The sequence below is a fragment of the Mucilaginibacter sp. UR6-1 genome, from assembly GCF_020880975.1.
GTDB lineage: Bacteria > Bacteroidota > Bacteroidia > Sphingobacteriales > Sphingobacteriaceae > Mucilaginibacter.
The window spans coordinates 922,743-980,413 of sequence record NZ_JAJIWP010000001.1; the positions used below are offsets into that span (position 1 = coordinate 922,743).

The 57,671-nt window shown below is 42.4% G+C and carries 43 protein-coding genes (2 of these 43 cut by a window edge); 11 read left to right on the forward strand and 32 right to left on the reverse strand.

Going from position 1 to position 57,671, the window contains the following annotated elements:
- From LJ707_RS04050 to xerD, 10 genes are all read right to left on the reverse strand, one after another.
- On the reverse strand, positions 1 to 1,416 hold the 5' portion of the coding sequence (locus LJ707_RS04050; protein ID WP_228949500.1) for an alkaline phosphatase family protein. 297 nt of this gene lie to the left of the window's left edge; 1,416 of the gene's 1,713 nt are visible here — the first part of the coding sequence; its start codon is at positions 1,414 to 1,416; its stop codon lies beyond the left edge, outside the window.
- A 25-nt stretch (positions 1,417 to 1,441) separates the two neighbouring features.
- A complete protein-coding gene (locus LJ707_RS04055) occupies positions 1,442 to 3,061 on the reverse strand; it encodes a DUF5008 domain-containing protein (protein ID WP_228949502.1) in 1,620 nt (539 codons plus the stop codon).
- A gap of 17 nt (positions 3,062 to 3,078) precedes the next feature.
- On the reverse strand, positions 3,079 to 3,801 hold the full coding sequence (locus LJ707_RS04060; RefSeq protein ID WP_228949503.1) for a hypothetical protein: 723 nt from the start codon (positions 3,799 to 3,801) through the stop codon (positions 3,079 to 3,081).
- A gap of 26 nt (positions 3,802 to 3,827) precedes the next feature.
- Positions 3,828 to 5,348 (reverse strand): RagB/SusD family nutrient uptake outer membrane protein, encoded by a 1,521-nt coding sequence (locus LJ707_RS04065; RefSeq protein WP_228949505.1) that lies wholly within the window; start codon positions 5,346 to 5,348, stop codon positions 3,828 to 3,830.
- Positions 5,349 to 5,358: 10 nt separating this feature from the next.
- A complete protein-coding gene (locus tag LJ707_RS04070; protein WP_228949506.1) occupies positions 5,359 to 8,508 on the reverse strand; it encodes a SusC/RagA family TonB-linked outer membrane protein in 3,150 nt (1,049 codons plus the stop codon).
- A 20-nt stretch (positions 8,509 to 8,528) separates the two neighbouring features.
- Positions 8,529 to 9,650, reverse strand: a complete 1,122-nt coding sequence (locus LJ707_RS04075; protein WP_228949508.1) for a DUF5007 domain-containing protein — start codon at positions 9,648 to 9,650, stop codon at positions 8,529 to 8,531.
- A gap of 3 nt (positions 9,651 to 9,653) precedes the next feature.
- Positions 9,654 to 10,742 (reverse strand): discoidin domain-containing protein, encoded by a 1,089-nt coding sequence (locus LJ707_RS04080; protein ID WP_228949510.1) that lies wholly within the window; start codon positions 10,740 to 10,742, stop codon positions 9,654 to 9,656.
- Positions 10,743 to 10,774: 32 nt separating this feature from the next.
- Entirely contained in the window at positions 10,775 to 12,274 is a 1,500-nt protein-coding gene (locus LJ707_RS04085) for a RagB/SusD family nutrient uptake outer membrane protein (RefSeq protein ID WP_228949512.1), read from the reverse strand.
- A 34-nt stretch (positions 12,275 to 12,308) separates the two neighbouring features.
- Positions 12,309 to 15,293 (reverse strand): SusC/RagA family TonB-linked outer membrane protein, encoded by a 2,985-nt coding sequence (locus LJ707_RS04090; protein ID WP_228949513.1) that lies wholly within the window; start codon positions 15,291 to 15,293, stop codon positions 12,309 to 12,311.
- A gap of 550 nt (positions 15,294 to 15,843) precedes the next feature.
- A complete protein-coding gene (gene xerD / locus LJ707_RS04095) occupies positions 15,844 to 16,746 on the reverse strand; it encodes a site-specific tyrosine recombinase XerD (RefSeq protein ID WP_228949515.1) in 903 nt (300 codons plus the stop codon).
- 42 nt (positions 16,747 to 16,788) lie between these two features.
- On the opposite strand from xerD, the gene aroQ reads away from it, so the two are divergent.
- Complete coding sequence (gene aroQ, locus LJ707_RS04100; protein ID WP_228949516.1) at positions 16,789 to 17,202, forward strand: type II 3-dehydroquinate dehydratase; 414 nt, start codon at positions 16,789 to 16,791, stop codon at positions 17,200 to 17,202.
- A 78-nt stretch (positions 17,203 to 17,280) separates the two neighbouring features.
- Here aroQ and alaS read toward each other — a convergent pair whose 3' ends face one another.
- Positions 17,281 to 19,971, reverse strand: coding sequence for an alanine--tRNA ligase (gene alaS, locus LJ707_RS04105; protein ID WP_228949762.1), 2,691 nt, complete (start codon positions 19,969 to 19,971; stop codon positions 17,281 to 17,283).
- A 145-nt stretch (positions 19,972 to 20,116) separates the two neighbouring features.
- Here alaS and lysS point away from each other — a divergent pair, with 145 nt between their 5' ends.
- Together lysS and LJ707_RS04115 are read left to right on the forward strand one after the other, a co-directional pair.
- Positions 20,117 to 21,838 (forward strand): lysine--tRNA ligase, encoded by a 1,722-nt coding sequence (lysS, locus tag LJ707_RS04110; RefSeq protein ID WP_228949518.1) that lies wholly within the window; start codon positions 20,117 to 20,119, stop codon positions 21,836 to 21,838.
- 207 nt (positions 21,839 to 22,045) lie between these two features.
- Entirely contained in the window at positions 22,046 to 22,258 is a 213-nt protein-coding gene (locus LJ707_RS04115; RefSeq protein WP_228949520.1) for a hypothetical protein, read from the forward strand.
- Between the two features lie 54 nt (positions 22,259 to 22,312).
- On the opposite strand, the gene LJ707_RS04120 is transcribed toward LJ707_RS04115, so the two are convergent.
- A complete protein-coding gene (locus LJ707_RS04120) occupies positions 22,313 to 22,864 on the reverse strand; it encodes a DUF2892 domain-containing protein (protein ID WP_228949522.1) in 552 nt (183 codons plus the stop codon).
- A gap of 75 nt (positions 22,865 to 22,939) precedes the next feature.
- Between LJ707_RS04120 and ung the strand changes: the two genes are divergently transcribed.
- Positions 22,940 to 23,617, forward strand: coding sequence for a uracil-DNA glycosylase (gene ung / locus LJ707_RS04125; protein WP_228949523.1), 678 nt, complete (start codon positions 22,940 to 22,942; stop codon positions 23,615 to 23,617).
- A gap of 114 nt (positions 23,618 to 23,731) precedes the next feature.
- Here the strand turns inward: ung and LJ707_RS04130 are convergent, their stop codons facing one another.
- From LJ707_RS04130 to LJ707_RS04145, 4 genes are all read right to left on the reverse strand, one after another.
- Positions 23,732 to 27,163, reverse strand: coding sequence for an efflux RND transporter permease subunit (locus LJ707_RS04130; protein ID WP_228949524.1), 3,432 nt, complete (start codon positions 27,161 to 27,163; stop codon positions 23,732 to 23,734).
- 24 nt (positions 27,164 to 27,187) lie between these two features.
- The gene (locus LJ707_RS04135; RefSeq protein ID WP_228949526.1) at positions 27,188 to 28,294 is read right to left on the reverse strand and encodes an efflux RND transporter periplasmic adaptor subunit; all 1,107 of its coding nucleotides are present in this window, start codon (positions 28,292 to 28,294) and stop codon (positions 27,188 to 27,190) included.
- Positions 28,295 to 28,325: 31 nt separating this feature from the next.
- Entirely contained in the window at positions 28,326 to 29,696 is a 1,371-nt protein-coding gene (locus tag LJ707_RS04140) for a TolC family protein (protein WP_228949527.1), read from the reverse strand.
- Positions 29,697 to 29,776: 80 nt separating this feature from the next.
- A complete protein-coding gene (locus LJ707_RS04145) occupies positions 29,777 to 30,391 on the reverse strand; it encodes a TetR/AcrR family transcriptional regulator (RefSeq protein WP_255678734.1) in 615 nt (204 codons plus the stop codon).
- A gap of 152 nt (positions 30,392 to 30,543) precedes the next feature.
- On the opposite strand from LJ707_RS04145, the gene purB reads away from it, so the two are divergent.
- Positions 30,544 to 31,887, forward strand: a complete 1,344-nt coding sequence (gene purB / locus LJ707_RS04150; protein ID WP_228949529.1) for an adenylosuccinate lyase — start codon at positions 30,544 to 30,546, stop codon at positions 31,885 to 31,887.
- A gap of 519 nt (positions 31,888 to 32,406) precedes the next feature.
- Complete coding sequence (locus LJ707_RS04155) at positions 32,407 to 32,955, forward strand: NifU family protein (RefSeq protein WP_228949530.1); 549 nt, start codon at positions 32,407 to 32,409, stop codon at positions 32,953 to 32,955.
- Positions 32,956 to 33,151: 196 nt separating this feature from the next.
- Here LJ707_RS04155 and LJ707_RS04160 read toward each other — a convergent pair whose 3' ends face one another.
- The 3 genes from LJ707_RS04160 to mtaB are packed head-to-tail and all read right to left on the reverse strand — an operon-like array spanning position 33,152 to position 36,474.
- A complete protein-coding gene (locus tag LJ707_RS04160) occupies positions 33,152 to 33,940 on the reverse strand; it encodes an inositol monophosphatase family protein (RefSeq protein ID WP_228949531.1) in 789 nt (262 codons plus the stop codon).
- Positions 33,941 to 33,966: 26 nt separating this feature from the next.
- Positions 33,967 to 35,124 (reverse strand): prolipoprotein diacylglyceryl transferase, encoded by a 1,158-nt coding sequence (locus LJ707_RS04165; protein ID WP_228949532.1) that lies wholly within the window; start codon positions 35,122 to 35,124, stop codon positions 33,967 to 33,969.
- 30 nt (positions 35,125 to 35,154) lie between these two features.
- Positions 35,155 to 36,474, reverse strand: a complete 1,320-nt coding sequence (mtaB, locus tag LJ707_RS04170; protein WP_228949533.1) for a tRNA (N(6)-L-threonylcarbamoyladenosine(37)-C(2))-methylthiotransferase MtaB — start codon at positions 36,472 to 36,474, stop codon at positions 35,155 to 35,157.
- A 415-nt stretch (positions 36,475 to 36,889) separates the two neighbouring features.
- On the opposite strand from mtaB, the gene LJ707_RS04175 reads away from it, so the two are divergent.
- Both LJ707_RS04175 and LJ707_RS04180 read left to right on the forward strand, forming a co-directional pair.
- Positions 36,890 to 37,483 (forward strand): AhpC/TSA family protein, encoded by a 594-nt coding sequence (locus LJ707_RS04175; protein ID WP_228949534.1) that lies wholly within the window; start codon positions 36,890 to 36,892, stop codon positions 37,481 to 37,483.
- A 9-nt stretch (positions 37,484 to 37,492) separates the two neighbouring features.
- Entirely contained in the window at positions 37,493 to 39,757 is a 2,265-nt protein-coding gene (locus tag LJ707_RS04180) for a response regulator (protein ID WP_228949535.1), read from the forward strand.
- A gap of 148 nt (positions 39,758 to 39,905) precedes the next feature.
- On the opposite strand, the gene LJ707_RS04185 is transcribed toward LJ707_RS04180, so the two are convergent.
- The 5 genes from LJ707_RS04185 to LJ707_RS04205 form a co-directional block, all read right to left on the reverse strand.
- On the reverse strand, positions 39,906 to 42,305 hold the full coding sequence (locus tag LJ707_RS04185; protein WP_228949536.1) for an ABC transporter permease: 2,400 nt from the start codon (positions 42,303 to 42,305) through the stop codon (positions 39,906 to 39,908).
- Positions 42,306 to 42,490: 185 nt separating this feature from the next.
- Positions 42,491 to 43,258, reverse strand: a complete 768-nt coding sequence (locus LJ707_RS04190) for a LytTR family DNA-binding domain-containing protein (RefSeq protein ID WP_228949537.1) — start codon at positions 43,256 to 43,258, stop codon at positions 42,491 to 42,493.
- Complete coding sequence (locus LJ707_RS04195; RefSeq protein ID WP_228949538.1) at positions 43,236 to 44,276, reverse strand: sensor histidine kinase; 1,041 nt, start codon at positions 44,274 to 44,276, stop codon at positions 43,236 to 43,238. Before LJ707_RS04195 ends, LJ707_RS04190 begins: the two co-directional genes overlap by 23 nt.
- Positions 44,277 to 44,458: 182 nt before the next feature.
- Positions 44,459 to 45,136, reverse strand: a complete 678-nt coding sequence (locus LJ707_RS04200; protein WP_228949539.1) for a DUF4397 domain-containing protein — start codon at positions 45,134 to 45,136, stop codon at positions 44,459 to 44,461.
- Between the two features lie 39 nt (positions 45,137 to 45,175).
- Positions 45,176 to 45,619 (reverse strand): DUF2141 domain-containing protein, encoded by a 444-nt coding sequence (locus LJ707_RS04205; protein ID WP_228949540.1) that lies wholly within the window; start codon positions 45,617 to 45,619, stop codon positions 45,176 to 45,178.
- Between the two features lie 347 nt (positions 45,620 to 45,966).
- On the opposite strand from LJ707_RS04205, the gene LJ707_RS04210 reads away from it, so the two are divergent.
- Positions 45,967 to 46,551, forward strand: coding sequence for a porin family protein (locus LJ707_RS04210; protein ID WP_228949541.1), 585 nt, complete (start codon positions 45,967 to 45,969; stop codon positions 46,549 to 46,551).
- Between the two features lie 100 nt (positions 46,552 to 46,651).
- On the opposite strand, the gene LJ707_RS04215 is transcribed toward LJ707_RS04210, so the two are convergent.
- The 5 genes from LJ707_RS04215 to LJ707_RS04235 all read right to left on the reverse strand — a co-directional run bounded on the left by LJ707_RS04215 (position 46,652) and on the right by LJ707_RS04235 (position 53,991).
- A complete protein-coding gene (locus LJ707_RS04215; protein ID WP_228949542.1) occupies positions 46,652 to 47,809 on the reverse strand; it encodes a glycoside hydrolase family 76 protein in 1,158 nt (385 codons plus the stop codon).
- A 71-nt stretch (positions 47,810 to 47,880) separates the two neighbouring features.
- Positions 47,881 to 49,101, reverse strand: a complete 1,221-nt coding sequence (locus tag LJ707_RS04220) for an endo-beta-N-acetylglucosaminidase H (protein WP_228949543.1) — start codon at positions 49,099 to 49,101, stop codon at positions 47,881 to 47,883.
- Between the two features lie 333 nt (positions 49,102 to 49,434).
- Positions 49,435 to 50,199, reverse strand: coding sequence for a DUF1080 domain-containing protein (locus LJ707_RS04225; RefSeq protein ID WP_228949544.1), 765 nt, complete (start codon positions 50,197 to 50,199; stop codon positions 49,435 to 49,437).
- The gene (locus LJ707_RS04230; RefSeq protein ID WP_228949545.1) at positions 50,196 to 52,145 is read right to left on the reverse strand and encodes a c-type cytochrome; all 1,950 of its coding nucleotides are present in this window, start codon (positions 52,143 to 52,145) and stop codon (positions 50,196 to 50,198) included. Before LJ707_RS04230 ends, LJ707_RS04225 begins: the two co-directional genes overlap by 4 nt.
- Before the next feature lie 10 nt (positions 52,146 to 52,155).
- Complete coding sequence (locus tag LJ707_RS04235) at positions 52,156 to 53,991, reverse strand: DUF1080 domain-containing protein (RefSeq protein ID WP_228949546.1); 1,836 nt, start codon at positions 53,989 to 53,991, stop codon at positions 52,156 to 52,158.
- Between the two features lie 291 nt (positions 53,992 to 54,282).
- Between LJ707_RS04235 and LJ707_RS04240 the strand changes: the two genes are divergently transcribed.
- Positions 54,283 to 54,660, forward strand: coding sequence for an RNA-binding protein (locus LJ707_RS04240; RefSeq protein WP_228949547.1), 378 nt, complete (start codon positions 54,283 to 54,285; stop codon positions 54,658 to 54,660).
- Positions 54,661 to 54,716: 56 nt separating this feature from the next.
- On the opposite strand, the gene LJ707_RS04245 is transcribed toward LJ707_RS04240, so the two are convergent.
- Positions 54,717 to 55,529, reverse strand: a complete 813-nt coding sequence (locus LJ707_RS04245; RefSeq protein ID WP_228949548.1) for a carboxypeptidase-like regulatory domain-containing protein — start codon at positions 55,527 to 55,529, stop codon at positions 54,717 to 54,719.
- 8 nt (positions 55,530 to 55,537) lie between these two features.
- On the reverse strand, positions 55,538 to 56,416 hold the full coding sequence (locus tag LJ707_RS04250) for a YitT family protein (protein WP_228949549.1): 879 nt from the start codon (positions 56,414 to 56,416) through the stop codon (positions 55,538 to 55,540).
- Between the two features lie 79 nt (positions 56,417 to 56,495).
- Between LJ707_RS04250 and LJ707_RS04255 the strand changes: the two genes are divergently transcribed.
- Positions 56,496 to 56,969 carry a DUF4920 domain-containing protein gene (locus LJ707_RS04255; protein WP_228949550.1) on the forward strand — a complete coding sequence of 158 codons (474 nt, stop codon included), beginning with the start codon at positions 56,496 to 56,498 and terminating at the stop codon, positions 56,967 to 56,969.
- A gap of 622 nt (positions 56,970 to 57,591) precedes the next feature.
- Here LJ707_RS04255 and LJ707_RS04260 read toward each other — a convergent pair.
- Positions 57,592 to 57,671 carry the 3' portion of an aspartate kinase gene (locus LJ707_RS04260; RefSeq protein WP_228949551.1) on the reverse strand. Its footprint extends 1,177 nt past the window's final position, so 80 of the gene's 1,257 nt are visible here — the last part of the coding sequence; the start codon falls outside the window, past its right edge; its stop codon occupies positions 57,592 to 57,594.

Here is a 57,671-nt window from a genome sequence, read left to right on the forward strand (position 1 = left end):
GGCATACTCAGCAATAGCGGCATCCGGAAGTGTGGTTTTAAAGAAACGTATATCACTTAAATACACATCAGGCGAACCATGGCCAGTTCCATTCATGTAACCCAGCTTTAATTTGTCGTTATTATCCAAACTGCCTGCATCGGTAATATCTATTTCATTATCAAATTGGCCATTGGTGTAGGTACGTATGTAGCGCCTGCCGCCTCTTAGCTCGCACTTAACTGTTAAATTCTTCCACTGGCCAGGTTCCAGGTCTCGGCCGCGGCATTGCCTGTAATTGCCGTTTATGTCATTAACGCCACGTAATTCAAAATACCAGTATTTTTCTTCAAGGTAAATTACCCAGCCTACTGATGGGTGCCCGCTTGACCATTCGCGGCGTTTACCTAATATACTTGGCCAGTTAAACTTCTCTCCATTCTTTTTAACTTTCAGTTCGATAGTGAATTTAGAAGTGTCGCCCCCAAGGTTAAATACATCCGCGGTATCTATTTCGGCTCTTACAGCTTCGCCTTGCATGCGTACAGTACGGCCTAAATAACGGTTACCGGTAAAAGGCTTGGTTATGATACGTGTTTTATATTTCAGCGCGCTGTAAATAGTAAACGTATTGGCTGAGGTATTGCTAAATACAGTGTTATCGTTCTGGTTACTCGGTATGGCAAATTCACCACCACCGCTCGAAGCAATCACGATCATCCAATCTTCGTTAGTATAATTTTCACGGCCTTTTACGGCGTTAATAATTTCACCAACATAGCTGTCAAAAGTTTCGATAGCGGCTTTATATTGCGGAAACGAGTTATCATATCCATATTGAGCGCCGGCCTCATCAATATCATTAAAATGACCAATTATTAACGATGCGGTGTCTGTATCAATATTATTTACAAGCGCGGCCTTAACTTCGGCATCAGTGCTGTATGCTTCACTAACATCCGCACCCGTAGTTAAACTGGTTTTAAAAGTATTTGATGCTGAGAACGATGCAACTTTTATGGTTGGATCTACCTCTTTTATATTCTGAAAGATCAGTTTATAACGTTCAAGGTTGTTGCCTTCCAGATCATTGCTTACTACGCCGTGCTTGTTGCTTTTTACTCCTGTAAGCATATCAGCCCAATTACGCACATCTGATTTTGATTCAGGATCGTTCAAGCCAACCCAGCTATAAATTGATGTTGGCAAAAGTGCTTTTATGTTAGGCACATTGGCTGCGCTTATCGAGGCGCCGCGGGCACCATCAACTATCAGGTAAAGCACTTTACGTTTACCGTATAATACGTTCACCGAATCATTATACTCTTTATCTGGCAGCACCCGCGCAAAATCCTTATTACAGGATACTATGGCAGCGGTTAACAAGGCGCAGATGAACAGCAATGCTACTGCTTTTGTTGTTTTCAATTTCCTCATCTGTATGGTATTATAATTTGGTGTATTATTCAATTGTTACTCGTACTATGTTGTAGCGGTCTTCATTATCAAACTTGTAGAAGCCACCAATAAGTAATAAGGCCCTTTTGCCATCGGCTGATTGGGTTTCAACAACATCATTCAAATATCCTCTGAAAGGCCCTGTGGCATTGTACCCCCTGGCAAGTTCGCCGGTTGGTGTAAGCACAGCAAAACCGTTACGTGTTATATTATTGTATTTTTTGAAGCCACCCGAAATAACGATCAAACCATCATTAAGCTGCCTGCTAAAGCCAATATAATTATCGAATGGTTTAACGCTGAATGTTTCATCAAGGGTACCATTCTCATTCAGCAGCGCCATGCCAAGAGCAGGTTTTCCGTTATAGTTGCGAAATACACCGGTAATCAGGTACTTTTTGGTAATACTGTTATAGGTTAATGATGAGATAGTGTTATCAGCGCCTACGCCGGTCTGGAATGACTCATCAATGCTGCCATCAACATTTAAGCGCACAATGTTACCTGCTGTTTTGCCATCAAATGTGGTAAACCGACCAAATAATACCAGTTTTTCATTATTAGCACCCTCTGTATGCATGTACGATGCAACCGGGCCGTTAGCTGATACATTACCTTTATTGGTAGATGTATTAAAACGGAATGTTTTATCAAGCGAGCCGTCAAGGTTAAAACGCAGCACCTGGCGTATCTCGGTACTATCAAGTATAACGCTATCACGTGTAAAATCGTAATTGGGTTTACCATATGTGCGGCTTACATAATACCTGAAATTACCTACTGCCAAAATTTTGTTCTGATGCCTGTAAATCTTATCAATATAGTTGTTGGTACCGCCGTTAAACTTAGGGAACCACTTCAAGGTATCATTAGAAGAGCTTGTTGAGGTTGGCCTTTTATACACCTTTATACCAACTGAGTCGATAGCGCCGGTGTTGGTTAACGCCGTGATGTTGCTCACATTTTCGGTACGTTGGTTATAACCGCTAAAACCACCTGATATATAATATTTATTACTGATCTCGATAATGCTTGACAGCGAACCATTTGCAGCCTTGCCTGTACGGAAACTACGATCGTACTCGCCATCTCCTGATGTACGCGCTATGCGGTTTATAGGTATAATGATGCCCTTGTTATCGTAATTAGTGAATGAGCCTATTACAAGGTTACGTCCATCAGCCAGCGGAAACACCTGGCTTACAGAACCATTAGTACCGGCCGTTGTACGGAATGAGGGATCAATATTTACCAAACCGTTCACTTTAAATTCAGGCCCTATCACCAACTGGTCATCAATAACTATTGATGTGATACCGGTACTGCCCCATTCAGGCACCTTAACTTTAATTGCAGCATCAGTTATTGACACTATTTCAGCTTGTTCGCCATTAAACATAAAGCGGGCTTTATCTTTATATGGCATAAGGCCGGTTACCTTAAAAGTAACCTCAGTACCTGGGCTGCCGGCTGCCGGAACCGGGTCAGCGTCGCGGTTAAGGTTTATTCCTAAAGCGTCTTTACCGTCAGCATAAGGATCGGTAAGCTCAACTTTTTCCTTACGGCATCCCTGTGAGCCAATAATGGCTACTAAAAGTATGATCGTGTATATCGTTCTTTTCATATGTTACAATATTGCCGTTAGTTACCAGATGATGTTAAACCGGTGAAGTATACATCACTATAAAATTCGTTGTAATTAAATCCGAAATACGCACCTGAATAGGCCAATGTGTGCACAACACCATTTCTCGGTTTTATATCTGATGAAGATATGTATGTAGGATAAGATGTGGCGGTTGGATTCGCGACATCAGGCACAAACATGATGTGCAGCCTTCGCGGACCTATGTATCTCACACCATTTGCATCGCCATATATTACGCCAATGTTACATACCTCATTACCCGTACTATAATAAAGCTGGCCGGGGTACTGGCTTTGCAGGTTAAGATCTATCTGCGGGTAATCCTTTAAACGGTTTACGCCGGCAAACATATAGCGCGTTAAAAATTTGCGCCATACTACAGGGCTAATGTCTGAAAGTTGCTTCACTGTATCACGACCCTCTTCATAAAGATCCCTGTTAAGACCACCACGGGTAAATGAACCAATTGTGCGCTTAACAACATCATCATCAGGGGCAAAAAAAGTAAAGTCAGCATTACGAAAGGTATCTTCCATACCGGCAAGCTTTACTATCTGTGCAATGGTATCAAACGGCACGGGTTTTTGTTCCAGGTATTCCATCATGTTACCCGGAAAATCAGCCTGTGCCTTACCGCCATCTATATAATATTCGTCGCGTTTACACCCGGCAAGTACAATCAACAGGCCGACACAAACGATCAATATAGCTTTCATATTTTTTATCATTTTTCTGTTAATTATTAATTGCCTCCGTTTACCCAGTACGCGTTCAACGTCATGAAAGGATTGTTTGTTAATGCGTTATTGCTTATTGGCCAGGTCCAGGCGCCACGGTTAAATTTATCAAGCGTTAATACGTTGTATGACCATTGGCTGCTAAGGATACGGCGTGTGCGCACCAGATCAAAATAATGGTGCCCCTCGCCCATCAGCTCACGCGAGCGTTCAAGAAAAATAAAATCTTTCAGATCGTCACCTGATGTATACAATGGTGCCTCGGCCCTTTTTCGTACCATGTTGAGCATGGTTATAGCATCACCATTTTCACCCAATTCAGCCAGTGCCTCTGCACAAAGCAATATTTCACCTGCGTATCTGAATATCAGGAATGTATTGTCGGGATTGGCATCTTCCTCGCCATTTGCAAACGAGTTAGCTGCGAATTTCAACATCATAAACCTGCCGTTATCAGCATAAATATCCTCGTCAAACCAAATCTCCGCTCTTTTATCTGACGCGTTTGGATATAACTTTTGCATATACTCGCCTCTGAAATACGCGAAGCTTACGCGGTGCGTGTACTCCGGGCGTTTGTATGGATAATGCAAAAACATATCGCCAAAAGGAGCCACGGCTGAGTTTTGGTCGCCGTAGTTTATACTACGGTAAAATTCAAACAAACTCTCGTCAGAGCGGCCTTTTATTACTGTAGACCACTGCTCAATAGGCAGCAGTTTATAGGCATTACTTTTTACTAACTCACGCCCTAAATCAGCAGTTTCCTGGTAGTATTTTGTGGCGTTAGCGCGGTCAAAACCGGCGTTCCACATATTCATGTTCATTATCAGGGCAATAATGCTACCACGGCTTGCGCGTACACCTTTTAAAGCAGGGTCTGAATAAGTCCAGGGCAAAAAGTCTTTATACGTTTTAAGATCGGCTATACATTTGTTAAGTACCGAAACCATGTTTTCACGCCCTATCGGCTCTGAATGAAAAGCATCGGTGTAGTAAGCAACATCGCCGTATAACCTTACCATAAAAAAGTAGGATAATGAACGTATGAAAGCTGCCTCAGCCTTGAATTGATTGGCCTCAGTTGCATTTACCCCGGGTATACCCTCATTAAGTTTTTCAATAAGAATGTTAGCGCTTTGTATAACCTGGTAATAACCTGTCCAATCGGTTATTCGGCCAAAGTTATAAAAACCATCCCAGGGCTTTCCGCCGCTTAATAATCCAATCAGGTCATTACGGCCAAGCACTTCAACGTAGGCACGGGCCGGGCCGTTATCAGCCTGCGCTTCATGCAATACCTCGCCTGAGCGATATTCGCCTGTAGCACCTATAAAGTGAGTTTCGTTGATCTTGCCAAAAAACCTGCGAGACATATCGTAGATATTGGCTATCACGTCGTCTTTTGACTGGTAAAAGTTATTACCTGTCAGCTTATCAATTGGCTGAATGTTCAGGAATTTTTTACAAGAAGGCAAACAGAAGCTTCCTGTAACTATCAAAATAAATATGATGATCTTTTTCATGACTGCTGTTTTATTTACCTGTATTAAGTTCAAGGTTTAAACCAAGGTTATAGGTACGCGCAACCGGATAACCGTTTGATATATCACGACCTAATGTTGTTACGTTCTCGGGGTTAGGGCCTGAATAGCTTGAGAAAGTTACCAGGTTATTGGTTGAGAAATATACCCGCAGGTTATTAAACCCGTACCTTCTGATAGCGTTTTTGTTAAACATATACGATAAGGTTACATTGTTAAGCTTAAAGTATGTTCCTTCTTCAGCCCACAGTGTTTGATCCGGACGCAATGGCTGTATCTGGTCAAAGCGTGCAAAATCATAAGGATTTGGATATCGGGTAACATCACCCGGATTACGCCATATATTCAGGTTTGACAGTGGTACTACCGCCAGTAACGAGAACGGATCGCGCATTATCGCCATACGGTCAGACAAGGAGTTGTTCAATATCGTTCTGTTGGCTGTAAATGAACCATACACATTCAATCCCCAATTTTTGTAAGTTATATTGGTTGATATACCACCTGTTACCAAAGGCTGTGAGTTACCGGTAATTTCATAGTCACGGTCATCAAGAATATAGTCGCCGTTTACATCTTTAAATATCGGGTCGCCGCCTTCAAACGCAGTACCGTTGGTTTGGTAGCGTTTACCGGTAACCGGGTCAACCGGTACGTCGGTATCATAGCCATAAACACCCTGATTTATTCGTAAGTAGTTTGATAAAGTATTTTTACCTACACGGTAAACAAGGTGCTGGCGATAGGCGCTATTATCAAACCTAATGTATTGGCCATTGTACTCAACCGGTAATTTAAGTAGCATATCGCGGTTGATAGCACCGTTAACTGATACTGTCCAGCTAAAATCTTTTCTGGTAATAGGCCTGGCCGTTATCATTAACTCATAGCCGTAGTTAGCAATACCAACATCGTTACTGGCTAATAAATTAAACCCGGTAACATTTGATAGCCCCCTGTCAAATAAAAGGTTATCAACATGCTTGTAATAAGTATCAAATATTACAGTCAGTTTTTCCTGGAAGAAACCCAGGTCAAAACCAAAGTTGTATTGTGTAGTTGTTGTTGGCTTTAACGCAGGGTTTGGTATAAAACCGTAGTTTATGCCGATGGTTGGATTATTATTGAAGTTACCGTTAAGGTTATATACACCATAGATGCTTTGCAGCGTACCGCTTGGCACAATGTTTTGCCCCCATGTTAAACGTAAGCTACCAAAACTCAACCATGAAAGATCACTCAGGAAATTCTCTTTATTGAAGTTCCAGCGTAAACCAACGGCAGGGTTTTTTGAGTAAGGATTTTCCAAACCGTTTGATGAGGTACCATCCAGTCGATATGAAAATTCAGCTACATATTTTTTCTGGTAATCATAAGTGAATGAACCGGCAAATGATGCGATTGTAGCGTTACGATAGTTTGATAATACACCACCGCCACGTGAGTAATAAGCATCATAACCTATCGGGCCCTGCAACTGATCATTAGGTGTGCGTTCCTGGCGTATGATACCACTTTGCGCGCCTTGCTTATATATTTCATTAAAGGTATTTACGAATATAGTATGATCGGTACCAAAGGTTTTAGCGTAAGTAATACCATTACGATTATATAAAGTAAAGCTACGTCCTTCAAAATCATACACTTTTGCGTATTGTGAGTTAGCGGCAGCCGGTGTAAACGTAGCCTCGGCATCTGATGTATAATCATAGCTTATGCTTGATGACAAGGCCAGCCCGGGTATAAACTCATATCTGCCGTCAACATTGGTACGCAGGTTGCGCGAGCTGTTACTGTTGTTAGTTTGTAGCGCCGAGGTTACTGCGTTTGATGACAGGTAGAATGACGGAGGCGGCAGCAATGTTGAAGCCTGCCCGTTAGCGGCCACACCGGATTGCAACAGCCCCACACCATCGCCCTTGGCCTGGTTACCTACCGAACCAAACAGTGAACCGAAGAACCTAAACTTATCATTCGGTTTAAACTCCATGTTCATGTTCAGGTTATACCTGTCAAAACCGGTATTTTTAATTACACCTTTTTGCGAAAAATAGCCAACGTTGGCTTTATAGTTAAAGCGCTGGTCGCCGCCATCAAGCGCAAGGTTATGGCTTTGGTTATAAGTAGTTGCATAAAAAACTGATTGCCAATCGGTAGAGTTGTTCCAGTAAGCGTTCAAGCTGTCGGCCAAAAAGTCTGTTAAACCTAATCGTTGCAATTGCTCCACGGTACGTGCGTTTGAGAGGATCTGCTGGATCTTTGACTGACGCTCGGCATTACCACCCAATGTTTCACGCAGTTTTGGCGGCGCCTCAACAAAGAAGTTTGATGTAAAACGTACCCTTGGAACCTTTGAGTTACCTCTTTTTGTAGTAATGATAATTACACCATAAGCACCGCGTGAGCCATACATTGAAGTAGCTTGCGCATCTTTCATGATCTGTATGTTCTCGATGTCTTCAACCGGTATCAATGATAACGGGCTTACACCCGGGCCCTGGGTTTGAAAACCGAACTCCGAAGCTTTGTCAGCATCAAGCGGCACACCATCAATAATATAGAGTGGTGATGTAGGCTGTAAGAACGACTCGTTACCGCTACCCTGCACGCTTAGCGTTGACAGACCACGAACCTGTACCGAACCACGGAAACCGGGCGCACCAGTGTTGTTCTGCACGTTTAAGCCCGCAACCTTACCTTGCAGCAACTGCTCAAAGTTGGCAACCGGTACGTCCTGAATATCCTTGCCACCTATATTTACTGCCGAACCGGTGGTGGTTTCTTTTGAACGCTTTTGATAAGCAACGATAATTACCTCGTTAAGGGCTTTTTTATCTTCGCTCATGTTTATCACCACGTTTTTCATTGCGGCGGTGGCTTTAATTGTTTGGGTGGCATAACCCATAAATGAAAATGACAGGGTTGCATTTTCGGCAACGTTTACGGTAAAGCGGCCTTTACCATCTGTTTGTATCAAGCCTTTACCGTCTGCGGCAACTGTTACGCCGGGCAGCTCAATATTGGCAACCTTGTCCAATACGGTACCGCTAACAGTTACAACCTTTTTTTGCTGCGAATAAACTTTTGTGCCGCATATTACGCAAACTATAAGCACTGTATAAAATAGTCTAAGTATTCTCATTGTGATGGCTTTATAGATTTTTATTCGTCTTCAAACTTTGGATTCTCTTTGGTAAAGTGGAATACAACCTCCCAGTCGCCTTTTTTATAAATGGCGAAGTCAATACCAAACTTTGCGATCGCGCGGCCGCCACCAAAACCTATTCTTGAATAACTAAATTCGGCATGATCGCGGCTGCCACCCGGCGCATAATTGGTAGGTACTTCAACCAATGGTATAGGGTATGCTACGGTATATTGTACATACTCGTTGGTTTTCTCCATGTTAAAGCCATGTACTATTCTATCCCATTTAGTTTCATTAAACTTTGTCGGGTTTATAGCTACCGAATCTTTATCCAAAAATTTGAACCTGATGGAGTTGCCGTTGCCGCCGGTAAAAGGGCGTATATAAACCACTACATCTTTGTAATCATCATTACTTCTAAGCGGCTCTTCTGTTTGAGCGCCTATTACGCCATCCAAAAACGGACGGATGTAATTACGGCTGTTAGGGTTGTAAGGAGATTTTGGATGTGGCGCCGGCCCTCCTGAATAAATGTTAAAATCATCTGATGGCTCATACGGGCGCTCACGGAAAGGACGAACCTGCAAATCGCGTATGGTTGTGGTGCCACCTGTGTTGGTGATCTTCACGTCAAAATAGCGGGTATCCTGCGGAAAGTTTGTACTATCGGCCGAGCGTGGAGTTATCAGATCGTTGTTAGTTGAAGCCCACATAATAAACTCGCCCGACTGGCGTACCTCAAAAAGCGGATGATCTTCAAGCTTGCGTTTAGCTTCTATTTCCTCAATACTTTTTTCAAGACCGGTATAGGCTTTGGTCCATACATAAGTTGGTTTAACCTGAAAAAGATCGGTTACCGGGCGGCCATCGCCATAACGGGGGTTAATGATCTCGAATTTTATTGGTTGTGTTGAATTATCACCGTTAAAACCACCCATAACAGTATTTCGCCCCAGTATAGGATCGAAAATTTTGTTATTATAGTTAACATTTGAGCTTAAATAGTCCTTTTCATCGGGCAGGTCAAATATCTTTTTGCAACTGCTCATTGTTATCAGCGTAAGCAGTAACAAAGCAAACTGTTGTTTAATGTTTATGTGCATGTTAGGGATCATGTTAAATTTTTTAAAACTCATCTCTTAATTCGCACGGTTTATTGTCCACTCGGCTAACTGGAATGCACCGCTACCATTGATCTCTGAGATATCTATACGATAGTATTTATAGGCAACCGTATTGTCACATCTAAATACTTTGGTTTGATACCTTTCTTCAAAAAAGAAGTTGCTGCGTCTATCCAGCTCAACCCAGGTTTTACCGTCCATTGAACCTTCGTAGGTCCAGGCCCTTGGGTCACGGTCAGGTGCATCATTGGCCGAGATAAGCGTGTATACACCTGATACAGCCGGTTCTTTAAGTTCATATTGCATCCATATACGTCCCTGAAACTCAGCCAGGAATTTTGTATGATCGTCGCCGTCAATAACTTTTTTAGAACCCTCACCGTTATCAGGCCCGCCGGCATTATCACGCAGTACAGTAAGCTTACCACCTATTTCAAGCATCAGGTTTGGTGGCGGCGGTACAAAGGTTAACCGGGTAACAAATTCATCAAACCCGAAAATATGATCAGGACTAACCACGTGAACTACACCATTTTTGGTCAGGATGTTATTTGAGCCTGTTGTGGTTGTTGACCAGTTGCGTACAAATTTGCTGCGTTTGGTGTTGCTGAACTCAACCGCTACAGGGCCTGCACCAACATTACCGGATGCTGAGTTACGGATGAGTTTACCATGCATAGGGTAAGCAAAACGTACGCTTGGTAAATCAAGCCCATCCTGCAGGGTTAATGAGTCTGAAGTGATCTTTCCGCGTACGATATAGTATGATGCCATGGTATCCAGGTGCACACCATCAATATTTGACAGGTAAAGCGGATCCTTGTCAGTTTGCCTGCGCAGGGTGTTTAAGTTGTTAATAGCTAATTGAAAACTTGGGTTAGTTACCGCGAACAGCGTTACATTACTATCAGTAAGCGTTTGTTTTAGGCCCATGCGGTCAACAACGGCTATCAGCGAATCGTAAACTCCGGGTTTGCTTTTTAGATACTCATAGGTATTGCCGGCAAATTGCGGATCGTTATTTGCAGCATCATAGTATCCACCATCTTTGCTACAGGCAAAAAGGGTTGCCGCCACACAAAACAGCAGTGCCGGAGCTTTCATATATCTTTTTAGATTGTTCATATATGTCTGTTTTATTTCCAGTAAGGATTTTGTGTTAATTGATTGTTTTGTGAAATGAGCTTACGCGATACAGGCCAGTATATGCCCTGTGAGTTGATAAGCTGCATGAAAGCCGCATTATTTTGCTTGATTTTGTTATAGCGAACCAGGTCATACCAGCGATGACCTTCGCCCATTAACTCGCGGCGGCGCTCTTCAAAAACCAGGTCAATAACATCACTATTTATAAAGATGTTATTGATACCACGGCGGCTCATGATATTAACTACTTCATTGATAGCGCCATTTTGATCACCTAAAACCGCCAAAGCTTCAGCGCGCAGCAATACAATATCCTCAAGGCGGGTAAATATCAGCGCACTGGTAAAGTACCTGAAGTTCGGGTCGGTAGTACCACCCTGAATAACTTTGATCTTGCTAAAGATGGGGTATTTGCCATTAAAGTTGGTAAAGTACCTTTCGCTGCGTGGCTGGCCAAGCGTATCCAGGCTAAAGCGGTCATCATTTAATTGGTCAAACACCTTGATGATGGTATCCTTCGGCATGTAAATATCCGGTATGCTCTTAGTGATAACCGGCTGGGCCAGTGTCAGCTCTTCGATGTGGCCGGTTACTGATCCATCAATATGTCCCCAATCCGAGTTAAAACCAAACATCTGGCTGGTATTTTTATTATAGAAGTAACCATTTGAATTGGTAAGGTCATTGGTTGACTGATAGCCTATACGGCTTTTACCATAATTATCCTCAACAAATTTCGCGTAAGTGGCCACATCATCATAGTTACCCTGCCATGCCGCCACATGGGCTAATATGGCATAAGCTGAGTTTTTTGTAGCTAACGCTCCACCCCACCTGCCATCAGTTTCGCCGTAGTATGATCCCGGTTGCTGTTCATCGCCGGCGCTGTATATAAAAGGCAGATCAGCGGCAGCGGCAAGTAATTCCTGCTCAACCCAAACCAATATTTTAGCTTGCGACTCGCGTGGTTTATTTTCAAACTTACCATCGTGCGAGCTAACGATAAAAGGCACATCACCCCATATACGCACCATGTAAAAATAGGCGAAGGCCCTGAGCAGGCGTGCTTGCGCCATATCAACTATCATGTTGTTTTCGGTATATCGCCTGTCAACCGCTTGTATCTCGCCTATGCGTTCCAAAAATATATTGGCTGAATTGATGACCGCGTAAAAGCGTGTCCAGTCTGACAGGGCATCAATTGTAGGGTACGAAGCATTTAACTGATTGGTTGTTACCGCTTTCAGATCCTGACGGTTAGGGCTCATGAATTCGCCTGTACGTACATCTCCATATATCCAGTGGCCATTATTGTCAGACAGGGCGGCTCTTGTAAGCGCATATACACCCATAATGCCGGCACGTGCGTCCTCAAGCTTGTTCCACATGTTTTTTTCACCAACCACGCGTACCGAATCCTTATCAAGAATTTTGTTACAACCGGTAAGAGCAACTAAAAACAGCAGGGTTATATATAATATCTTTTTCATTTTTTGTGCTTCAGATTTTCTTTAACATCCTGTTTTATAGATCCATTTTAACACCAAGGGTATACGTACGCGGTATTGGCTGGCCGTAACCGGTATCAAAACCATCATAACTAACCAACTCCGGATCCTGCCCTGTGTAAGGCGTTATGGTAAACACATTGTGTACAGAGCCATACACGTATATACGGGTTACCTTTATGCTTTTTTTGCTGAGCAGTTTGGTAAGGTCATATCCAAGTGCTATGGTGCGTAGTTTCAGGAAAGATGCATTCTCCAGGAAAAGGTCCTGATCGGTACGGTAAGGTATAACTGTGCTCCATGGGTTATACAGCGGATATTTTGAATAATCGCCACGTTTTTCCCAAAAAGTGATCTCTTTAACCGAGTTGATATTACTGTTACCCTCGTGGTTTACAAAATCAAACCTGTTAGCCATTTCCTGGTTTATCAGCTTACGACCCAGATTGAAGTAAAAATTAAGATTAAGGTTCCAGCTACCGTAACGCAGGTTATTATCAAAACCCCCCGAAATGGTTGGCAATGAATGGCCCGCCAACACCTTGTCATTATTATCAATAGCGTTATCGCCATTAATATCTCTCCAGCGTGGGTCGCCGGGTTGTAAGGCTATACCATTGTATTTAAGCGGCTGGCCGTCAACAACAGGTATTTCACTGCTATTGGTATAAATACCATCGTTAATTAATACCCAGTACTGATCAAATGGCTGACCAACTTTTAACAAACGGTTACCAATAATCAGCTCATCAAGCCCGCGAGGCAGAGCCTTCAACTTGTTACTGTTGTGGTTAAGGTTAAGTGATGATGTCCAACCGAAAGCGCTTTGCCTAACAATGTCTGCTTTAATGGTAAGGTCAATACCACGGTTATTTACTGACATGCCGCTCTCCAGCGATTGTTTGTAGCCATACTCGGCAAAATCAGGAACGCCAATAATAAGGTTCTTCTCTGTTTTTGAGTATACATCAACTGAAAGGCGCAAACGTTCAGCAAAGAAACCCGCGTCAATACCTACGTTGATCTGGTTTGAGTATGACCATGGTATACCATAGCCTATCCATCCGGCAGAGTAAGGCCTTGTTAATACAGCAATGGCGTTATAACCCGGTACCGTAATGTTACCGGTATAACCTGTTGTTGCGGTATACTGTGGCCCCTGGGCATAATTATCGTACGCGTTAAGGCGGCCCATGCGCCCTACGCTTGCACGTAGTATCAGATCGCTGAAGGTGTTATTATCCTCCAAGAATTCCTTCTTCATGCTCCACGCGGCCGACACCACCGGCGAAAAGAACCAGCGGTTTGTTGGCTGCGCGTTTGATGAACCATCAGTACGCATGGTTGCCGAAATCATGTACTTATCACTTATGGTATAATCGGCTTTGCCATAAAATGAGATCAGGTTATCACCTGTTTTGTCAAGAAAACGATAAGTAAGCTCTTTAGGAAAAGCTAAGGGGTTAAGATAGTTTGAGTTACCCGGGTCTGATTCGAGCAGGTTGATCTTGATATAATCATTGGCTCCCTTGTAAGCATAGGCATTGCTGTACTTATAAGTATCCCATTGTATTGACTGGCCGACCTCGATATGCAGATCGTGATTTTTGGCGGGCTTAAAATCATAAGTGCCTTTGTTATCCAGCATCAGGCGTTGGTTAAAGCCAAAATAGTTTGATGCGTAACTGTTACCCTGCAATAGTGTACGGGCATAAAACACATCACGATAGCCTTCATTATAGTCAACTCCAAATGTTGTATTCCATTTAAATTTACCAAGCTCCACACCAATACGGGCATAACCCTGTACCAGGTTTGATTTATTATCATCAAAACCCTTATTGTACTGATTGATGTAATCAGCATAATATTGCTTGTTTGGCGGCAGCGGCGCGCTCAGGTCCGGAAAATAGTTAACCTGTGTAAAACGGTCGCGCAGGTAGCGGTTACGGTCGCGCTCCAAACGGTTGGCATTAACCATTGCCGAGAATACCAACCATGGCACAGGCTTCATGGTGATGTTGAACATGGCACTATACCTGTCCATACCGGTATCATCTGCCACACCCTGGCTTTTGGTATTACCCAAAGAAAAACGGAAGTTGGCACGGCTGGTACCACCCGAAATGCCAAAGTTTATACCATGTATAAGCGCATTGCGGTAGTAAAGATCGGTCCAGTCTGACCGGCCACTGTACACATTGTTCAGCGAATCGCTCAGGTAGATCGGGTAGTTCTCATCATCCGAGTAACGGCCATTAGTTGTATAAAGGTCGTAAAAGCGCTGCCTGAAAGCATTTTCATACTTACCGTTTATAGTAGTTACCGATGGGCGCTGTACCAAACCGATGTATGAATTAAAGCTGATGCTGCGGATGTTACCCGGCCTTTTTGATGACAGCACAATAGCGCCGTTAACAGCGCGCGGGCCATACACAGCCGATGCGGCAAGATCTGACAAAACCTCAACCGAGGCGATATTATTCATATCGATATTGGCAAAAATATTTGTTGCCGGCCCGGGGCGGTTAAAGTCATACTGCTGCAAATCGTAAGCAAATGGATGCTCCGCAATTAGCGGTATACCATCAAGCACAATAAGTGGTTGGGTTTGATACAGCTCCTTGCGTGACAGTAACGGCATTGCCGCGCCACGAATGAACATGTTTTGAACTGAACCCGGTTCGCCGGATGGTTCCTGAACATACAAACCGGCGTATTGGCCTTTTAAATATTGTTGCAGGGAAATTGCCGGAAATAGGGTGAGCTGATCGGGTTTAACAGTTACACTATCCGTGCGCCGGTTATACAACGAACGTTGCATACCTACTAAACTGTCTTTTAATAAGGTGTCTTTTGCTGAGGTATCTTTACGTACAGTGTCCTGTAGTAAAAACATTTCAAATTTACTTATCCCTTCACTTTTACCCTTAGCCAAGCCTGTTGATGCTTTGATTGTGGTTCCGAAAAAAACCGCAAAGCACAGCCATAAGTATCGCATATTAATGGATATTTTAGATTGTTGAAATAAAAGAAATGATTATCCGCGAAGCGGTATGTTGCTGATTAACAATATGTTAAATCACAACTCAAGCCATAAAAGGGATGTGCAAAGTAAAAATTTTTCGCATAGATTACTGGTTTAGAAGTTTAATTAATGGTTGTTTATAAGAGCGTTTATTTTGTCAATTACAAGCATGAACGTTTACTTGTGATTGTGACGTTTATTTAATCGGTACAACAAATTAAACCAACAAAAACGGTTTATCAAAATATTATTTTCAAAAAAACTATCTTTTAAAAATATAATATCAAACCATTACATGTATTGCAATTGTTACAAATTACAAGCTTAAATTTTTAACATTATTAAAAATATTACATACTTAATGGTTTTAGCATTATGATTTTTTATGCTAATAAGTAATGATAAGCGGTTAATATGTGCTCAATAATTCAGACAATTATCATTTTATCAGCAATCACAAAACATTTCGATTTTTTTGGCGTTAACGCTGTCTTGTTAATTTTTCAAATCAGCCCGAAATATTTTATCGTCTGGGATGATATTGGTTGATTGTTGATCGCAGAAAATCCCTGTCGAGGTGAGTGTAAATTTCGGTAGTGGTAATACTTTCATGACCAAGCATTTCCTGCACGGCACGCAGGTCAGCACCGCCCTCAACCAAATGGGTGGCAAATGAATGCCTGAACGTATGCGGACTAATATTTTTATGTATGCCTGCAACAGTGGCCAACTCCTTTAAGATCATAAATATATAAACACGGCTTAGCCTGCTGCCCCGGCGATTAAGAAAAACCATGTCCTCCTCCCCTTTTTTGATCGGGATATGCACGCGCAATTCATTAAGCCATATTTTAAGCGCTTTTGTGGCTGCACCACCTATAGGTACCAAACGCTCCTTATCGCCCTTGCCGGTAACTTTGATGAATTCAATATCGAGGTAAAGGTTTGATATTTTAAGTTCCGTTAATTCAGATACACGCAGGCCGCAACTATACAATACTTCAAGTATGGCTTTATTGCGCCCGCCTTCAGGCTTTGAAAGATCAATAGCTGTAATGATGCGGTTAATCTCGTCATAGCTCAGCGTATCGGGTAGTTTACGCTGCATCTTGGGTGCTTCAAGCAGTTCAGACGGGTCAGCAACCATAAGGTCTTCCATCAGCATATATTTATAGAATGCTTTAACACCCGACAGGATACGCGCCTGGGACGAGGGCAGCATACCCAACTCATTTACCCATACCAGGAAACGGCGCAAATCAGCCAGGGTTATCTTATCAGGCGCGATGGTATTACCAGTATCAACAGATGCAAACTGCGCCAGCTTATCAATATCGCGGGTATAAGCCTCAACTGAGTTAGCCGACAATGACCGCTCGAGCTTTAAATACGCCTGAAAACTTTTTATTGACTGCTGCCAGTTCACCGTAATTTTACTTTTATTAATTTATACCTAAGTTTGAGCACCATGAATATACAGATAATTAACGGCCCCAATTTAAACCTGCTTGGCGTGCGCGAAAAATCAATTTACGGCGATGCCAGTTTTGAGAGTTACCTTGAACAACTGGTAGCCCGCTATCCTGATGTTACCATAAGCTATTACCAAAGCAACGTAGAGGGCGAAATTATAAATAAACTGCATGAAGTTGGCTTTAGCTTTGATGGCATTGTTATAAACGCCGGGGCATATACCCATACCTCTGTAGCCATAGGTGATGCTATTGCCGGTATTAATACACCGGTGGTTGAGGTACACATTAGTAATGTATATAAGCGTGAGGAGTTCAGGCATTCATCTATGCTGGCTAAAAACTGCAAGGGCGTTATTGCCGGTTTCGGTATGGATTCGTACCGTTTGGCTATTGAAAGTTTGCTGTAAATTATTATTTAGATAGATATAAAAAATGGTCGGCTACTTTAGGGTAACCGACCATTTTTATATGCTGATATTTTTTTATTACGCTACAAAGCTTTTTGCCTTTTCGAGCGCCCTGTCAATGCCGGTAACATCTTTACCACCGGCAGTAGCGTAAAATGGCTGTCCGCCGCCACCGCCTTGTATCTCTTTGGCAAGCTCACGAACAATAGTACCCGCGTTCAAACCTTTATCTTTCACCAGGTTTTCGGCTATCATAACAGTAAGGCTTGGTTTGCCGTCAATATCGGCAGCCAACACCAGAAACATGTCGCTTACCATATCCTTCAGGTTATAAGCCAGGTTCTTGATAGCATCAGCATTAGGCAGCGCCACTTTTTGGGCGATGAAATTGATGCCATTAATATTTTCGGCCGTTTTAGCCAGATCATCTTTTAAACCGGCAGCTTTTTCAAGTACGCTTTTTTCAAGTTCTTTTTTTAGTCCGGCATTTTCGCTGATCAGGCTTTCAATACTTTTGGTAATATCCTTCGGATTTTTAAGCAGCTCCTTTAGCTGACTAATCAACAAACTTTGCGCATTGATGTAGTTCTCGGCAGCAATACCGGTGATGGCCTCTATACGGCGCACACCGGCAGCCACAGCGCTTTCGCTGGTAATTTTAAAGAAACCTATTTGACCGGTAGCTTTTACGTGTGTGCCACCGCAAAGCTCCTTGCTAAAGTCATCATCAAAAGTGATTACGCGTACATAATCGCCATACTTTTCGCCAAAAAGTGCAGTTACGCCGCTATTCAATGCTTGCTGATAAGGCACGTTGCGTTCTTCTTTCAGGGCGATATTCTCGCGAATTTTGGCGTTTACTATTGCTTCAATTTGGGCAATTTCTTCGTCGGTTACCTTTGCAAAATGCGAAAAGTCAAAACGTAAATAATCAGCATTAACCAGCGAGCCTTTTTGATTTACGTGCGTGCCTAAAACCTGCTTAAGCGCGGCGTGCAGTAAGTGCGTGGCCGAGTGGTTACTCTCGCTGCTATGGCGTAAAGCAGGTTCAACAATGGCGGTTAACGCATCGCTGATGCCCTCGGGCAGGGTATCGGTAAAATGCACGGTAAGGCCGTTCTCTTTCTTGGTATCGGTAACGTAAACTATCTCCCCATCCGGAAAAACAAGTTCGCCCTTATCACCTACCTGGCCCCCGCTTTCGGCATAGAAAGGTGTTTTATCCAAAACAATCTGATACTGCTCCTTACCCTTAGCTGTAACCTTACGGTATTTTACCACATGGGCAACGGCCTCGGTTTCGTCATATCCTACAAATTCAACGGAGTCATCTTGCTTTAATACTATCCAGTCACCGGTATCAATAGCAGTGGCAGCGCGGGAACGATTTTTTTGTTCTTGGAGAGCGGCTTCAAAACCTGCGATGTCCACACTCCAGCCTTTTTCGCGAGCCATTAGCTCTGTTAAATCTATTGGGAAGCCATAAGTATCAGATAATTCAAAAGCTGCTTGCCCTGAAATTATCTTATTTATTGCATCTCGTGTTTCAATATTGGCATCTGAAAGTATTGTCTGACCAATAATTTGTACAGAAGTTATTTCATCAAATCGTCTTATTCCATTTTGCAATGTCCTCAAAAATGCAACCTCTTCTTCCAAAATCACCTTCTGCACAAAATCCCTCTGCTCCCACAATTCATCAAACACACCTTTAAATTGCTCAGCCAAAACCGTCACCAATTGATTGATGAATGGATCTTTAAAGCCTAAGTATTGGTATGAGTAACGTACTGCTCTACGTAATATCCTGCGGATTACATAACCGGCTTTATTGTTTGATGGCAGTTGCCCATCGGCGATAGCAAAGCTGATGGCACGTATATGATCAGCTAATACACGCATGGCAACGGCTTCATTCCAGCCATCTTCGCCCGGTTTTGCGGCAGCGTTATATTGTTTACCGCTTTTATCAGCTATAAACTGTATCAGCGGTTGAAAAATATCAGTATCATAGTTTGATGTTTTGCCTTGCAGCACACGTACCAAACGTTCAAAACCCATACCAGTGTCTACATGCTTGGCGGGTAATTGTTGCAGCGAACCATCCTTCAGTCGGTTAAACTGCATAAATACGTTATTCCATATCTCAATCACCTGGTCGTGGTCAGCATTTACCAGGCTTTCACCTTTCACCTTTAACCTTTCAGCTTCATCACGACTGTCAAAGTGTATTTCAGAGCATGGGCCGCATGGGCCGGTTTCGCCCATTTCCCAAAAGTTATCCTTTTTATTGCCGGGCAGTATATGGCTATCATCAACGTATTGTTTCCAAAGTTCCAGCGTTTCAGTATCTGCTTCAAGGCCTTCTTTGGCATCGCCCTCAAAATAGGTTACATAAAGTCGATCCTTGGGTAATTTATATACCTCGGTCAGCAGCTCCCAGCTCCAGGCAACGGCATCCTTTTTAAAGTAGTCGCCAAAGCTCCAGTTACCCAGCATCTCAAACATGGTGTGGTGATAGGTATCAATACCCACCTCTTCCAGATCGTTATGCTTGCCTGACACACGAAGGCAGCGCTGCGTATCCGTAACGCGTGAACTTTTTGCCGGTGCTTCGCCTAAAAATATATCCTTAAACTGGTTCATACCCGCGTTGGTGAACATCAGTGTAGGGTCGTTTTTAACTACAATAGGTGCCGATGGCACGATGGTATGGCCTTTAGAAGCAAAAAAATCAAGAAAAGCTTTGCGTATCTCGTTAGCTGTCATGTACAGTATAATTTTGGAGTGCAAAAGTAATTATTAATCGGTTTATTGTCGCCGAATTTATTGTTTAATATAACCTGAAGGCTTTAATACGGCCTTAAGTAAAAAATACCTATTTTTGCAGCCTTAATAAAAACACCTTTTTACTATGAGCATTGCGCTATCCGAACAGGAAATTATACGTCGCGAATCGTTACAACAGCTACGCAATTTAGGTATTGACCCCTACCCGGCCGAAGAATATAAGGTTACCGCCTGGGCTAAGGACATTAACGAAAATTTTAGCAGTAACCCCGATGCTTATAAACAGGTAACCGTTGCCGGCCGTATCATGACACGCCGTATTATGGGCAGTGCCTCATTTTTTGAGATACAGGATACCACCGGCCGTGTGCAGGTTTACATTAAGCGTGATGATATTTGCCCCGGTGAGGATAAAACTTTATACAACACCGTATTTAAAAAACTGCTTGATATTGGCGATTACGTAGGCATTAAGGGCTTTGTTTTTTTAACCCAAACCGGCGAAATATCAGTACATACCGAGGAATTGACCATTCTCTCAAAGTCGCTTAAACCGCTACCGGTGGTTAAACGCGACGAGGAAGGCAATATATATGATGGCTTTACCGACCCTGAACTGCGTTACCGTCAGCGCTATGTGGATCTGACGGTAAACCCGGAATTCAAACAGATCTTCATCAACCGCTCTAAAGTGATCAGTACTATGCGTAATTACTTTAACGCGCAGGGCTGGATGGAGGTTGAAACGCCTATACTGCAATCCATACACGGTGGTGCGGCTGCAAGGCCTTTCACTACACACCACAACACGCTGGATATGCCTTTATACCTGCGTATAGCTAATGAGCTTTACCTGAAAAGACTGATCGTGGCGGGTTTTGATGGTGTTTATGAGTTTGGTAAGATGTTCCGTAACGAGGGTATGGATCGCACGCACAACCCGGAATATACCGCCATGGAAATTTACGTGGCTTACAAGGATTATGTGTGGATGATGGGCATGCTTGAAGAATGTTTGGAAACCGTTGCCAAAGCCGTACATGGTATTACCAGCGTACAGGTTGGCGCTAACGAGATCAACTTTGCAGGCCCGTATGAAAAGCTATCCATGTACGATTCTATTTTGAAATACACCGGCATCGATGTATCGCAAATGGATGAGGCCGGTTTACGTAAGGTTTGTGCCGACCTGGCTATTGAGGTGAATGAATCAATGGGTAAAGGCAAATTGATTGACGAGATATTCAGTGCCAAAGTTGAAGCTAACCTGATACAGCCAACCTTTATTACCGACTACCCTATCGAAATGACACCGCTTGCTAAAAAACACCGCAGCAAGGATGGCCTGGTAGAGCGTTTTGAGCTGTTTGTAAATGGCAAAGAAATAGGCAACGCATATTCGGAGCTAAATGATCCGATAGATCAGCGTGAGCGTTTTGAAGAGCAATTGATATTGGCCGGCCGTGGTGATGAAGAAGCGATGGCTATGGACGATGACTTTTTGCGCTCGCTGGAATATGGTATGCCGCCAACATCAGGCCTGGGTATTGGTATTGACCGTTTGGTGATGCTGATGACCAACCAAAGCACCATTCAGGAAGTATTATTCTTCCCGCAGATGCGCCCTGAAAAGAAAGCCAAAGTTACTTCGGTTGAGGATTTTGTAAACATCGGCGTAAAGGCAGAATGGGTACCGGTGCTTAACAAAATGGGCTTCAATACTATAGAAGAACTAAAAGCAGGTAACCCAAACAAGGTATTTAATGACCTTGGCGGTATGCGTAAAAAAATGAAGCTTGATATACCTATGCCAACAAAAGAGGAAGTGATGGCATGGTTCGCTTAATATTCTGAACCTGAATTTTTAGAATTTGGGAATTTACAGAGTCAACTTTATACAGCAGGACAGTAAATTTGAACAATAAATTACTGTACTGCTGTGTTTTATACCCTTATTGATAACATTTTTTTAACGAAATGTTAAAACTCATAAAACTTTCGTATAAAAACAGTTGTTTAATTTTATGGTTAAATACTGTAAACAAGAAAGATTATGACTGGTTCAATCCTTGAGATAACGGAAAACGAATACCTGATCAAACTAAACAAGAGCACATTTGACTTGTCACTGATCAGAAATATCCTGAAAATGGTTGAGGTTTCAAACCCAACGGAAGATGATTTTAGTTTCCCTGACAGGCGCTACATGCCGGTACAAGGCAATGCAGCAGAGCCGGGTTACTTCAGCACTATTGACGAAAAATAAAAAGCGATACATTATCTGTACCGCTTTTCTTTTTCGTCAATTTTTTTGTTTTGTTTAGAACTGGCGGTAACCTCCACGCACCACCTGTTGCTTGTCAATTTGCGCCATCTGCGCTTTCATCATTTTTATCTGATCGGCAAGTAACTTATTCTTATCATCCTTAGCGGCTTCCTGCAAATACATTTGCGCCTCGCGCTTATTGCGTTTGGCCATGGCTATGCCCGCAAGGCTGATCTTGGCCAGGGCGATATTGTGCGACATGCCCATTCCCAGCGTAAGCGCCTTTTTGAAGAATTTTTCTGACTTTAACGGTGCTTTACGCGATTCGATCAAACCGATCAGCAGGTTATAATAACCGTGTTGCTTGCGGTGCAATTGCTTTTCGTAATCGGTGATCTTGTTAAGCCACTCCTCGGCCTTTTCGGTATTCTCTTTACGCAAAAAGTATTGCGCTATAATCATGTTCTCATTAAAAAAGAAGGTTAGCAGCACAAGGCCACCAAATATAAATAATGGTATGCCCCAACCCCAAAAGCCAAATGCGCACAGTGTTACACCTGCACCCATTATTACACACGCTATAACTAAGCGAACAATATTTGACATAATTTGTAATATAACAATTTGAAGCGCAAATATCCGTTAATTTGCACTCTTAATCAACATCTGCAAACAATATTTATGGCGATAGATTTAGAGCCTTCGTGGCTGAATGTTTTAGGCGATGAGTTCCAAAAGGACTACATGGTAAAATTGCGTGAGTTCCTAAAATCAGAAAAAGAAAGCGGACAAACTGTGTACCCTAAAAACAGCGATATATTTAACGCGTTTAACAAAACACCTTTTGATAAACTAAAGGTAGTTATCCTTGGTCAGGATCCTTATCATGGCGCTAATCAGGCGCATGGCTTGTCATTCTCGGTACAAAAAGGAATAAATCCTCCTCCATCACTTAAAAATATTTATAAAGAGCTGCTGACAGATATTCCGGGCTTCAGCATACCCTCGCATGGTGAACTAACAGAATGGGCTGAGCAAGGGGTAATGATGCTTAACGCCACGCTTACCGTGCGCGCGGGCAGTCCTGGTTCGCACCAAAAAAAGGGTTGGGAAATTTTTACCGATACGGTTATCAAAACTATATCCGAACAAAAAGATGGCATTGTATTTTTACTATGGGGCAAGTTTGCCCAGGCAAAAGCTGAACTGATTGACGCAGGCAAACATCATATCCTTAAAGCCGCCCACCCTTCACCCTACTCTGCCGACAGTGGTTTTTTTGGCTGCAAGCACTTTTCAAAAACAAATGCCATTTTAAAAAACGAGGATAAGCAAACTATAGACTGGCAGATACAGTAGTGGTTAGTGGTTAGTGGAAAGAAATGTTTTATATTATATATTAGAATTTAGAGCTTATCATTTTAGAATTTATAATAAACAAGCAGGCCCGCTATATGCGGGCCTGCTTGTTTATTATATGTGTTTCGTTTCGAGTAAATGTGGTTCGGTCGGGGCATCTTCATCGTGCTTTTTACCGGCAAGCCTATCCTTGATACGGCTGCGTATCAGGTATAAACATGGCACCAGTATCAGTGTGATAATGGTTGCAAAGGCTAAACCGAATATCATTGTCCATGATAATGGGCCCCAGAAGGCTACGTTATCACCACCGAAGTGAATGTGCGGCTCAAACGAGGTGAATAAGCCCACAAAGTCGATATTAAAGCCTACGGCCAATGGTATCAATCCTAATATGGCGGCAGTAGCGGTCAGGATAACCGGGGTCATTCGGGTACGTCCGGCCTCAACAACGGCATCGTGCAAACTCATGCCCTGCTCCAGCAGTAAGTCGGTAAACTCAACCAGCAATATACCATTACGCACCACCACACCAGCGAGGGCGATGATGCCTACCCCGGTCATAACAATAGTAATAGTCATGCCGAAAATACTTACGCCCAGGAATACACCAATGATACTGAACAATATTTCACTGATAATGATAAAAGTTTTACCAATAGAGTTAAACTGCATCATCAGGATCACCAATATCAGCATAAAGGAAACACCGAGGGCAGATACAAGGAATGTCGCTGCCTCTATCTGATCTTCCTGCCCGCCACCCTGACGGATAACCACACCCTCGGGCAATTTGTAATTGCTGATTGCCTGCAAAATCTGCTGGTTAACCTCGTTGGCATTAAAGCCTTTAATAACGTTTGAACCAAGGGTAATAACCCGGCGTTGTTGCTTGTGCTTAATGTTACTATAGGTATTTTTATACTCAATATCAGTAAAAGCAGATATAGGCACCTGGCGTATAGCACCGCCTGTAGCAAAATCACGATAGGTGATTTTCAAGTTGCGTATCGCGTCAATATCATGGCGCTGCTCCTCTTTGGCCTGTACGTTTATCTCGTAATTATCCTCTGTGGTATTTCTGAAATCGGCAGCCTTGGCACCGTATATGGTAGCACCTAAAGCCTGCGTTATCTGATTGGTGTTAATGCCCTCCCGGTTAGCGCGCTCACGGTTTACGGCAAAAACTATTTGCGGCTTATTGTCCTGCACATCGGGCATCAGCTCCTCAATACCGCCGATATTCTGTTTTACAATATAGTTTTTAAGCTGTACGGCGGCTTTGGTAAGGGTATCCAGGTCATCGCCTACCATTTCAATACTGATATCCTTTTGTGTTGGTGGGCCACCATTCTCCTGTGCTACGGATATTTGCGCACCCGGTATAACACCTTTAACAGCCTCGCGTATCTTGCCCATTACTATTTTGGTATCCACATCATCACGTTCGCCAAACTCAACAAAAGCTACCGTTATTTTGCCCTTGTTAGGATAGTCACCCTGATCTTCATCCTGCGGATCGGTTACACTTACGGTTACATTAGAGATGATGGACGAAACGATGTGTTTATATGGTTCAACCGTTGATGCCACCCGTTGTTCAAGCTTTTGGGTAACCGTATTGGTGTAAGCCTGATCGGTACCGGTAGGCATCGTAATGTATACGTATACAAAGTTAGGATCGGCCTGCGGGAAAAACTCCACCTTTGGCGACCGAATGATCATGAACCCTATACTAAAAAAGAACAAAGCGATGATACCGAACAGTATTTGCCATGGTCTGCGTACCGCCTTTTCAATCATACGGCCATACCAGTTCTGGAACTTCGGCCACCCATTTTTTTGGAACTTATCAATCAACCTGATAAACACAAAATGGTTAAGCAGATACAGTACCGCGGCAAACACTACAAAGTTACCTAAGCCTACATTTATAAAATAACCTAATACGGCTATAATTCCCATAACTGCAAGCACACGCTTAACGGTTTTATCAAACTTAGGGTTATCATGCTCGCCTTCAATATGCGGTTTCATAAAATCGACCGCGAAAACCGGGTTGATGATGTATGCCACCAGTAATGATGCAAGCAGGGTAATAATTAGTGTAATAGGCAGGAAGAACATAAAATGCCCGATCAAACTATTCCAAAATGCTAACGGGACAAATGGTGCAAGGGTAGTCATGGTGCCGGAGAATACCGGAAGAAACACCTCACCTGCAGCAATTTTAGCGGCTTTTTTAATTGGCACTTTACCGTTATCAAAAATACGGTGCGTATTCTCGATCACCACAATGGCATCATCCACCACAATACCCAACGCCAACAGGAAGGAGAACAGCACGATCATGTTGAGTGTAAACCCTATGGCCGGCATTATTAAAAACGCTATAAAGCATGATAGTGGTACCGATAACGCTACGAAAATGGCATTAGTGGTTCCCATAAAAAACATCAGGATGATGGTTACCAGCACAAAGCCAATAATGATGGTATTTACCAGGTCATTAATGGTAACACGGGTTTTATCACTCTGATCGCCTGTTACGGTTATGTCCAGTCCTTTAGGAAATTCATCTTTCTTTTTTAGTTCGATAAGCTGGTTGATCTTATCTGATGCTTCGATCAAATTTTCGCCGGATCGTTTGCTGATGTTGAGCGTGATTACATTCTTAAAATTCTTTTGATCATTGGTTTTTAAGCGCGCGTAACTATCCTGCTCGGCAAAACCATCTTTAACTTCGGCAATATCCCGCAGGTAAACCGCCCTGCCGTTAGGGTTACGGATAATCATGGCGGCAACCTCTTCGGCATTCTTAAAATCCTGCCTTATATCAACACTGCGGCGTACGCCATCCATTTTAATGGTACCGGCAGAGGCTATAATGTTCTCTCCACCTACAGCGCTTATAATATCGTTATACCCGATTTGGGCGGCCGTCATTTTATTGATGTCAACATTGATCTCAATCTCGGGCTTCAGCGCGCCCACCATCTCTACCTTAGATATTTCTTTGTAGCTTTCTATCTCATCCTTCAGGTTATCAGCAAATTCTTTTAGTTTTTTCAGATCATAATTACCTGAAAGATTGATGTAAAGAATGGGCAGATCGGCAACGTTAATATCAGATATTGATGCTTCCTTCAGGTTGTTATCATTTTGCGGCAGATCGGGTTTTGCCTTGTCAACCGCTTCCTTAACATCCTGCTTAGCATTCCTGATATTAATATTAGCATTAAATTCTGCCGTAATTACCGACACGTTAGGCAACGAATTGGAGGTTACCTTTTTTAAACCTTTAAGTGATTTTAATTGCTTTTCAATCTGCCGGGTAACCAGCAGCTCAATATTTTCAGGCGATTGGCCAAGGTATTGTGTGGTAACAAACACCTTTGATTGGGCAATGTCCGGAAAATTTTCTTTGGGCAGCGTAACGTAGCTTACCAAACCTAATAAGGTAATGATAAACACCAGCACATACACCGCCGTTTTATTATCAATGGCCCAACTGGAGGGCGCAAATTCCTTTTCATTATCTTTCATAACAAACCGGTTTAGTGTTTTATATTAGTTTACGCCCTGTAGTACTTTAACCTTATCGCCATCCTCAATATCAGCGGCGCCTTCAACTACTATCTTATCGCCTGCATTCAGACCAGATAATATTTCGGCCCTGCCGCCTGATACCGCACCTTGCTTTATGGTTTTTTGACGTGCAACACCATTAACATTCACAAAAACATAATCGCCGTTCTCTGATTTCTGGATAGCCTTAATGGGTATAGCCAGCGCGTTTGCTTTATTATAATCAGATATTTTTAGTACGGCCGTCATGTTCGGGCGCAGGCTTTTACGCTCGGGCAGCTTCACCTCGATAGGGAAGCTGCGTGATGTTGGGTCGATCGCTTTAGCGGCGAAGGTTACCTTGGTGGTCAATGAGTCCTTAACATCCGGAAAAACGATCTTTACATTATTGCCGGTGCTTACACTTGCCGAATATGATTCGGGCACGTTAGCCTTTACTTTTAATATTTCATCATTCACTATCTGTATACCACTACCCTGCTGACCCGGTGATATAGCCTGACCCAGTTTCAGATCCATCTGATCAATTGAACCATTGATAGGTGATTTGATACGGTACTGATCGGCCTGGCGTTTTAGCCCTGCGAGCGCTTTTTCATTAGCCTGTAGGGTGGTTTGCGCTTGCAAAAACTGCACTTCGGTACCAATTTTTTGATCCCACAGGTTTTTTTGACGCTGATACAATGTGCGCGAAAGCTGTACCTGTGCTTCGGCCTGTGCTATTTGCTGCTGCAGTACAACATTATCTAACTGCACAAGCACCTGCCCTTTGCTAACATGCTGACCAGGCTTTACATAGATAGCGGTAATTGTACCCGGTGCCTGAGAAAAAGCGGTAACATTCTCCTGCGCGTCAATTCGGCCCTGTATTTCAACATAGTTATTGAACTGGCCCGGCTGCACATCAAATACCGTTACATCCATAGTTTTAGCCGAATCGGTACCGCCCACTTCGGCCTGTAGCTTGGCTATCTTTTGGTTAAGTTCACCCTGCTGCTTTTTAAGGTCGGCCAGTTCGGCTTTCTTATCTTTTTTGCCACCGCATGAAGCAAGGAACATCAGCGCGGCTATGTATATCAGGTTCTTCATTTTTTATGGATTATGTGATTGTTAGTTTGATTTAGTTTAAACGTCCGTAAGCTTTATCGAGGTCAACCTTGCTTACCAAAGCGTTGTACAGTGCTTCGATGTATTGATTGTTGGCTTGCTCTAAAGCGGTTTGCGCTTGCGACACTTCAATGCTTGAGCCTACCCCCTGCCCGTATTTTATACGTGATACACGCAAAACCTCTTGAGCAAGTTTTTGATTGTTTTGTTGATTATTGAGCGATTGCAAGCTGTTTATATAATTAACATTAGCCGCGTTTGCCTGAAGTTTAAAACCATTAGTTGCGTTATGCAGATCGTTTTTGGCTTTTTGCACGTTAACCTGCAGTTGCTTTAACTGGTTAGAGCGCTGCCCACCGCTAAATATCGGTACATTAAGACTAAGGCCTATATAACTATAGGTATAAAACTTATCAAACAAAAAGCGCCAGTTGTTTTCCTGAAACGTACCTGCATAACCTCCATTGGCTGAAAGCGTGGGTAAAAATTCGGCCTTTTTAGCTTTTACATCCAGCTCATTTAACTTAATGTTACTTTCGAGCAAATTATACTCAATACGTTTGCGGTAAAAAGCGGTGTCTACCGAATTTTCAGCCACGTTGGCATTTAGGGCTACATCTTCCAGTTTATTGGTAAGCGTCAATTCTTCCTCAATAGACATCCCCATCTGGAATTTAAGCATCTGGTTGCTTAGCGATAAAGAACGGATGGTGTTTTCGCGTGTGGTAACCAAATTATTGTATTGTACCGAAAGGCGGTCAACATCTATCTTCTCTACAAAACCCTGTTTGTTTTGCGCCACAGTTTCATCCAACTGTTGTTTAAGCTGTTTCAGGTTGGCATCAAGCAGCTTTATCTGCTCATTGTTAACCAATACCTGGTAGTAGGCTTTTGTTACCGATGCATTGGTTTCAATTTTTGAGCGTGTTAAACTCCTTTGCGACAACTCCTTATAAACCTTTGCAGCCTTTAATCCTACTAAAAATGTACCGCTAAATATCAATTGTGTACCCTGCACAGTATAAGTATTTGTATACTTAACCGGCCCAAACGGAAAAGCAATTAATCGTGCATCGGGATCAATTGGTTGACCAGATAAAAAGTTAGGACCAACATTTACGGGCGATTTCAGGTAATCATTAAATGTTACTGATCCATTAATCTGCGGTAAGCCGATGCCGATGGTTTCCTTAACCTTGTACTCCGCGCTTTTTACATCAAGCGCGGCATTCTTTACCGAGTCCTGGTGCTCATAAGCGTAGTTGATGCAATCGGCCAGGCTAAAGTTATGTACCGTACCCTCCGGCGGCGACTGTTGCGCGAACCCGTTAAACCACCACAGGCAGCCTAACAAGCCAATTAAAAATTTACCCCTTTTGTTCATGTATATGTGTGATTGATGTAATTGCTTTTTTATGTTTATGCAAATAACCGTATCCGGTTGACAGCCCTATGTCAGCAGTTTTACTGCGGTGTTTTATTTTTACAATATTCTTCAAGCAGCTTGTAGCCTTGAAGGGTACACACGCCAAAGTTAAAATGCTCCAAAAACTGGTACTGTATTTTCCAGCTATTGAATTCTGTAGGCGGAAACAGCCTTGTATCAAATCCCATCTCTACCTGTGCAACCCGCATTCGGGCTATTATGCGCACATCAACTTCAGGACGTATATATCCCTGCTCTTTACCTTTAGTTAGCAGTTCCTCAAGCTTTTCAACCAAAAACCGGCTCTTAAAACTTTTAAAAAGCTCCCACCCTTGAGGATGATATTTTTGCAGATCGTGTATGGCAACCGGGTTAACTTTTGATAGTATTTCGCCCGAACATTTCATCATGTCCAGCATTTGTTCGATCACGTTACCGTTACCCTTCATTATCTCATCAATATCCCTGATATCTTCCTCCAGCTTTTTACGCACCAGTATTATCACCAGTTCGTTTTTATCCTTATAAAACTGGTAGATGGTTTTTTTTGACATACCAAGGTGTCTGGCAATGTCATCCATCGTTATACTTTTAATTCCTGAATGAAGAAAGAGATCTTCTGCCCCTTTTAAAATCCTGTCTGCCTGTTCCATACTTGCGCCAAAACTACGGAAACATTTTTTGATTTTATAGTTTCCAAAAGTTTTTAAATTGTCAAATAGTAGCTTATTTTAAATATTGGTTCAGTTTGAAAGCTGTAGCACACTGCTTTAAAAATGGTATCTTTGCGAAAATTTAATACACTATGCAGCTAAACGCTTTATCAGCAATATCACCTGTTGACGGCAGGTACCGTAATACAACCGCTGGCCTTGCCGCCTATTTTTCTGAATACGCTTTAATAAAATACAGGGTATATGTTGAGATAGAGTACTTCATAGCATTGTACGAGCACCCGTTGCCGCAATTAGCGGATTTCGACAGATCATTGTCTGATAAGCTGCGCGATATTTATAAAAACTTTACTGAGGCTGATGCCGAAAGCATTAAGCAAATTGAAAAGACCACCAACCATGATGTTAAGGCGGTTGAATATTTCATCAAACAAAAATTTGATGACCTGGGTATTGAGCAATATAAGGAGTTCATCCACTTCGGGCTTACCTCGCAGGATATAAATAATACGGCCATCCCTTATTCATTCAAACTGGCCCTAACCGAAAGCTACTATCCGGCCATAACTGAATTGGTTGGCACATTAAAATCTTACGCCGCCGACTGGCAGAATATACCCATGCTGGCGCATACACACGGACAGCCTGCATCGCCAAGCCGCCTGGGTAAGGAGATCAGCGTGTTTATAGAACGACTTGAAAAACAATTACAGCAATTACAGCAAGTACCATTCTCGGCCAAATTTGGCGGTGCTACCGGTAATTTTAACGCGCATAATATCGCTTATCCTGCTATTGACTGGAAGGCATTCGGGAACAATTTTGTAGATAATATTTTAGGGCTGAGCCGTTCGCAATACACAACACAGATAGAACATTACGATAATTTTGCCGCGCAATGTGATGCTTTGAAACGTATAAACAATATCCTGATCGATCTGGACCGTGATATGTGGACATACATATCTATGAATTATTTTAAGCAGAAGATCAAGGCCGGTGAAGTTGGTTCGTCAGCCATGCCGCATAAGGTTAACCCAATTGACTTTGAAAATTCGGAAGGTAACCTGGGTATCGCTAACGCCTTGTTTGAGCATCTGGCGGCTAAATTACCTGTATCACGCCTGCAGCGCGACCTTACCGACAGCACCGTATTACGCAACATTGGTGTACCGGTAGCGCATACATTGATCGCCATCAAATCAACTGTAAAGGGCCTGAATAAGTTATTGCTTAACGAGGCAGCTATTAATGCCGACCTTGAAGCTAACTGGGCGGTAGTTGCAGAAGCCATACAAACCATATTGCGCCGCGAGGCCTACCCTAACCCGTACGAAGCTTTAAAGGAACTCACCCGTACCAATACCCATGTAAACGCTGAAACCATAGCTGCGTTTGTGGATACATTGGATGTGAACGATAGCGTAAAAGCGGAACTTAAACAGATAACACCGTCAAATTATACGGGGATATAATTATGATTGATGTTAACAAAGCACTAACCGGCCGAATACTGTATTGGGTAAGTATAGTGCTTTATTTAATATCATTAATACCTCCTGCTTACTGCACCGAGAAAGGATGTAATGACCCTGGCGTAAGCATATTTTTGGTTCTATTAGGTTTCTTTGCTGCTACAAGTCCGGGCGGGTATCCATGGTTAGCAAACGTGTTCTACTTTATATCATTAGGAACTCGAAGAAAGAAAAAGCTGTCTTTAATAATGTCAACTTTTGCATTAGCGCTGTCCTTAAGTTTTTTATCTGTCGAATCAGTTTTAGCCAACGAGGGCTGATCACTTACAAAGATCACAGAATATAAATTAGGTTACTGGTTATGGGTTAGCAGCATGGCATTAGCGTTTGTAGCCAGCATTTATAATTTCGTGTTCACAAAATCAAAGTCATTAAGCGGTCATAACTAAATTGGTATGCGCATTTAACAAAAAAGCTGTTTAAATTTGTTATTAGTATAAATAACAATCCCGAAAGAAAATGAATATCAACGTATATACCGAAGCTACGCCAAACCCGGCAACCATGAAGTTCATTGTGAACAAGTTGCTGATAAACGGCAGTGTTGATTATCCAACAAAAGAAAGTGCAGAAACATCAACCTTTGCAAAGGAGCTTTATAAATTCTCTTTTGTAAACGGCGTATTCTTTGCCAGCAACTTTGTTACCGTTACCAAAACTGAAGGTACCGATTGGGCTGATATTGAGCCTATATTAAAAGAGTTTGTAAAAGGCGCAGTTGAATCAGAGCTTGTTGTGAAAGCCGAAGAGCATGTAGAAGTTGACTTTGAAGGTACTGATACCGAGATAAAAATACAGCAGATACTGAATGATTATGTTCGCCCGGCAGTTGAGCAGGATGGCGGCGCTATCACCTACAAATCATTTGACGAAGGTATTGTTACTGTTGAGCTTCGCGGTTCATGCAGCGGCTGCCCGTCATCAACAGTAACTCTTAAAGCCGGTATTGAAAACCTGCTTAAACGCATGGTACCTGGTGTTACCGAAGTTGTGTCTGAAGCTTATTAATGATTGATTTCACTGATTTATTTTTGTGATTTCACCGATTGACTGAAATTACACAGATAAAATAATACATATAAAAAAAGTTCCATAGGTTAATCTATGGGACTTTTTTTATTATAACAATCGTTGAAACCAATCTCCTAAAATCAGTGCAATCTCAAAATGAAATCCTGTAATCAAGGAAATTAATAAATCATGGTCAGAAATATTTTTGGATCACCTGCAACATCTCCTCGGTGATCTTGCCATTAGTAGCTAACAGCTCACGGGTTTCTATCACTTCGTCGCCACCTTTAAAGTTTACTACTTGTCCGCCGGCCTGTTTCACTATTACAATACCCGCGGCTACATCCCAGGCATTCAGGTTATACTCATAAAAAGCACCAAAACGACCGCAAGCCGTATAAGCCAAATCAACCGCGGCTGAGCCTATGCGGCGTAAACCATGGCAGCTTTTCATCAGTTCGGCAAATAGTTTTATGTATTGTTCCTGCTTGCCAAAATCATAATATGGGAAACCGGTAGCCAATAAGCTCCTTTCGAGCGTTGGGGTGTTGCTTACCTTTATCTCAATTCCGTTAAGATACGCCGGCGCGCCTTTCCAGGCATAAAAACACTCATCGAGGTTAACTTCATAAACTACACCGGCAACCAGTTCATCATATTCCTTTAAAGCAATGCTGATAGAAAATATAGGCAGGCCATGTATAAAATTGGTAGTACCATCCAGCGGATCAATGATCCAGTTATATACCTGCCCTATCTTGGTGGTGGTTTTTTCTTCGGTAATAAAACCCGCTACAGGCAATATCTTTTCGAGCCCGGCAACAAGCTGCTGCTCTGCGGTTTTATCAACGTATGATACCAGATCGTTCAGCCCCTTGTATTCTATTTTATCGGTACTAAAGGTTTTTCTTTCCTGACGGATAAAATCGCCCACCTGTTTAGTCAGCTCAACCGTGCTGAGTACTACTGCCTGTAAATCCATATAAAGATATTTTGAACTGTAACTTACTATGTTGCCTGCAACTTTTTATTATCGCTGCGCGCTATTAATATAGCCCCGCCAACAACCATAAACAACGAGATCATTTCCGCCTGTGTAAATGATATACCGAATAAATGGTACTTAGTATTTACACGTATAAGCTCGATGAAGAAACGCTCAATGCCAGCCAGTATCAGGTAAATACCGAACAGAGCGCCCGGTTTAGTAACCTTGTTGCGTATACCCCATATCACAAAAAATAGTATAAGGCACATTACAACCTCATAAAACGGTGTCGGGAAAACCGGCTGCGGCAGTTCGCTGCAATACTTGCCAATGCAACCCGCTATAGGCACACCTTCGCTGTTTACATTATGCGGATATTTAAATCCCCACATCCAGTCAGGCGCCCAGCTTAACCATCCGGGTTTAGGGGCAAGGTTGGGTATACCCCAATCGCCATCACCTGCCATTTGGCAGCCTATGCGGCCAACGGCGTATGATAGCATCATGCCGGGGCCACCAATATCAAGCATGGTTAGTGGCTTAATACCGTTTTTGTTTGCTATGTATAATACGGCTGCACCGCCGCATATTAATCCACCGTAAAAGGTTAACCCGCTGGTACCTATCAGCATACCAACCGGATCAGCCATAAATGCATCCCAATTTTCGAGCGCGTTAAACAGCTTGGCACCTGCAAAACCAAAAACCGCCGCCCAAAGTAAAATATTGCCCATTAACTCATGCGGATGAACTAATACACGCTGTTGTACCGGTTGCGGCAAACGTTGTTTTTTGTTCTCGGCATAAGCCCAGTAAACAAATACCGCGGCAAGCACAATACCGCCCAATAAATTGCCACGGGTTGAGAGCAGAAAACTTTGCGTATCATTTACCAGATCATGGTAATTAAATACCGCATCAAGCACTTTGTAACCAATAATGAAACCGAATATGCCGTTGCTGACTATCTCTGCTGACGAAAGCGGTTGGCCTACGGTAATAGTTTTTTCGATGGAATGAATTTCACCAAGCTTTTCGCGGCGTTTAAACTCCTGCACAAAAGCCCAGTAGGCAGCCATAAAGGCTATTGCTACAAAAAAACCAAATGTTTGTATAGGTAATGGTGGTACGTTTAACCCGGTAAGATATTGTATCAGCTCGGATATAGTAGGGAACATAAGCAGTATTTTGGGGACGAATATATGCTTTTAATGCACTAATACCTCAACCGCTTCTGTAATTTCTACATCACCGTCCGGTGATATATTTGTTAAATGCACTGTTTTAAGCTCGTTAACCAACACCGGGTCGTACTTGGCCTTTACCTTAACGTAGTTACGGGTAAAGCCATGCATAAAACCATCTTTTATATCGCCCTCAAATAGCACCTCTTCGGTTTTATTTAACTGACCTTCGTAAAAAGCCCGGCGCTTTTTGTCAGACAGTATGTGCAGCATCTTGCTTCTGTCGGCACGGGTTGAGCCGGGTACAGCGCCGGTCATTTCGGCAGCAAGGGTATTTTCACGCTCGGAGTAAGTAAATACGTGCAGGTATGAAATATCCATACCGTTTAAAAAGTTGTAAGTATCTACAAAATCCTCACGGGTTTCGCCGGGGAAACCAACAATAACATCCACTCCTATACAGCAATCGGGCATAATCGCTTTTATACTGGCTACCCTGTCGGCATATAAAGCACGCTTGTAACGGCGGCGCATCAGGCCTAATATTTTATCAGAACCGGATTGCAGCGGAATATGAAAATGCGGAACAAATCTTTTAGATGTAGCCACAAACTCAATGATCTCATCAGTCAATAAGTTGGGCTCAATGGATGATATGCGTATCCTGTCAATACCTTCTACTTCGTCAAGCGCTTTAACCAGGTCAAAAAATTTATCTTCGCGCTGGCCATTGCGTATGCCAAAGTCGCCAAGGTTAACGCCTGTAAGTACAATCTCCTTAACGCCTGACCCGGCTATTTGCCGCGCCTGCTCCAATACGTTCTCAATGGTATCGCTACGGCTGGCACCACGTGCTAATGGAATGGTACAAAAGGTGCATGAGTAATCGCAGCCATCCTGAACTTTAAGAAAAGTACGGGTACGATCACCAAATGAATAGGCCGGAACAAACTCATTAGCCTCAGAAACAGGCTGATTATATACCAGCGTTTTTGGCTGCTTGGTTAAATCCGTTATGTGGTCAATTATCTGGAATTTCTCGGCCGCGCCAAGCACCATGTCAACACCCGGTATTTCGGCTATTTCTTTTGGCTTGAGCTGAGCATAGCAGCCAACAATGGTAATGTAAGCGTTAGGCGATACCTTTAAGGCTTCCTTAACTACTTTCTTACATTTCTTATCTGCGTTTTCGGTTACGGAGCAGGTGTTAATTACATATACATCAGGTGTATCAGTAAAATCAACAGTATTGTATCCGGCCTGATTAAACAACCTGCCAATACTTGATGTTTCTGAATAATTAAGCTTACAGCCCAGTGTGTAAAACGCTACTTTCCTGTTCATTTTCAATTGGCAAAGATAGCCACAATTATATAATTGTCCGAACTGTAATATATACAAATATGAATTTAAGATTTTTATGACATGATGATAAGCGTTAAAATTTAAGTAGAAAAAAATCCCCGTTTTGAGGAATATAAACCACTATTTTTATAACGAATTTATTAGAGGCTATTATACCTATACATAAAACCACATAATTTGAGCTAATATCCCGCAATATTAAATTCCTACTTAATTGATAATAAGATCATTTCAATCATTAAACATATTCGCTATAAGGAATTTAGAGTTTAATACAAGCTCGGAACGTATTTTGCCGATGTATATTATTCGTTAAATTTTAACAATCTGTACCCTTATTCTGATTGTTGTATAAAAAACACGAATAAAACTATTAACTATTATTAAACTCACGATGAGGAAGATATTGGCAGTGGCGTGGTTATGCTTGTTGTTCGGGATTGTTGGCTGCTTATTTTGGTATAACGAGTATCGTTATACGCTACCCACCCCTGTTCCGGCAGGCTATAAAAATGTCGCGACCGGCCAGCAAATACATCTTATACCCCAACTGGCTATAAACAACAGCAAACCATTATTTCTGCATTTTTTTAATCCGAAATGCCCTTGCTCACGCTTTAATATTGATCACTTTAAAAAACTGGCAAAAACGTATGAAAACAAAGCCAGTTTTGTTGTAGTACTGATGGATAATAAAATTGACGCGACAGCAATAAAAAGCAAATTTGATCTGAATGTTCCGGTGATCAATGCACCTGCAATGGCCGAAGAATGCGGTGTGTACTCAACCCCACAGGCCGCAATTATTGATACTAAAGGCAAATTGTATTATCGTGGCAATTATAATACAAGCCGGTACTGCACTAATAAAAAAACCGAATTTGCGCGTATAGCTTTAGATGGCTTACTGCAAAACCAAAATATATTAAAATTCAATTCGCTCGCGCTTACTGCTTATGGTTGCAGCTTGCCAAACTGCGACAAATAATATAAAATCATGACACCTGTTACTTTCCCCAATAATGATGATCCTACATATGATGTAGCGCTTTGGAAAGCAATCCGCAAAAATGCCGACCGCACAATGAATTACTTTTTGGCTGCATATTTTGCTGTTAGTTTATTGCTGGCCTTTTTTTATGATACCTGGTTTATCGCGCTATCGGTAAGTAGTATCTGTTTAGTGGCTTACTATTCTACCAAAATACTGCTTCCTGAATCTGATCTTTATCAATATGTATTAAGCATAATACTTGGGCTGTTTGTGGCACTGTTTATTTACCAGATGCACGGCTTGTTCGAGATGCACTTTTTTGCCTTTATTGGTGGTGCCATACTTATTATATATCGAAACTGGAAGCTGCAGTTGCCCATACTCATAGTGGTAGGCATTCATCACGCGCTGTTCAGTTACCTGCAAAACACCGGTGTTAAGGATGTTTATTTTACTCAGTTAGATTACTTTGACCTTCAAACCCTGATCATCCACCTGCTGCTTACTACCGTAATATATTTTGTTTCGGGTTTGTGGGCGCATAAGCTCAAACAGGCCGGTACCTGGCAAATAAAGCAAACCATAGCCATGAAAGAGCTGCAGCAGGAAGCCGCATTGAGTTTGGAGCGTAAACGTAACCAGGAAATGCTGGAAGAGCTGAACGAAGAACTGATGACATCAAATGCTGAACTGGACCTGTCACGTACCGAAGCTGAAAAAGCCAACAGGGCTAAAAGTGTATTTTTGGCTACGATGAGCCATGAGATACGTACGCCTATGAACGGTATTATCGGCATGTCGTCATTACTGGCTGAAACCCCGCTTACTGATCAGCAGCGCATGTACACTGATACCATTACCAACTGCGGCGACAACCTGCTGAATGTTATTAATAACATTCTTGATTTTTCAAAAATTGAGGCAGGTGGTATGGAACTGGAAGCAGCCGATTTTAATATACGCCAGTGTATTGAAGAAGTGTTGGATATATTTGGCACCCGGGTTGCCGATACTGGCATCGAAATAGCTTATCTGCTGGATGACAGTGTACCTCAAAGCATTAAGGGCGATAAGATCCGTGTGCAACAGGTACTTACTAACCTTGTGGGCAATGCCGTAAAATTCACTCAAAAGGGAGAAGTTATTGTAAAGGTTAGCCGGGAGCAGTTTGCCGGCGAAGATATAAAGCTCAGATTTGAGGTGCGCGATACCGGCATAGGTATCCCACCGGAAAAACGCGAGCGTTTATTTAAAGCATTCAGCCAGGTCGACTCGTCAACCACGCGTAAGTATGGCGGTACAGGTTTAGGACTTGTTATTTCAGATAAGTTAGTTACCCTTATGGGCGGCGAAATAATTGTAACCAGTGAGGTTGGTAAAGGATCAGTATTCGCGTTTACCGTGATAGCTCCTGTTGGCTCGGCGGTTTCAGCACCTATGTTTGAAAAGGATATGCTGAACTATGCCGGAAAACGAGTTCTTATTATTGATGATAACCTAACCAACCGCAACATACTAATGTACCAGATGAACTCGTGGAGGCTGGTGCCCGAGGTAGCTGCATCCGGCCCTGAAGCGATTGATATACTGGCCAGTGACGCTAAGTTTGACCTGATCATTACCGACTATCAAATGCCGGATATGGATGGGGTTGAACTTACCCGCTTAATAAAGGCGAAACATCCGTTAATACCCGTAATATTACTAAGCTCAGTAGGTGAAGAAAGACAGGCAGAAAATTTAAATCTGTTTGATCATATCCTGACCAAGCCTATCAAACACCAGGTTTTAAGCAAGTACATCTTGTCATGCTTCAAAGCCCCGAAACAGGTTGATAATTCAGCTAAGGTGATCAGCAAGATACCGGATAACTTTGCTTCGCTGTACCCGTTGCGAATACTTGTTGCCGAGGATAACAAGATCAATCAGAAAGTAATACAGCACATGCTTAAAAAGTTGGGCTATGAGGCTGATATAGCCGGTGACGGCATTATAGCGGTAGCTTCAATAATGGCGGGTGACTTCAACCTTATACTGATGGATATTCAAATGCCTAACATGGATGGGCTTGAAGCTACGGCGCTCATCAGGGCAAGTGATATTAAACAGCCTGTTATAATAGCGCTTACTGCCAATGCCCTTAGCGGTGATAAAGATGAATGTTTGGAAAAAGGCATGGACGATTACCTGTCAAAACCCCTGAAAACTGAGGATCTGCTTAGCAAGCTCTCCTATTGGTCAAACCAAATGCTGCAAAAAGCGGTATAAAATTTTAAACAGGCACGGCATCAATCTTAATTTATAAAATTGAGATTGATGCCGTTCGCAAAATGCTGAAGGCTCAGGTAGATAAAACATCGTATCATGCAGAGCCCGTTAAACTATTTTATCTGTGGATGACTACTGCTTTTCACATTTATTCGCTTCTTAAACTTTTAACAGGATTGGCCAGGGCTGCTTTTATAGCATGTGAGCTAATGGTAAGTAAGGCAAATACCACCGCAACAATACCCGCAATAACAAAAGCCCATACGTTGATACTTATGCGGTAGCTAAAGGCCATCAGCCATTTATTCATGGCGTACCATGCCAGCGGCGAAGCGATCACTATTGAAACAGTTACAAGCTTTAAAAAATCGCCGGTCAGCAGCGTAGTAATACCTGATACGCTTGCTCCTAAAACCTTACGTATACCAATTTCCTTTGTTCGTTGTTCGGCAACAAACGCAGCCAAGCCAAACAAGCCAAGGCAGGCTACAAATATGGCCAGTAATGAAAATACGGTAATAGTATTGGCAGCATTATTTTCAGATACATACAGCGTTTGGATATGGCTATCCAAAAACTCATAATCAAAACTTGAATTGGGCATATCAGCCTTAAAAACACGCTGTACCTGCTGCATAAAGCCTGACAGGTTTTTTGCATCGTACCTTATCAATAAGGTGCGTAACGATTCAGGCGCCTTATTCATCTCGTAATACACATATCCGCCTATTTCATTTTTTAGCGACTGGTAATTAAAATCCCTTACCACACCCGATACTATTGCCCGGTCAAGCATTTCTGTGCCGATGTATTTTCCAACAGCATCCTGCGGAGATTTAAAACCAAGATATTTAAGCACTGCTTCATTTATCAGCACATAGCAGTTACTGTCATCCTTAGCAAGGTTCGCGGGTAACGAGCTGCCTGCCAATAGCTTTAACTGCATGGTTTTAACAATAGACCCATCAGTATTACACGTTTTTACGGGCATGCTCTCCTTATCGGTAACCAGCTTTTTTATGCTTCTGCCGCTCTCTACATCGCCCGGGATGGATTGAACTGCCGAAACGCTTTGAACACCAGCTACACCATGCAGGCTATTGATAAATGCAGCTATCTGTTGTTTATTCTCCGCCGATTTTATATTGACAGAAACAATACCCTTTGGATTGTAACCCAGATCCTTACTGCGGATGTATTGCATTTGCTGCAGAATAATGATCACAGAAATAATCAGGATAATTGAAGATGCGAACTGAAACACCACCAATGACCGGCGCAGAAAATCAGCAAAGGAGTTTTTTAGCTTGAGCTTATTCATTAAAACCAACGGCGATATACCCGACATGGAAAAGGCCGGATAGCTGCCCGCTATTATAGTAACAAATAGCCATGTAGCCAGCAACCCAAGCAAAACAGGGCCGGCAAAAAACGCTGATGAGCCCAACTCAATGCCGGTTATACTTTTAAAAACAGACTCCAATACAAAAGCTAACAAATAACCTATAACAATGGCTATTAATGATAGCAAAGCGGTTTCTGTATAAAAAAGTGCAAGCAAATGGCGTTTATCGGCACCTAAAACTTTGTTTACACCTACTCCCTTAGCGCGTTTTTGCGAGCGCGCCGTAGCTAAGTTCATATAGTTTATACAGGCAATAATAAGCACAAGCAGCGATAAGAACATCAGCGCCTTTACCGTTGAAATACTGCCCATTTTAGATGAATAACCCTCCCTTATATCGGCAGAATAAAGGTGCACATCGGTTAACGGCTGCAGTTGGAAATTGGTGAAGTATTTATTTTCCTTTTGTACATTCTTATCAATAAGAGCGGTAGCGGCGGCCTGTACTTGCGCGGCATTTGCACCGGGCTGCAGTAAACAGTATGTTTCATAACTGGCGTTGCTCCAGTATACATCTTTGCCGGCCCAGGTATCCATAATGTTATAGATCATGTCACAGTCAATAGTACTGTTTTTAGGCAGATCAGCATATACACCTGACACATGGAGGGTATCGCGGTTATTTACATAGATCAGTTTACCAAAAGCGGCCTCTTTGCCATACAGGCGCTCCTTTGCCGCTTGCGAAATAACAATTGATTTTGGCTGCGAAAAAGCGGTAGTAGCATTACCCTCTGTAAAGCTTATATCAAACATGCCAAACACGGTCGAATCAGCCATGTAAAGCCCTTTTTCAGTAAAATTCTTATTATCTGTTTTAATAGAAACCTTGGCCCCGAAATCGTGCTTTATTAACCGGGTCATCATTTTTACCTGTGGTATGGCCTGTACCATGGCCGGCCCCACCGCGTTGGGTAACTGTGCCCATACCTTGTAGTTATACTGCTCGGTAGTTTGCATATTTACCCTGTATATATTTTTTGAGTTTTTATACATGCGATCAAAACTCAATTCATACGAAATACAGGCGAACAATGAAATACATACGCACATACCTATAGCCAACCCGGCAATATTGAGCGATGTAAACAATTTATTGCTAACCATGCTGCGCCAGGCCATTTTAAAGTAGTTCCGTATCATACGTTTGATAATAAATTATTGTAATAAAGAGCAGGATGCTTAATGCTACTCTTGTGCTTCACAAAAAAATTCAAAACCTATGCCGTTTAAATAAAATATTGAAATACAGAAAATTAACAAACAAAACCAACAATCAAGCTGTTCGCTTTTGATACATAAGATGTTCGTTTTTAACGGGCTTAAAATCAGGTAATGGCAAGCCAATTTAAAAAAGGCGCAACACGGCCTTTACTTACGGTTACACGTTCTTTAAAGTCAATAGCTAAGTTTAGCGAAAGCTTTCTGGAAAAAAAGCTGGATACATCAATAATGGTCTTTCGGTTAACAATGAACTGCCGGTTCACCCTGAAAAACTGGCTGCCGGCCACCTTCTCCATTTCTTCCATGGTTTTATTGGGGAAAAATATTTTTCCCTGGAAGGTAAGCACATTAACTACCTCACTTTCGAGATAAACAAGGGCAATATCATCCAGCTTAACAGGTATTATCTTATCCTGGTAATGAACAAGTACCGAAGCGGGCCTTTGCTCTATCCTTTCCGTTAATAATTTCGATAATGCGGAATACTCCGGCAATTGCCCCGATGCGAACATACCTTTAAGCTGCTTGTACCTTTGCAAAGAACGACTTAGCATTTCGCGGTTAAACGGTTTAAGTATATAATCTATCCCGTTGGCTTTAAAGGCATCTAACGCGTAATCATCATACGCGGTACAAAAAATTACAGGTATCAGTGTTTTAACACTGCTGAATATCTGAAAACTGATACCATCACCAAGCTGAATATCACTAAATATCAAATCTGCTACCGGCTGTTCGGTCAGATACTCAACAGACTCCTTAACCGAGTGCAGTTTGGTGATCTCAACCGGCTCATCAATAAGCTGGCGTAAACTCAACTCAAGGTCGTCTGCTACAACGGTTTCGTCTTCAATAATTATGATATTCATCATTCAGCAATTTTATACTAACTGTAAAATGGGTATTGTTATCTACTATGATCACCTCATCGCCTGATAACAGCCGGTAACGCTCCGCGAGATTAGCCAGCCCTGAGTTGGTGGTTGAATATTGTACAAGCTTTTTGCGCAAAGTGTTAGTTACCACTACCCTGCCGTTTGTTATGCTGACGGATATATGCAGCGGGTGTTCGGTAGTTAATTCGTTATGTTTAATAGCGTTTTCAAGCAGTGGTTGCAGGCTGAATGAAGGGAGATAACTGCTGTCGGCATCCACATCCTCAATTTGTATCCTACAGTTCAGTGCCACCCCAAACCGGATGCGTTGCATCTCCAGGTAATCATTCAATATGGTGAGCTCTTCCGCGAGTGTCGCGGTCTTGGCGGAATGACTGTATACTGATGCGCGTAAAAAACCGGCCAGATGCACAAGGTAGCTATCGCCCTTATCCAGATCAGAACGGTAAAGCGCTTTTAATGTATTAAGGGCATTAAATAAAAAATGCGGATGAATTTGCTGTTTAAGCAGCAGTGTAACCGCCTCGGCATGTTTTGCCTTGATCTTTGAATACTCAAGGTCGGCCTGTGCTTTATTGCTTTGAAGTATAACATAATCATGCAGTAAAATTATAATGGTATTAACCACTACACTTGCAATAAGCAAAATAAAAAGATAAATATTTGATTGTGAGTAATCCTTTGGTGATACATAATCAAAAACCGGCGATAGCGCCCAGTAGGTTAAAGCGCTAAAGCAATAGGTAAATACATAACGGTATACTTTAAATTTAGGCGTACTAAAGCCGTGTATTCGCACCAAGCGATTCATTATCGCTACATTGGCAAAACTAATAAGCGATATTGCTACCGCTGTTAAAACCGCGTAAAAAAATTTGTGTATCTCTGATTCCTCCATCAAAAATATCAGGAACAGAAATACTACCGTACTAAAAACGGAGATCAGCAATCCGTTGGCTCTAACCAGGTTTTTAACCGGTAATCTTGCAGGCATGTATAAAAGTAAATAAAAACATAATGCTTTTTAGGTAAACAAAGTTAACGGCAATGCTGCCATTAACTTTACACAAATACGTGGCGCTACTTTGTGCCAGGTAACACGCCATTAAAAAAACTGTGGTGGTTTTAAAAGGCATTGCCATTATTAAACCACCACATTATAACATAAAATCAATACTAATTATGCAGTACTTTATTTAGCTGCAAGTTACTGTCATCTGAGCCGGTTAAATACAGCGTATATATTTTACCGGCCTGAAGATCATTAACATCAAAATTAGCGAGATTTCTTCTGGAAGCAGTACCATAAATACGTACAGACAATGTTCCGGGTGCAACGAATTTATAACCGCTTTGAATGTTTCTGCTTATGTTGGTTATCAGGTTATCATCATTACCATCTTTAATATTAATATCTGATGGCGCTCCATCACTCAAATGGATAAACTTGATTTTTACCCTGCCATTATTGGGAGCGGACAAATCATCCTCAAAAGACTTAACCCTGAGACTTGACCCTTCACCGGCAAGGTAAACTGTAAAGCTTACCCCGTTAGCGGTCCATAATTCGCCATTAGCGGTTAATGTATTTGTGTTCGCATCCCTGAATTCCTCAACAAGGCGCTTTCCGGATGGCGTGTTGATGTAAGAGGATGACTCGGTAAACGCCAAGCCTGCTGATATAAGCTTATTGCCTGCAAGCGTAAAACTCTGCTCGGCAGAACCCGGGGCAGCATTAACCACCTTAATATTGAATGAGCCCGCCTCGTCAATATCATTTTTTTCGCACCCTGTAAAGGCAATGGCAAGCAGCAGCATTACAACAAACCATAAATTATTTTTTCTTAGTATCATAACTATCGTTTTTTAATAGCAGCACCAGGCTGCTGTGGTTTACATATATTTTGCTTTGATATTTATAGGCTGACCGTTGCCTGCCTCAACTTTAAAATCATCAAACTTAGGGCGCTTCATTTTCTCCATAAAAAAGTTTGAAAACCCGAACCCCTCCTTTGGAATGCCTATAAAGTTTTTGTCTATCTTGCCATTATCGTTCTCGTCATCAACCAGCGTTATACCATATGTGCCCGGCGGCAGTGATATGCTGACAGAAATAGCACCGGCTTTTAATGCCCGTTTTTCAAAAACCATTTTTTTGAAGGGCTCCTGTTTTTCATAGGTAGCCTGATCCTTAAAAACATTTAAAATTACCTTGCCCTTTTCAGAACGTAAGTTTGAAATGCCGATCTCCTGCTGTTGCGCAAATGCTGATTGATACAGGATGGTCAATACCACGATAACGAAGTATGCTGACCAGTTGAATTTTCTTTTTTTCATGTTGTTAGATTTTTATCAGGAAGCGAAATTAGAGGTGTATGAGGCCGCAAACTGATAAATCTTAGCCGAGTGGTCAAAAGAACCATTAAGCGGGACAATTTGCGGGGTTCAACAGAAACCGGCTGATGCAACAGCAAGGATGATTGCCTTTTTTACAAAACCACACTTACCCCTGTTAACACCGGCATCCTTTGCCCGGATGGCTGAAACCAGTCAACTATCAAATAGTGCTTTTCCGCCTTTAATTTGTCCCGATGGGGCTTGTTCTGCTTGTGTTGCCTGCTGCCGATGGTCATTTTTGCCTTCAGGCTGCGCTAATTGCAGCATATCATTAAAAAAACTTAATCATGAAAAAGATCTCAATTATCTGTGCGTTTATTATGTTAGCATCTGTTCATCATTCATTTGCACAAAGCCTTTTAAAACGTTTGGAATTTGGCCTCAAGGCCGGTGGAAACGTAAGTAATTTTACAAATGCCGATTTCCCAACCGATCCGTTATACGGGTTTCACGGTGGTGTTACAGTGGCATTTAAGGTAACCAACAACTTTTTGATACAGGAGGATATTCTGTTCTCAACCCAGGGAGCTAAGATTAAAGGTGGAGCTTTAGGCACCCAGGATTTAAAGCTTGATTACGTAACCCTGCCATTTTTACTTAAATACCGAGGCAACTCCGGCTTATTTATAGAGGCCGGCCCACAATTTGGCATGAAGATCAACGAAAAGATAGAGGGAGTAAATACGGATAATTTCGCCAAAAAAGTGGACCTGGCGGCCGTTGGCGGAATTGGCTATCAATCTAAACTTGGGCTTGGCATCAGCGCCCGATATGTTTACGGCCTATCAAAAGTAGCTGATTTTAATATATCCGACATCAGTAATGATTATAAAAACAACACTATCCAGGCAAGCCTTTTCTACGTGTTTTAATATCAGCATAAACTATTTTTCAGCCTGACACCAAGTATATAAATAGCTTCCTAAAAACACCCCCTTCCTGATAAATAGGAAGGGGGTGTTAACTTTTAAATTAATGGTAGCGATAAACATTGTTGAGCATTGATACGCCATTATGTGTCTCAAAAGCGTTTAACACGCCGGTATCAGGCGTGCGGATGGTCCACTTACCCCACATCAGGCCGTTTGAATTACGTACCGACCATGCTGCCGTGGCATTATTATCCAGCCACTGGCCATATGTACTTTGCAGGTTTGCTGATTCCACGTACACACAGGCCCAGCGTACAAATATTCCTTTAAAGCCCTGCGTATCCCCGGTATCATATTCATCTGGCAATATACCAGCCGAATTGCACATACTGTTTTTAGTGTAATTCATCACATTGTTAGCCATGGTAGTGTAGTTAACCGCCGGATATTCATTACGCAACACATCGCAAGCACCAATAAAAGTACCCTGCGTATAGGTGCGTGTACCTTCAGTTATTACGTTTGCAGCATTTACAGCACCTTTAACCTCACCGTTTGATACATAGAACTTACCAACCATCCAATCCATTATCATTTTGGCCTTGGTCTTGTAATCGGCATTGCCGGTAGCCTGGTATATCTTCATGGCGCAAATAACGGCCGGTGCATTAACGCACACGTTTTTTGATTGCTTGTCGGTTTTCCACCACAGGCCACCACCCAGTTGGGTATCCCAGGCACGGTTCCAAACCAGGTCAAAATTAGTTTTAGCCATATCAAGCATACCGCCGTCATTGGTTATGGCATAAGCGCGTATACACATTAAAGCCCCCCAAATAATATCATCATTAAATTCGTTATTGGCCCAGTTGGTACCATAACCATCGCGCATACCGTTGTACAGGTAATGTATCTTGTCCTTAAAATCCTGACTGGGGTTGGCATCATAAGCGTCAATAAACATTTCAATAGCTTCGGCCTGCGTCCAAAAGTCCATACGTCCGGTATGGTTAAGATCTTTCCAATAATAGGCTTTGTAGGATGGGCCGTATGTGCCATACTGGTTATAAAAATTATTATTGTATACCTGCATGGCAACCAGTGCTTCACTTAAAGTTGGTATGGCTGCAGCACGCTTATTACCATCAGGTGTTTGTATATTTTCTTTAACGATTGGATCGCTTTTTTTACAACTAACCGATGTAGCGATTATTAACATAAAACCCGATATAAGGGATAAAAATATTTGCTTTTTCATAAGTAGTTTAATTGGTTGGTTTGGTAAAAAAATGCAAGCCTTCCGATTTGGGAAGACTTGCATGGCGTGGGTTATTGAATTTTAACCGACGTTATTACATCATTAGCGTTTGGCGTAAGTGTAGTGAAGTTTGAATTATTGGATGTTAACGTCCACGATTGGCCGGTAGAGTTATTGTCGGCATACATGGTCACCGTCCATCCGCTTGGTATTTTTATTGATGATGCCCAATCATTCACAAAACCAAATTTTTCAAGCTGGGTAAGTGTATAAGTTCCTTTGGGGATGATGCCTGTACCATAACCGCCGTAATTGGCATCAGCAAAAAAGCGTACACCGGTACCCAGGCTGGTATCATAAACCGTTGCCTTACCATACAATACGTTCGAAAAACTTGAAAGATAGGTATGCACATCAGTATTAGGCAAATTATAAGTTAGATAGATGCCGTAACCATTATTAACTGTTTGTGTAGCCAGGCTGGCTGCTGTTGCCGAGCTTGTTGCCTGGATATCAATAGCCGCCGGACCAAGATTTGCAGCGCTCAAACCCGGAACCGATGGTACCGAATAGGTGCCATAAATAGCATTCCAGCTATAATTAATTTTTGAACCAACCGTAACACCGTTGTATGATAAGCGCGAAGCTGCAGGCCCATAATAATAAAAGGATATAATTTTATTTGGCAACAACTGGCGCAATGCCGTTACCAGGTAAACAAACGAGCTCGAGTTAGGCTGCCCGGTTCCATTGGCACCGTAATCCGAATATTCATCGTCAAAGTCGATACCATCCAGGTTATACGTATTTACCGCGTTGGCTAACTGCTGGGCAAAGGCCTGCGCCGCTGCTTGGCTCGGAAAATTGCAGATACCCGCACCCTGATGGTTGCCAAGAATTGATAATAAAACTTTTATACCCCTATCCTGCAAGGGCTGCACATAGGTATTGCGGTTACTAAGCACATTGGTAACCTGCGGATTAAAGTACAGTTCGGCAGTTTGGGTGGATGTATTGTAATTGATGTTAGCCGCGAAAATGATACCTATATCAAACAATTGTTCGCCGGTGGTTAGCTTGTAGTTGCCCACATTACGTATGTCATTATAGTTTACCTCAACGTAACATACACTTTTGGGGCCACTGGCTCCAAGCGCGTCGGCTCGTTTTATTGCTGTTGTTTTGATATTATCGGCCACGGGCGCGGCATCTTTTTTACAGGCAGAAAATAAGAGCATAAAAACTCCTGTTGCCGCAATAGCAGCATTTCTCAAATTTAGATTTGTTTTCATAATTGGTTTTTAGGAATTATTGGTTTTTGTTAGAAAAGAAGAGAACACAGTTTATCCATAGGCAAATTGATTTAGCTGGTAATAGATAGTTGTACCTTACCAAATGGCAGGTAAAAGCATAAAAAGCACATCAATAGTTTAGGCGCTCTGCACCATCAGGGAACGGGGAAAACTTATTACAGGAAATAAAACGTAAAGTTTAATTAATTGGTTACTATCAAATATATAAAACTTAATTGAAAAGCAAATTTTGAACTATAAACTGCTGTAAACAAAACGGCCGCTTGCTCAAAAAAATGAACAAGCGGCCGTTATACTTTTTACCTGATTTGTTTACAACTCCCTCACCCAGATATTGCGGTAACTGATGGGTTCGCTTGGGTCGCCGTGCGATTGGAGTTTGATAGGCGCAGCACCATGAGCCTTATAGGCAGGCTGACCGATGTAAGGCGTATCACCCTTTAATATGTAATTGTTTTGTACCAGTACACCATTATGTATGGCCGTAACCCTTGCAGGCGATTTGAGGCTGCCGTCGTCATTAAAACGCGGGGCTGTCCATACCACATCATAAGTTTGCCATTCGCCTGGTTTACGGGCTGCATTAGCCAGCGGGATAGATTGCTTGTAAATACTGCCTACCTGCCCGTTAACGTAAGTTTTGTTCTCGTAATTATCTAAAACCTGCAACTCATAGCCACCCGCGCCCCAGGGCAAGGCCGCCAAAAAAATACCACTGTTACCCCTACCCTGGCCGGTGCCATGTATCACGGTTGGTATACGGTATTCAATATGTAACTGATAGTCGGTGAACTTACGCCTGGTACATAAATCGCCCAGCTTTTTGTCAACAGTCATGGCACCATTGCTAAGTTTCCATTTTTGCGTAGCGGTGCTGTCGTTTTGTAATATCCACTCATTCAAATTTTTGCCATCAAACAACACAATAGCGTCTGACGGTGCTCCGCCTAATATTTTAGCTGGCATAATCACCTTTGGCTCAGGCGACCATAACTCGGTATCTTCGGGTTTGGCATTCTGGGCATTTACGGATATCGCGCATAGGCTGATAGCGCTTACTATATAAAATATTTTCATGGCTTATCGTTATTTTCAAGAGAATTTATCCATAATGCAATTTTTCGGGCATCTTCTTTTGGTACCTGGGGCATAGGCGGCATAGGCGTTGAGTAATCAGGCCAATGCTCAGGTTTGGGCTCATGTATCAGCGCTATGATCTCCTCGACACTGTATTTGCGTTTCGCTACGTCAACATAAGCCGGCCCTACCTGGCGGGTATTGGCATTATGGCAAGCCAAACAGGTGTTTTTGGTAAGTATCCCCTTAACATCAGCATAAGTAGGTACTTTATTTGAGATAACCTTAGCAGTGCCCGGTTTAGCAGTACCACCTTTTGTAGTTTTTTTAGGAGCAACGCTAACTTTTGCTGATGCTGTATTTTTAGTACTCACCCCGGCCATGCTTAGCTTTTGCCCTTCGGGAATGTTATTTAGGGTGTAATACCCCGTTGGGTGTACCAGCGAATAGGAATCTGCCGCATCGCGGATGCCATCAATGGTGATAGTGTGAATATAATAGCGGCGAAGCTTGCTAACAATCAATCGCGCCTTTAATCCATCGGCTGATACCTTAACGCCCAGTACAGGGCATTTTTGCTCGTTAACCGGCGGACTACCATACACGCTATGGTATTTATAGATGTAACTTTCAACGGAGTATGATGCGATATCCTCGGCGGTTTTTTTATCAACCGGTTTGGTGAATTCTATTTCAAAACCATCAGGCATGGCACGTATGGCACGCATCTCAAACGGAACTTTGTTGTTCCATACCAAACGCTGCAACCCTTCGGTGGCCTCTCCTGCCGAACCCCAGCCACGGTTGGTTTCACCTGCAAATAACGAACCATCCTTACCCCAGGCAAGCCTTACCACACCCGATTGAAAGCCACTGCGAAATGGCCATGCCGCGCCCTGGTACTCGCCATTTACTTTTTCCATAAACACACGGCTCACCATACTCTGCCCCTGATCGCCAACTAAAAGCTGCCCTTCAAACGGGCCAAAAACACCTTCGGGTATTTTAACAATCTCGGAGTTGGATATACCCAATATACCATGAGGCAGCCACACCGCAGGCAATTGTAATTGCGGAAAGCTTTGCTTCATTTCAAATTCGGTATTGAATTTTTCGTTAACGATGTTTTGCGGCTTAACCGGTTTGCCTGCTTTATCAAATTCTTCGCGCAGCTTGTTTTTGGCAAAAAACTGTTCAGAGGTGATATTTACCGGTGAGCCGGGTAAACCCGCCCAAACCAAACTTGCCGGATGCCCCATGAACGAGCCTTTTTTAACCTGCATTATACTGCCCGAGCCTACCCAATCGCCCTGGTTATCGGTGTAAAAAAGTTCGTCATCTATCATGCTGATACCACATGGCGAACGCATACCGGCAGCCCAAGGTTCTACCCTGCCATCCTCATAAATATGCAGCGCCCAGCCACGCCATGGTACCATGCTTTTGGGTATCCACCAGGTTGGCGGGAAACCAAGGTTAAGCGTAACAAAGAACGATCCATCGGCGGCCAGTTTAGGGCCAAAGCTGTATTCGTGGTAGTTACCTGATAACGGCCAGGCATAAATGGTTTGAAAATCATCTGCCACGCCATCCATGTCAGTGTCGGTCATTTTAGTGAGCTCGCCGCGCTGAACACAGTATAGCGAACCGTTTTTATAGGCCACGCCCAATACCTCATGCAAACCCGAAGTAAATTTGCGAAAGTAAGGCCGCTGGCTTGACGGGTTCTCTACAATAAAAATATCTCCACGACGGGTTGATACCGCCAGGTTTCCGTTAGGCATAAAGCAAAGTCCGCCTACCTCAAGTATATTACCTTCGGGAGCAGGTACACGCATTATTTTAAAATAATCATCCTCCTTTGGCGATTCGGCCTGGGCCAAACACGTCATCGGCATTAGCAGGCTTAACAAACTAACCTTTATATATTTAATGATATTGTTCATTTTTCAGTTATTAAAAAAGTATGGAATAGGTTACTTTTTTGCCTATAGGCAGTATCAGCTCCTTTTTACCCCCGCTATCGCGAATGATGGGTTTAGCATTTTCATCATTCAGGTGCAGGTAATAAGCCTTATCGTTAACATAATACCAGCCTTTGCCTATGTTTTCTACCTTATCGGCCGCTAATAAGCGCAGGTATAATTTATCTTTGGGCTCGGCAAGTTCAATGGTACGCTCAATGCCGTGGCCACCATCCAGCACGGTGGTTTCATCAGTTACCTGTGTGCCGTAAATGGTATATTTAAAGGTGGGCTGCTTATCCTTATCCAGTTTATATCCGCCTGGTTTAAATCCGGTACCTGCGGTGTCAATCTGCCATGGGCTTCCGGCATTATCAAGCTTTTCTATAGCAGGCATAGCGCTGCCAAATTGCAGGGCATAACCCGTAGCGCGTGATGAACCGTCGCCACGCTCGTGCCACATGGGGGTTGCATCTAAAAAGCCGCCGCGCCATAGTTGCACCAGCATACCGTTATCAGCATCGTAAGTATAATGTACCTGGGCGCTGCTGCCTATGTTAATGGCGTGAGTAACGCGTTTACCATCATTCAGATCGATAAAACAACGCAGTAAAGAGTTTTTACCTGTTACGTTGATGAGTATCGGGTCTATCATATCATTTGATACTACGTTGGCATCGCTCAGCAAGGCTTCGCGCACGCCAGGACCGGAAACAGATAGGGCAAGCGCGGGCTTTGCCCAGTCAACCACCTTGGCATAATACAGATCAAAGGGCGTTGTACCTTCCTTTAATGTGATCTTACCGGTACCGTTATTATCACTCAACGGCACAGCAATAGTATTGGCTACACGCAAAACACCGCTGCCGCCGGGTACACTCAGGTTAAAAGTATACTCACCGGGTTCGGTAACTTTTATATCTCCGGTATAGTGTATCAGGAAATCATTTTGCAGTGTGCTTACGTTTGATGATAGCAGTACCGATGTGCCTTTCGCCTCGGGTTTAGCCGTTTTATAATCTGGCTCGCCATCAAATTTCCCTTTGTAAACCGCGTAAGCTAAATTCAATAATTCAGGGCGTGGTTTGTTAAAAACGGTGTAGCTAATATTGCGGAACGCTACCGAACCATGATCGCCCTGCAAGCGTAACGGCCCCAAGGCAGCTTCCTGCAGGGTAAGCGCGCCGCGTGTCGGGCCTGAAAGTTCAACATCCTCCTGTATCTTGATGCCGTTTAGTTCAACCAGCAATACACGTGCGTTAGCCGTCTTTTTTCCGGCAGCATCAAATTTAGATGCCTGGAATGATATTTTTATGTGTTGCCACAAACCCGGTGCCCTGGTTACATTCTGCCTTGGGGCATGGCCTTCATAACCTTTTTGCCCTTCGGGTTTGGCATCATCCCAACGCTCGTAAATACCGCCGTTATCTCTTGCCTTAACATCAGTTACACCCCAGCTATCGGCCAACTGTATCTCATATAATCCTTGCAAGTAAATGCCCGAGTTTGATCCCCTTGCCATCATATAATCCATCTCCAGATCAAGATCGCCGTGCTGCAGGTTAAACAAAATATCCTGACCCGGTTTTTTATCGTCGGACAGGTTAACCAGCACGCCCGATCCTTTAGTCACACGAACGCTATTTGGTTTATCGGGTTCCATAAATACGTCGCCGGCAATTTGCCAGCTTTTGGAGGGCTTAAAGGCCGACAGATCAGTTAGCGGCAGCTTGTTGAGCTGTCCATCCGTTTGTGCCCGGGCAGTTAATGCGCCACATAACCACACGGCCATGTGCACACCCCATATAATGCGTTTGCTTTTATTCATTTGGTTTATAATGTTTTGTGCTGTAGGCCTACTGCAATCGATTGCTTAATATAATACAGCAATTCGTTTGCTATAAAATTGATCTTAATTATTCATAAGGCATTGTATAATTTTAACCTTTGTTTGTATTATCTTAACCATTAAAGCGATTACGAATTTATTTAAATGCGCAATAAAATGTATTAATATATATTGATAAATATTTATTGGCAAACAAATACCTACTTAACGGTATTTACGTTTTGGTAACTAATACATATATTTGAACTTACATCTACTCATTTTAAAAAAATGGTCAAACTATTTATTGGCGGGCACCCGCTAAATATGGATGAGCTGCAACTGGTGCAGCTTGTTAGCCCCTACGGCCAGGTAGCTACTATTAAAATGGTGCGCGACAGGCAAACCAAAAAATCAAAAGGATATTCATTTTTAGAGATTACTGATACTGAAGGTGCTGAACGTATTATGGAAGCACTGCAAGGTACTCCCTATGGCGATAAGGAATTAAAGATAAACATTGTTCCGCCGGAGGAGGCAGCACCTGCCAGAAGGCCACAGAGGCCGGGAGGTTTCAGAGCACCTACCTATGCCAAAGTTGAGCGCCATGGTTCATCATCCTACGGTAATGATGGCAACAAGCCAAAACGTCCGCGTAAGCAATTCTAATAATCCGGGAGATAATAAAAAAAATATTAAAGAGCCGTACCTAAAGTGCGGCTTTTTTAGTATTCAACCTGAACATTAAACCCTAAACCGCCAACGCCTACCCTCTCCCAACGGGCCTGGCTGGTTTCGCGCCAGATGAAGGGACCGCTCAAAAAGCTCGATGAGAACATAACACCACCACGGGCTGATTGTATCCACTCCAAACTTACCAAAAAATCATCCTCAACATAAATATTGTACGGCTCAAGGTCAATGCTGATCTGTTCATCGTTCTTGCGAACCGTGACAAAAATATTCTGATGCTGCAATACCTGATCGGGTATGCCGTTTTTAATGCTATAAAAATTAAGCCTCATTTTAACCGAATCAACCGGGCCGGAAGATATGGAAGCATTAAACCGTTTAATGAATGTTGGTGAACCCTTAATTTTAATAATGCGCCCCAGCTCATGGCCAAGCCTGCTACTTGAAAAACCCGAGTTGGATGATTTTGACTTGGTAGTATTACCTAATGTAGCCGTTTTCCACTTTTTAGGTTTAACGGTTACTTCTTTAAGCTTGATATTGTCTGGCTCGAGCTGTATAGCCTTGCCTTGATAATTTGCCGAAAAGACAGATGATAATAACAATTTAGGCTGATAACCGATCATTGATATTTTAACCGTATCGTTTGTATTACCTTTCAGATCGATTTTGTAGCGACCGTTATCATCTGTTACGGTACCGGTTGCCTTACCTGCTATGCCTATATTAACATATGGCAGCGGCTGCCCGGTTTTAGCATCGGCAACAGTACCCTCAATTACCTGTGCGTATAATATATCGCAGCTTAAAATTAATAGTAAGGTGAAGGCATATTTTATCATCATAAAGTAGCTTAATGCAATCCTTTCCTTTTTAACAGGCCTCCGGTAGTATCTTCAATACTTTGCTGTACAATAAAGGCTTTAGGGTCTATCTCCAAAATCACCTGCTTTATTGAGGGTACCTCAAGGCGTGTGGCTACGGTAAAAACTATATCGCGGGTATCATTGATTTCGCCATCTTTACCGTAACCGCTTTTGCCCTGGTAAATGGTAACACCACGACCAAGCTGATTGGTAATAATACGGCGTATAAGCTCGCTTTTGGTTGATATTACGGTGATGCCTGTGTATTGCTCCAAACCATTAAGTATTACATCGATCATTTTTGATGCCGCCAGGTAGGTAAGAATGGAATATAAGGCAGATTCTACGCCTAAAAACTTAGCGGCTGTAATAAATATAACCACATTAAAAATCAGGATAACATCATTCACCTTAACTACCTGGGCTTTTTTACTTACCAGCAGCGCGGCTATCTCGGTACCATCAAGCACGGCACCTCCCCTGATGGCCAGCGCTATGCCTACACCTATGAACAAGCCACCAAAAACTGCCGTAAGCAACTTATCTGATGTAACATCAGGTACATTGATAAAGGCCAGCGCTAATGAAAGCCCGGCAATAGCGGCCGTACTCTTTATAGCGAAAAGTGTACCCAGTTTGTTATAACCCAGCCACAAAAACGGCACATTAATAACAAATATGAGTATAGCGATGGGTATGCCAAATATATTAGACAATAACATGGAAATACCGGTTACGCCACCATCAATAAAATGGCTTGATAACAGGAATCCTTTAAGCCCGAAAGTTGCAGAGATAATACCGAGAATAATGAGAATGGTATTGTTGATAATGGCCCTTTTGGAGAAGGTTGACATTTTCTTCATTCCCAAATATACCTTTTTTAGGCCTAAAAGCCATTCCTAAATTTTGTTACCTTTGTATTAAACTATTTACTAAGCATTTATGAAAACATTGTTATTACTTGTAGCGAGCTTGTTTATTACCGCTGCAAGCTTTGCGCAAGACGAGATCACACCGGCCGCGCCGGGCGTAACCTATGGCGATAAAATTACCGCCGCCAACTCCATAGCTTTAACGGAATTAAACACCAAACTGGCAAAAGACTCGGTTTACAAAGGCAAAATTACCGGCAAGGTGGTTGAAGTTTGTAAAAAGAAAGGGTGCTTTATGACGCTTACCCAACCAAATGGCGGCCCTATTATGGTACGCTTTACGGATTATGCTTTTTTTATGCCGCAAAACATAGTAGGTAAAACTGTTGTGGTTGACGGTACCGCTAAAGTAAAAACAGTTAGCGTTGAACGTTTACAACATTTTGCCGCCGATGCCGGTAAAAGCAAAGAAGAAATAGCCAAAATAACCAAGCCTAAAAAAGACATCCAAATAATGGCTGATGGCGTACTGGTGATGGATTAATCACTCAAAACACATATAAAAATGCCCGGTATGATAATGTACCGGGCATTTTTGTTAGCTACCATTTCCAGTTAAGTTCTGTAATATACTTTAAGCCATTTTTATTACAGATATCTGTGAGCTCATTTTTCAGATTATCAAATCTATCTGTGGTTTTCGGAACTATTATGGCGATTCCGCCTATTAAATTTATGAATATATGTGAGCCTGTTTCACTTATATAGCTCAATCCTGTAAAGTTTAACTTGGTCTCAGAGTACGAGTTTGCTATTTCAAAGTGATCGGCAAGTATCTCTATCTTTCTTATCGCTACATCTTTAGTATACTGATCTTTAATGTATTTTTTATACTGGCTTATATAATGTGCTTTTTGATAGCGTGGATAAAATAATAAAGTAACAAATCCTGTAATACCAAAACATATACCAAGCTATAAATTTTCTAACAGGTATAAACCTATAGCAAGCCCGAAAAACGCAATAGATAACCATATCCAACTACCATTCATTGCTGTTTAGTTGTTTTACTTTTCGACGCTTTATAAAGTGAATAGGCTAAAAAATCATCTTCATTTAATGATAAAGTATACTGCATAAGGTTTGGTTATAATAAATTGTTAAAATTATTTAAGCACTAACTGTACTGTATTCCGGCTCTGCTGCTCAAGCAACAGTTCCTTACCGGCTATGTATGGCTCAATTG

What these genes read in the sequence shown, in the direction of transcription:
- purB (WP_228949529.1), top strand. Translation starts at nt 30,544, where the DNA reads ATGCAGCTAAACGCTTTATCAGCAATATCACCTGTTGACGGCAGGTAC.
- ung (WP_228949523.1), top strand. Translation starts at nt 22,940, where the DNA reads ATGGCGATAGATTTAGAGCCTTCGTGGCTGAATGTTTTAGGCGATGAG.
- LJ707_RS04235 (WP_228949546.1), bottom strand. Translation starts at nt 53,991, where the DNA reads ATGAATAAAAGCAAACGCATTATATGGGGTGTGCACATGGCCGTGTGG.
- LJ707_RS04195 (WP_228949538.1), bottom strand. Translation starts at nt 44,276, where the DNA reads ATGCCTGCAAGATTACCGGTTAAAAACCTGGTTAGAGCCAACGGATTG.
- LJ707_RS04205 (WP_228949540.1), bottom strand. Translation starts at nt 45,619, where the DNA reads ATGAAAAAAAGAAAATTCAACTGGTCAGCATACTTCGTTATCGTGGTA.
- LJ707_RS04240 (WP_228949547.1), top strand. Translation starts at nt 54,283, where the DNA reads ATGGTCAAACTATTTATTGGCGGGCACCCGCTAAATATGGATGAGCTG.
- LJ707_RS04055 (WP_228949502.1), bottom strand. Translation starts at nt 3,061, where the DNA reads ATGAAAAGAACGATATACACGATCATACTTTTAGTAGCCATTATTGGC.
- lysS (WP_228949518.1), top strand. Translation starts at nt 20,117, where the DNA reads ATGAGCATTGCGCTATCCGAACAGGAAATTATACGTCGCGAATCGTTA.
- LJ707_RS04120 (WP_228949522.1), bottom strand. Translation starts at nt 22,864, where the DNA reads ATGTCAAATATTGTTCGCTTAGTTATAGCGTGTGTAATAATGGGTGCA.
- LJ707_RS04155 (WP_228949530.1), top strand. Translation starts at nt 32,407, where the DNA reads ATGAATATCAACGTATATACCGAAGCTACGCCAAACCCGGCAACCATG.
- LJ707_RS04145 (WP_255678734.1), bottom strand. Translation starts at nt 30,391, where the DNA reads ATGGAACAGGCAGACAGGATTTTAAAAGGGGCAGAAGATCTCTTTCTT.
- LJ707_RS04130 (WP_228949524.1), bottom strand. Translation starts at nt 27,163, where the DNA reads ATGAAAGATAATGAAAAGGAATTTGCGCCCTCCAGTTGGGCCATTGAT.
- LJ707_RS04185 (WP_228949536.1), bottom strand. Translation starts at nt 42,305, where the DNA reads ATGATACGGAACTACTTTAAAATGGCCTGGCGCAGCATGGTTAGCAAT.
- LJ707_RS04215 (WP_228949542.1), bottom strand. Translation starts at nt 47,809, where the DNA reads ATGAAAAAGCAAATATTTTTATCCCTTATATCGGGTTTTATGTTAATA.
- LJ707_RS04060 (WP_228949503.1), bottom strand. Translation starts at nt 3,801, where the DNA reads ATGAAAGCTATATTGATCGTTTGTGTCGGCCTGTTGATTGTACTTGCC.
- aroQ (WP_228949516.1), top strand. Translation starts at nt 16,789, where the DNA reads ATGAATATACAGATAATTAACGGCCCCAATTTAAACCTGCTTGGCGTG.
- LJ707_RS04165 (WP_228949532.1), bottom strand. Translation starts at nt 35,124, where the DNA reads ATGTTCCCTACTATATCCGAGCTGATACAATATCTTACCGGGTTAAAC.
- LJ707_RS04075 (WP_228949508.1), bottom strand. Translation starts at nt 9,650, where the DNA reads ATGAGTTTTAAAAAATTTAACATGATCCCTAACATGCACATAAACATT.
- LJ707_RS04180 (WP_228949535.1), top strand. Translation starts at nt 37,493, where the DNA reads ATGACACCTGTTACTTTCCCCAATAATGATGATCCTACATATGATGTA.
- LJ707_RS04220 (WP_228949543.1), bottom strand. Translation starts at nt 49,101, where the DNA reads ATGAAAACAAATCTAAATTTGAGAAATGCTGCTATTGCGGCAACAGGA.
- LJ707_RS04090 (WP_228949513.1), bottom strand. Translation starts at nt 15,293, where the DNA reads ATGCGATACTTATGGCTGTGCTTTGCGGTTTTTTTCGGAACCACAATC.
- LJ707_RS04140 (WP_228949527.1), bottom strand. Translation starts at nt 29,696, where the DNA reads ATGAACAAAAGGGGTAAATTTTTAATTGGCTTGTTAGGCTGCCTGTGG.
- LJ707_RS04245 (WP_228949548.1), bottom strand. Translation starts at nt 55,529, where the DNA reads ATGATGATAAAATATGCCTTCACCTTACTATTAATTTTAAGCTGCGAT.
- LJ707_RS04085 (WP_228949512.1), bottom strand. Translation starts at nt 12,274, where the DNA reads ATGAAAAAGATATTATATATAACCCTGCTGTTTTTAGTTGCTCTTACC.
- LJ707_RS04135 (WP_228949526.1), bottom strand. Translation starts at nt 28,294, where the DNA reads ATGAAGAACCTGATATACATAGCCGCGCTGATGTTCCTTGCTTCATGC.
- LJ707_RS04080 (WP_228949510.1), bottom strand. Translation starts at nt 10,742, where the DNA reads ATGAAAGCTCCGGCACTGCTGTTTTGTGTGGCGGCAACCCTTTTTGCC.
- LJ707_RS04230 (WP_228949545.1), bottom strand. Translation starts at nt 52,145, where the DNA reads ATGAACAATATCATTAAATATATAAAGGTTAGTTTGTTAAGCCTGCTA.
- LJ707_RS04200 (WP_228949539.1), bottom strand. Translation starts at nt 45,136, where the DNA reads ATGATACTAAGAAAAAATAATTTATGGTTTGTTGTAATGCTGCTGCTT.
- alaS (WP_228949762.1), bottom strand. Translation starts at nt 19,971, where the DNA reads ATGACAGCTAACGAGATACGCAAAGCTTTTCTTGATTTTTTTGCTTCT.
- LJ707_RS04160 (WP_228949531.1), bottom strand. Translation starts at nt 33,940, where the DNA reads ATGGATTTACAGGCAGTAGTACTCAGCACGGTTGAGCTGACTAAACAG.
- LJ707_RS04070 (WP_228949506.1), bottom strand. Translation starts at nt 8,508, where the DNA reads ATGAGAATACTTAGACTATTTTATACAGTGCTTATAGTTTGCGTAATA.
- LJ707_RS04225 (WP_228949544.1), bottom strand. Translation starts at nt 50,199, where the DNA reads ATGAAAATATTTTATATAGTAAGCGCTATCAGCCTATGCGCGATATCC.
- mtaB (WP_228949533.1), bottom strand. Translation starts at nt 36,474, where the DNA reads ATGAACAGGAAAGTAGCGTTTTACACACTGGGCTGTAAGCTTAATTAT.
- LJ707_RS04250 (WP_228949549.1), bottom strand. Translation starts at nt 56,416, where the DNA reads ATGAAGAAAATGTCAACCTTCTCCAAAAGGGCCATTATCAACAATACC.
- LJ707_RS04190 (WP_228949537.1), bottom strand. Translation starts at nt 43,258, where the DNA reads ATGATGAATATCATAATTATTGAAGACGAAACCGTTGTAGCAGACGAC.
- LJ707_RS04115 (WP_228949520.1), top strand. Translation starts at nt 22,046, where the DNA reads ATGACTGGTTCAATCCTTGAGATAACGGAAAACGAATACCTGATCAAA.
- LJ707_RS04065 (WP_228949505.1), bottom strand. Translation starts at nt 5,348, where the DNA reads ATGAAAAAGATCATCATATTTATTTTGATAGTTACAGGAAGCTTCTGT.
- LJ707_RS04175 (WP_228949534.1), top strand. Translation starts at nt 36,890, where the DNA reads ATGAGGAAGATATTGGCAGTGGCGTGGTTATGCTTGTTGTTCGGGATT.
- LJ707_RS04255 (WP_228949550.1), top strand. Translation starts at nt 56,496, where the DNA reads ATGAAAACATTGTTATTACTTGTAGCGAGCTTGTTTATTACCGCTGCA.
- LJ707_RS04210 (WP_228949541.1), top strand. Translation starts at nt 45,967, where the DNA reads ATGAAAAAGATCTCAATTATCTGTGCGTTTATTATGTTAGCATCTGTT.